Raw genomic sequence first — 56887 nt, 5'->3', positions numbered from 1 at the left:
GACGTTGACCAAGCGGCGAGACGCGGCGCTCCGAGTGATGCGGGATCACGACATCTCGCAGCGCCGGGCCTGCAGGCTGGTCGGTGTCGATCCCAAGACTGTCCGGCGAGACCGCCCGCCGGACAGTGCTGAGATCCGCAAGGAGATGCAGGAGATCGCCGGCAAGCGGCGTCGGTTCGGCTATCGCCGGATCGGCATATTGCTGGAACGCAAGGGCATGATCATGAACCACAAGAAGCTGTATCGCATTTACCGTGAGGAAGGGTTGTCGGTAAAACGGCGCCGCGGCCGGAAACGGACGCGCGGCACCAGAGCACCGATGCCCGTTGCCGCGTGTCCCAACGCGCGCTGGTCCCTGGACTTCGTGTCCGACAGTTTCGGCGCCTCGCGGAAGTTCCGCATCCTCGCCGTAATCGACGACTGCACGCGGGAATGCCTGTGCCTCATCGCGGACACGAGTCTGTCGGGCGCACGAGTGGCCCGGGAACTCAGCGCCCTGATCCGGGTCTACGGACAGCCGGGCTGCATTGTCAGTGATAACGGGACGGAGTTCACCAGTCGGGCCATCCTGAAATGGGCTGACGAGAACAGGGTGCCCTGGCACTACATCGATCCGGGCAAGCCGCAGCAGAACGCCTTCATCGAGAGCTTCAACGGCAGCCTGCGCGACGAGCTCTTGAACGAGGAGATATTCGACAGCCTGGACGATGCACGCCGCAAGCTGGCCTTGTGGCGCTACGATTACAACACGGTCAGGCCACACTCGTCGCTCGGCAACCAGACGCCGCAGCAAGCGCGGCGGGCGCTTGAGCAAATTGAGGGCTCCGCGCCCGGCGCGCTTGCGCCAGACGGAGAACCGGAATACCCAAATCCAAACTGCAGACTCTCGTTATGAATGAGGGACCGGCAGGGGGCAGGTCACCTGGGAGAGCGTAAGGGAAGTCAGGAAACACTTCTTGATAAGGAAAAACTGTTCCAAAAGGTTGGATTTCCTGTGGATGCGGAGGATCGCTTCCTACCCCTGTGCGGACGCTGGGAATCGCGCGACGGCGTACACGTAGGCCTTGTCTCCGCTCTGTTGCCCGAACGCGGAGCGGTTAAGCAATGCTCGGCGTTCGCGAAGACGCCTGATCATGATCTTTGGTTGCCGAGTTTTGGCTCGGACGGGCGAATTGATCGATACAGGACGAAGGGGCTGTTTGACCCTCTGATTTGGGAGCCCGAGAAGTATCCCATTGGCATTGATGAACGCGACAAGTGGGCCACACGTGGTGCGATAGCCCGTCCAAAGCTGGGGCTGGCTCTAAATAAGCTTCTCGGATTGAGAGCCGACGAAAATGAACGCTACTGGCAAGACAATACTGGGAAACAAGTCTTGAAGAGCGAAGTTTGGGGCGAGTGGAGGCCGGACCCCGATGGGCGTGGAAGCAGATATCAGGACGAGGGCTCCATCCTTTGGGCGAAGCGAGATTGGCTCGATGAGGTTCTAGAATCCCACAAGAAAGGCCTGATCTACAAGCTTAGTTTCTCTAAGTACAAATCAAGTAGGAGTTACGATGATTCCTTAGGCGTTCGGGAGATTTACGTAGGACTAAAGCGAGGCGGCGAACAAATGCGTTTTTGGTATGCGAAAAAAGCATCGGAAATGGTTTACTAGCGTCGCACCGTTCTGTCGCGCATCGGCAGCGGCGTCGGAGCTAAAACACGTATAGGGCTAGTTGAATCGCTGCCATTTCTCAGCATTTAGTTAATCTGGGTTCAAACATCAAAAAGTTGGGCTATCTCTTTTTAGCTCTTGCATGTGCTTATTTCAAAGCGAATGCCCCGCGCTGCGGTGACTAACTCTCGCATCTAACTCTCTTTCAGCCGCTTCTCGGCGTCTTTCGCTAGTTTCCAGCTGGTCTCTAACCCCGCCTGCAGCGTCTCGTAATTCTGCTCCTCGCGCAGCAAGTCGGCCAATGTGGTGACGGACGTGAGATGTGATTTCATCAATAGCGCCACGCAATGCGCCAAGCCATTCACCTTGCTTTCGATCCTGCTGGTCGAGCGTTTCTCCAAGGCGTGCAATTCCTTGGCTGAGCTCTCGCAGGCCGTCACCAACCGCTCGACGGATGCGAGCAATTCGCGCTCCAATGCTGTCAGGGGTTGCGTCATCTAAGGCTCCTTGATCTTGATGCAGATGATCGGCGTCTGCGCCAATGTGCAGGTCTTCAATTCGGTCCGTTCGGGGTCCAGCGTCACCCATGTCTGCCCAGCCTGTTCGATCCGGGTCAGGCCAAGCATCGACATCTCCGAGCGCATGATCAAACCCGTCCAAAACCAACTCGCCATCAGCACCGTCGCGATCCAGGCTGAGACCATCCCCACGATCACCCACGGCGAGATCGTCAACCAGCGCCTGATCGTCTCGCTCCGCCTCTCCAACTCGCTCTTGCTGTCGCTCAGAAAGAACCTGATATCGGTTTCGATTGTATGCAGCGCGCTGGTCGCAATGCTGCTGAAATCGCTCCTGAAGCTCTCCAGCTGAGATGCCATCATGGCGGCGTGGTCGCTGCGTACTGTCTCCAGGTCCGCGTTCAATTTCTCGGCGAGGCGGTTCGGCTTGCCAGTCGTCATGGAAAATCTCTCCTTTCAATCGCCAGCGCTCGCCGGTGTCGGGGTCTTTGGCAGTGATGTAGTTCTTGCTGGCGCGGGGGATCTCGAAGCCTGCGTCCGTGAGCGCATCGATCATACTGGCGCGGTCGGTGATGATGCCGACGCTGATCTGATCGAGGATCCAATCGTGCAGCTCTTCGCGACCTTGCGCGCGCGTCGGCGCCTCAATCGTCGCCCTCACTTCGCGGGCGCGTTCTGGGTCCAAAGGGTCTGCCCAACCGTGCGTCTTGTTCATCAAATCGCGCAGGCTGGCAAAGGCGTTCTCATGCCCTGGTGGCGCGATGTTCAGAGCCTTACCGGTGCCAAGCTCAAGGCGCGGCGTGCAGAAGTGCAGCTCGACATTACCTTCATGCGAGTGACGCACCCAAAGGCAATCGTATTGATCCCTGTCCAGCCCGGCAAAGGCCAGAGCCTCAAATAGCTCAATGGCCTCTTGCTGGGCGTCGGGACTGGGATCATCGCTATCGGCAAAGCTGATCACACCTGCCGTGTAGCTCCACTTGTTGGGGCTCGCGTCGATCAGGTCGCGGGTTTGGTCGGGGTTGCCGTGCAGTACCTCGGGCAGCGACTCACGGATCTTGATTTGCGGCTGGCCGTTGTCGTCGCGGATCAGATTGCGGTGCTCGTCATAGGCCAGAACTTCGCGCGCGGTCAGGTAGTCAACGGGGGCTGCGCCGCCACCTGTGCCGGTGGAGAAGAAGGATATGATCATGCGTCACCGTCTGAGTGTGCCGCCGCGATCTGCGCCAATTGCCGCTCGATGATCACCAACTGCGTAGCAACCTTGAGCGCATCGATCTGGCTCGCCCGGCCGGACTTGACCGCGCCGTTGATCCAGCGGGAGAGCTGATTGAGGTTGCCACCGACACGGGCAATCGCAAAGGTCAGCTTTGGGTCGACACGTGGGACAGGCTTGCGCCGACGTGCCTCGGTCAACCCCAAGGCCTCGCGCATCAACGTGGCATTGGGCAGGCCGGCGGCGTGCGCCTTGGCCACAAGCGCTGCCTTTTCCGACGGGGTGCATCGAAAGATCACACTCTCGGAAAGGCCCTCTTTGACGCCGCTTGCGCGCGTCTGGTTGGGGTTTGAAGGGGAGGCTTGCCGCCCCTCACAAGTCCCGCCGATGTAATCGGTGGGTAACCTTGCTCTCTGCTCTTTGTGGGGGGCGGTCGCACTCATGGCCTGAGCCCCGCCGCTTCGATTTCAGCAGTGCTGACCAGGTTTGCGGCCAGCAACGCGGTCACTTGGCCGGGCGTGATGTGGCGGCAAAGCGGATGGCGGTCCGTGACCCAGTCGGCCAAGCCTTTCAGCAGTTCGACCTCTTTGGCTTTGCCGGCTTCTCGCGCCTCCTGAACGTTCTGCAGATACTTCAACCAACGGCCAGAGGTGAACCAGTTGTCCGAAAAGCAAACCTTTGATCGGGTAAAACCCTCGCTCTCAGTCGCATAGGCCTGCACGGCGTCCTCGAGGTCTTTGGCATCCACACCGTCGGTCAGCGCTTGGCGGATTTGCGAGAGGCAAACGGCTTTGCCGCGAACGCGGTCCTCGGGATAGGCGGACAAAATCCTTTCGGAAACTTCATCCTCCACCGCCGCCTTTGCGTGCGAAGGATCTGGTTTTTGATATGGTTTATATCTGTACTTATAGGATTTGCCCTCTGGGGCAGATGGCTTGCCCTCACGGGCAAATGCATCATTTTCCCGTTTGGTCGGATCGATTTGCCCATTTGGGCAAATGGAGTTGCCCAGGGCATACCAGCAGGTCCGATCATAACGATCATCGCTGAAATTACCCTTGATGATCAGCTCTGCGCTAACCAGCTTTTCGAGGGCTGTTCGGATCTGCTTTTCGCTCAGATAAGGGAACAGCTCACCGAAGGCCGAGATCGAATTGTAGGTCCAATACCGCCCGTCTCGAAGGTTCCGGCGATTGGCTTGGTTCTTCTCGATCCAGAAGGTGATGTTCTGGAAAATCACCGCCGCGTTCAGGCCAACCTGTCCGGCGATTTCGGGATCAAAGCTATGGCGGCTCATGTTTGGCCCCCAAAATGCGCACAAACGTGCGAATTTTGTACAGGTTTTGTACGAGAAATCGGCCGTTTCAGCCGATTTCGCCACGAAAGCTCACGGGACTTATTGCACGCTTCCGCACAAAGCCCTGTAAATAAGCCATATTTTTCAGGTGGTTTTGGCGACCCCGGCAGGATTCGAACCTGCAACCTGCCCCTTAGGAGGGGGCTGCTCTATCCAGTTGAGCCACGGGGCCGCGCCCGCCCCTCTTAGCGAAGCCCGCGCGGCTTGTCATGTCGGTTGCGGGGCCGAAGGAAAGAAGTGCGTCAAAAAATCCGCCGCGACGTGTCCATCCACGTCTCCTCCTGGCGCGGGACCCGCCGGACGGCGGCCGCCCCCTCGCCGGTCGCGCGACATCCGCCGGGCGGGAAACCGGGCCTTGCCGCTTGAACGGGGTCGGGGCGCACGCTAGGATTCGGCATCAATTGCAGGACCATGGCAGTGCCCCCATCCGACAGACGCCCGCTGACGCTTCGTGACGTATCCGAAGCGTCCGGTGTTTCCGAAATGACCGTAAGCCGCGTGCTGCGCAACCGCGGCGATGTCTCGGCCACGACGCGGGCCCGGGTGCTCGAGGCGGCGAAACGGCTGGGGTATGTGCCCAACAAGATCGCGGGCGCGCTGGCCAGCCAGCGGGTGAACCTGGTCGCGGTGATCATCCCTTCGCTGTCGAACATGGTGTTTCCCGAGGTGCTCACCGGGATCAGCCGCACCCTGGAAGAGACCGAACTGCAGCCCGTGGTCGGCGTCACCGACTACCAGCCCGAGAAGGAAGAGAAGGTCCTGTACGAGATGCTGTCCTGGCGGCCCTCGGGCGTGATCGTCGCGGGGCTGGAACATTCCGACGCGGCCCGGGCCATGCTGGCCGCCGCGGGTATTCCGGTGGTCGAGATCATGGATACCGACGGCACGCCGATCGACGCGGCGGTCGGCATTTCGCACCGCCGCGCGGGCCGCGAGATGGGGCAGGCCATCCTGGCCTCGGGCTACCGGCGGATCGGGTTCATGGGCACGCGGCTGGGACTGGATCACCGCGCGCGCAAGCGGTTCGAGGGGTTCACCGAAGCGCTCGCCAAGGGCGGGGTCGAGATCGAGGACCGGGAGTTCTACACCGACGGTTCGGCCCTCGCCAAGGGGCGCGAGATGACGAAGGCGATGATGGAACGCTCGCCGGAACTGGATTTCCTTTATTATTCCAACGACATGATCGGCGCGGGCGGCCTGCTCTGGCTGCAGGAACAGGGCTATGACGTGCCCAACCGGATCGGGCTGGCCGGGTTCAACGACGTGCGTCTGCTGCAGGGGCTGCCGACGAAACTGGCCACGATGGACAGTTGCCGGCAGGAGATCGGCAGCCGTGCGGCCGAGATCATCCTCGGCCGGCTCGACACGGACGAGGCGCCCGGCAACAAGGTCGAGCTGACGCCGCGCATCAATCCCGGCGACACGCTGCGCGCGCCCTGATGGCGCGGCCGGTCCTGGACAACCAGGCCGCGCGGCGGCTCTTCCTGCACAAGCACCTGCTGGGCGACCCGCCCGCCGGCCCCGGCAGAGGGCGCGACCTTCTCGAGGTGATCCGTGCCCTGGGCTTCGTGCAGGTGGACAGCGTCAGCACCGTCGCGCGGGCCCACCACATGATCCTCTTTGCGCGGCGGCCGGCGTACCGGCCGAAATCGCTCGCGCATCTGCTGGAGCGCGAGAGGTCGCTCTTCGAGCACTGGACCCATGATGCCGCGATCATCCCGACAGAATTCTACCCGTACTGGAGCCTGCCCTTTCGCCGGACCCGGGCGCGGCTGTCCGAGAAATGGCGGACCTGGCAGGGCGAAGCCTACATGGACGAGATCGAGCGGGTGAAGGCGCATGTCGCCCGCGCGGGGCCGGTACGTTCGTCCGATCTGCTGGGCGAGGAGGATCGCGGGCGGTCGGGGGGCTGGTGGAACTGGCACCCCTCGAAGGCGGCGCTGGAGTTCCTGTGGCGGACCGGATCGCTCTCGATCAGCAAACGTCAGGGATTTCAGAAATTCTACGATCTTCCAGAGCGCGTGCATCCCGACGCCAGCGCCCGCCCTGCCCCCGATACGGAGGAGGCGGTGGAGTGGTTCTGCCGGGGCGCGCTGGACCGGCTGGGCTTTGCGACATCGGGCGAGATCGCGGCCTTCTGGGCGCATGTGTCGCCGGCCGAGGCGAGGGACTGGACCGCCCGCGGGCTGGCCGAGGGGCGGCTGGAAGAGATCGACGTGATCTGCCAGGACGGCCGGGCGCGGAAATCCGTCGCCTGGCCCGGCACCGCGGAACGCGCGGCGACGCTGCCGCCCGCCCCCAACCGGGTCCGCGTGCTCAGCCCCTTCGACCCCGCCCTGCGGGACCGGAACCGGGCGGAACGGCTCTTCGGCTTCCTCTACCGGATCGAGATCTTCGTGCCGGCCGAGAAACGCAAGTACGGATATTACGTCTTTCCCATCCTCGAAGGGGAACGGCTGATCGGGCGGATCGACATGAAGGCCGATCGCGCGGCCCGCCTACTCGAGGTGAGCAAGCTGTGGCTGGAGCCCGGGGTCCGCCCCGCCAAGGGACGGCTGGCCAAACTGGAGGCCGAACTGGACCGGATGGCCCGGTTCGCCGACTGCGACGGGGTCCGGATCGCGCCGGACTGGCTCCAGTGAAAGCCGCCGCCCGGGCGGGGCGGCGGTTCGGTTCACATCCCCGCAACCCGTCTCAGCAGGCGGCCACGCCCCGGCCGGTCAGCACCTTGACCAGATGCGCCCGGTATTCGGCGCTGCCATGCAGGTCGCTGATCATGTCGTCCGCGGGAACCGTGAGGCCGCTGATCGCATCGGGCGAGAAATTGCTGGCGAGCGCCTCCTCGGCTTCCTTCCAGCGAAAGACGCCGTCGTTCGACGCGCCGGTGACGCCGACGCCGACCCGGTCGGCATATTTCGCCACGAAGACACCCGTCAGCGGAAAACGCGAGGCGGGCTGTTCGAACTTCTGGTAGTTCGAGGCCTCGGGGACCGGGAACCTCACCGCCGTCACGATCTCGCCCTCGTCCAGCGCCGTGGCGAACATGCCTTCGAAGAAATCGTCGGCCGCGATTTCGCGGGTGTTGGTGACGATGGTCGCCTGACAGGCCATCGCGGCCGCCGGGTAACAGGCCGAGGGGTCATTGTTGGCGATCGATCCGCCGATGGTGCCGCGGTTGCGGACCGCGGGATCGCCGATCTTGCCCGCCAGCGCCGCAAGGCCGGGAAACGAGGACGCGGCCTCGGCCGCCACCGTCGCGTGGTTGGTGGCCCCCTTGATCGTCATCTCGCCGCCGCTTTCCGACAGGCCGACCAGGTCGGCGATGCCCAGCAGGCTGACCAGCCGGGAGGGCTGGTTCAGGCGCTGCTTCAGCGTCGGGATCAGCGTCTGCCCGCCCGAAAGCGGCTGCGCGTCCTCGTCCTTGAGGGCCGCGACCGCCTCGTCCACACTGGAGGGCTTCACAAACTCGAAGTTATACATTTCGTTTCTCCCTCAATGGGTTCAAGCGTTCATCGCGGACCAGACACGGGCCGGCGACAGCGGCATGTCGATATGGTCGACAGCATGGCCGTTCCGGTTGAGCGCGTCCAGCACGGCATTGACCAGCGCCGGAGGCGCACCGATCGCGCCGGCCTCGCCGCAGCCCTTCACGCCGAGCGGGTTGTGCGTGCAGGGCGTCTGGCAGGAATGGTCGACCGTGATCATCGGCAGGTCGGCCGCGCGCGGCATGGCATAGTCCATGTAGGTGGCCGAAAGGAGCTGGCCGTCCGCATCGTAGGCGCAGTTCTCCAGCAGTGCCTGGCCGATGCCCTGCGCGACACCGCCATGGACCTGCCCCTCGACGATCATCGGGTTCACCACGTTGCCGAAATCGTCGGCGGCGGTGAAGCTCAGCACCTCGACCTGGCCGGTGCCCTCGTCCACCTCGACCTCGCAGATGTAGGTGCCCGAGGGATAGGTGAAGTTCGCGGGATCGTAGAACGCCGTTTCCTCCAGCCCCGGCTCGATCTGGTCCAGCGGGTAGTTGTGCGGCACATAGGCGGCAAGGGTCACGTCGCCCCAAGCCACCGACTTGTCGGTGCCGGCGACGGTGAACTGGCCGTCCTTGAGTTCGATATCGCCTTCGGAGGCCTCCATCAGGTGGGCCGCGATCTTCTTGGCCTTGTTGATCACCTTTTCCGCCGCGCGGAACATGGCCGAGCCCCCGACCGCGAGAGAGCGCGAGCCGTAGGTGCCCATCCCCATCGGGGTGTTGGCGGTGTCGCCGTGCACGATCTCGACCTGGCTGGCGTCGATGCCGATCATGTCGGCGATCACCTGCGGAAAGGTCGTCTCGTGCCCCTGGCCGTGGCTGTGCGAACCGGTCATGACAACCACGCCGCCGGTCGCGTTCACCCTGACGGTGGCGGATTCGTAGAGACCGGCGCGGGCACCCAGCTGACCGACGAGGTTCGAGGGCGCGATGCCGCAGGCCTCGATATAGTTGGCGATGCCCAGTCCGCGCAGCTTGCCGGTCCGCTTCGACTCCTCGGCCCGTGCCTCGAAGCCCGCCACGTCCGCCAGTTCCAGCGCCTTGTCGAGCGTGGCGTGATAGTTGCCGGTGTCGTATTCCACCGCGACCGGGGTCGCATAGGGGAACTGGTCGGGCGTGATGAAGTTCTGCCGCCGCAGCTCGGCCGGGTCGACGCCCAGTTCGCGCGCGCATTTGTCGATGCAGCGTTCCAGCTGATAGGTCGCCTCGGGGCGACCGGCCCCGCGATAGGCGTCGACGGGCACGGTGTTGGTGAAGACCGCCTTGACGTTCACGTAGATCAGCGGCGTGCGATAGTTGCCCGCCATCAGGACCCCGTGCAGCCAGGTCGGAACCGAGGGCGCGAAGGTCGAGAGATAGGCGCCCATGTTGGCATAGGTGTCGGTGCGCAGCGCGGTAAAGTTGTTGTCGGCATCCAGCGCGATCTGGATCTTCGACACGTGGTCGCGGCCATGCGCGTCCGAGATGAAGGCTTCGGACCGGGTCGAGGTCCACTTGACCGGGCGCCGCAGCTGTTTCGCGGCGAAGGTGCAGAAGGCCTCTTCGGCATAGTGGAAGATCTTGGTGCCGAAGCCGCCGCCCACGTCCGGGGCCACGACGCGCAACTTGTGCTCGGGAATGCCGAGCACGAAGGCGCCCATCAGCAGCCGGATCACGTGCGGGTTCTGCGAGGTGGTGTACAGGGTCGATTCGTCGCTATGCGCGGCATAGTCGCCGACGGCCACCCGCGGCTCCATCGGATTGGCGACGAGACGGTTGTTCACCAGTTCCAGCGTCGTGACATGCGCGGCCTTTTCGAAGGCTTCGTCCACGGCGGCCTTGTTCTCCTCGACGAAGCCCCAGTCATAGCAGAGGTTCGAGGTCAGGTCGTCGTGAACCTTGGTCGCGCCCTCCCTGACGGCTTCCTTCATGTCGACGACCGCGGGCAGTTCCTCGAGGTCGGGCATGATCGCCTCGGCCGCGTCGCGGGCCTGATCGAGGGTCTCGGCGACCACGGCGGCGACGATTTCGCCGACATGGCGGATCTTGCCCTCGGCGATGATCGGGTGCTTGGGCTCCTGCATGGGCTGGCCATGCTTGTCGGTCACCTGCCAGCCGCAGGGCAGCCCGCCGACGCCTTCGAAATCCTTCGCGGTGAAGATGCGGACAACGCCCGGCATGCCCTCGGCCGCCGAGGTGTCGATGCCGTTGATCCTGGCATGGGCCACGTCGGCGCGCAGGAAATGCACGTAGAGCTGCTTGCCGAGATTGATGTCATCCGTGTACCGGCCCGTGCCGGTCAGGAAACGCACGTCTTCGCGCCGCTTGGTGCTGGCGCCGATGCCGTCTTTGGGCATGTTATCCTCCCTGGGTAGGGTGTCCCTCCCGACACCCGGTCACGTCTCGCGGCGCACCTCTGCGCCGGGATGGTCCGCTTATTCGGCCGCGACGGCCGGAACGTCCTGACCGGATGCGGCCATGATCGCCTTGACGATGTTGTGGTAGCCCGTGCACCGGCAGATGTTGCCGTGCAGGTGTTCCCGGATCTCGGTCTCGCTCGGCTTGGGGTTCTGCTCCAGAAGCGAGCTCGCCGCCATTACCATGCCCGGCGTGCAGAAACCGCATTGCAGGCCGTGATAGTCCTGGAACGCCTGCTGGATCGTGTTGAGCGACCCGTCGGCGTTGGCCATGCCCTCGATCGTTGTGACGTCGGTCCCCTCGGCTTCGGCGGCGAACATGGTGCAGGCCTTGACCTGCCGGCCATCGACATGGACGGTGCAGGCGCCGCACTGGCTGGTGTCGCAGCCGACATGGGTGCCGGTCAGGCCCAGCTCCTCGCGCAGGAACGACGACAGGAGCGTGCGCCCCTCGGCCTCTCCGGACATGGATTTCCCATTGACCGTCATCGTGACTTTCATGATGTACCTCCCGTTATGCTCACCGGTCGCCCGGCAATCCTGTCGTTTCAAGATGTCAGGCGTTTGAACCAGCCCTCCTTGGGCTGATCGCCCGGCCCCTCTTCGGCCGCGGCCTCGTCCTTGGGCCCCTCGACCGCGTTGGCGAAATTCTCGAAGAACTGGTCCGCCATCTTCTTGGCGAACCCGTCGATCACGCGGCTGCCGAGCTGCGCGAGCTTGCCGCCGACCTTGGCCTCGACCTCGTAGTGCAGGCGCGTGCCGCCCTCGATCTCTTCCAGCCGCACGTCGGCGCCGCCCTTCGCGAACCCCGCGGCTCCGCCCTTGCCCTCGCCCGAGAGGGTCAGGCTTTCCGGTTCGTTCATGTTCGAGATGGTGACCGTGCCCTTGAAGGTGGCCTTCACCGGGCCGACCTTCTGGACCACCGTGGCCTCGAAACCGTCCTCCGGGGTGCCGGTCAGCTCCTGGCAGCCCGGCACGCATTGCTGGAGCACGTCCGGCGACAGCAGAGCGGCATAAACAGTTTGCCTGTCGGCAGAGATCTCGCGGGAATCAGTAAGTTGCATGGCGGCCTCCCGGTGTTTCCCCGACCCTAGCGTGAAGTCGCGCGGCTGCAAACGAATTCCGGCCGCGCCCCGCGCCACGCTGCGCCCCGCCGACCGGCCGCAACGCGTGACGCCCCTTGTATCGCACGGTGCGGCGCAAAGTTTCCGATAGGCGTCACGTGGGACTACACCGGGCCTGAAATGCGACTTTCCGTCCCGCGGAACCGACATTTCCCGCGTTGCGCGGCGGCGGAATCACCCCTATACGCGGCGGCGGGACACCCCTCCCCAACGAGGGGCGCTTGACTGGAAGGTTACCATCAATGGCGATCAACGCTCCGGCATCGCGGCCGGCCAATCCGCGATTCTCATCCGGCCCCTGTGCCAAGATCCCCACATTCCACCTCGACAGGCTCTCCGACGCCGCACTCGGCCGGTCGCACCGCGCCGCCATCGGCAAGGAAAAGCTGAAGGCCGCGATCGAAGAGACGCGCGAGCTTCTGGGCATTCCGGCCGACTACCGGATCGGCATCGTGCCCGCCTCGGACACCGGCGCGGTCGAGATGGCCATGTGGTCGATGCTGGGCGCGCGCAAGGCGACGATGCTGGCCTGGGAAAGCTTCGGTGCGGGCTGGGTCACGGACGTGGTCAAGCAGCTGAAGATCGACGCGGAGATCAAGGAAGCCGGCTATGGCGAGATCGTCGATTTCGCGACGGTCGATTTCGACACCGATGTCGTCTTCACCTGGAACGGTACGACCAGCGGCGTGCGGGTGCCCGACGGCGCGGCGATTCCATCGGACCGCGCCGGGCTGACGATCTGCGACGCGACCTCGGCCGCCTTCGCGCAGGACCTGCCGTGGGACAAGCTGGATGTGACCACCTTCTCCTGGCAGAAGGTGATGGGCGGCGAGGCGGCGCACGGGATGCTGATCCTGTCCCCCCGTGCCGTCGAACGGCTGGAGTCCTACACCCCGGCCTGGCCGCTGCCCAAGATCTTCCGCATGACCAAGGGCGGCAAGCTGAACGAAGGCATCTTCAGGGGCGAGACGATCAACACGCCCTCGATGCTCGCGGTCGAGGATTACCTTGTCGCGTTGGCCTGGGCGCGCGGGATCGGCGGGCTCGAGGCGCTGATGGCGCGGGCCGACGCCAATGCCGGCGCGATCTGGAAGTTCTGCGACCGGACCGACTGGATCGCGAACCTCGCGGTCGATCCGGCGACGCGGTCGAACACCTCCGTGTGCCTCAAGTTCACGGATGACCGGATCACCGACGGCGCGACCTTTGCCAAGGCCGTGGCCAAGCGGCTGGAGAAGGAGGGCGTGGCGCTCGACATCGGCGCCTATCGCGATGCCCCCGCCGGTCTGCGGATCTGGTGCGGCGCGACGGTCGAGACCACGGATATCGAGGCGCTTCTGCCCTGGATCGAGTGGGCCTTCGAGGCCGAGATCGCCGCGCAGGCCGAAGCCGCCTGACCCGTGTCCCGGCCTGCGCGCCGGGACCTCCTGCCGTTTTTCCATGGCCGCGGGGCCCCGGCGCAAGGCCGGGGCACCTCCCCCCGAACATCCTCATCAAGGAGCGCCTGACATGGCCCCCAGAGTACTCGTATCCGACAAGCTTTCCGAAACCGCCGTCCAGATCTTCCGCGACCGCGGCATCGACGTGGACTTCATGCCGGACCTCGGCAAGGACAAGGAGAAGCTGGCCGAGGTGATCGGCCAGTATGACGGCCTCGCCATCCGGTCCGCCACCAAGGTCACCGCCGCCCTGCTGGAAAAGGCCGACCACCTCAAGGTCGTGGGCCGCGCCGGCATCGGCACCGACAACGTGGACAAGGACGCCGCCTCGAAGAAGGGCGTGATCGTCATGAACACGCCCTTCGGCAACATGATCACCACCGCCGAGCACGCCATCGCGATGATGTTCGCCGTGGCGCGTCAGATCCCCGAGGCCAGCGCCTCGACCCATGCCGGCAAGTGGGAGAAATCCCGCTTCATGGGCGTGGAACTGACCGGCAAGACGCTTGGCGTCATCGGCGCGGGCAACATCGGCGGCATCGTCTGCGACCGGGCGCGCGGGCTGAAGATGAAGGTCGTGGCCTACGATCCCTATCTCGGCGCGGAAAAGGCCGAGAAGATGGGGGTGGAGAAGGTCGAGCTCGAGGAACTGCTCACGCGGTCCGACTTCATCACGCTGCACGTTCCGCTGACCGACCAGACCCGCAACATCCTGTCGAAGGAGAACCTGGCCAAGACCAAGAAGGGCGTGCGGATCGTCAACTGCGCCCGCGGCGGCCTCGTGGACGAAGCGGCGCTGGCCGAGCTGCTGAAGTCCGGTCACGTGGCCGGCGCGGGCTTCGACGTCTTCGCCGAGGAACCGGCGACCGACAACGTGCTCTTCAACCTGCCCAACGTGGTCTGCACCCCGCATCTCGGCGCCTCGACCTCGGAAGCGCAGGAGAACGTGGCGCTGCAGGTGGCCGAGCAGATGTCGAACTATCTGATCGACGGCGCGGTCGAGAACGCGCTGAACATGCCCTCGATGACCGCCGAGGAGGCCAAGGTCATGGGCCCCTGGGTCAAGCTGGCCGGTCACCTCGGCGCCTTCGTCGGCCAGATGACGGACGAGCCGATCAAGGCGATCAACATCCTCTATGACGGCGTGGTGTCCGACATGAACCTGGCCGCGCTGAACTGCTCGGTCATCGCGGGGATCATGAAGCGGGCCAATCCGGACGTGAACCTCGTCTCGGCTCCGGTCGTGGCCAAGGAACGCGGCATCCAGATCTCGACCACCAATCAGGACAAGTCCGGCGCCTTCGACGGCTACATCAAGGTGACGGTGGTGACGGACAAGCGTGAGAGGTCGGTCGCGGGCACGGTGTTCAGCGACGGCAAGCCGCGCTTCATCCAGATCAAGGGTATCAACATCGACGCCGAGGTCGGGGCGCACATGCTCTACACCACGAACGAGGACGTGCCCGGGATCATCGGCACGCTCGGCCAGACCATGGGGCAGAACGGCGTGAACATCGCCAACTTCACCCTCGGCCGCGCCTCGGCGGCCGGCGAGGCGATCGCCCTGCTCTACCTCGACGAGGCACCGCGGAAGGACGCGCTGTCGGCTCTCGAGCAGACCGGGCTCTTCCGCCAGATCAAGCCGCTGCAGTTCGACATCGCCTGAGGTGCCCGCCCACCTCTCATGCCGCCCGGTGATCCGGGCGGCATTTGCCTTTCCGGCTGTCAGGAATACCTGAATATGGGGAAAGGTGAACGGAAATGACCATTTACGCAGTCGGTGACATTCACGGACAGCGCACCCGGCTGGAAGAGGTGCTGGCCCGGATCGACCGGGACGGCGGCGACGGGGCCGAGGTGATCTTTCTCGGCGACTATGTCGACCGCGGGCCGGACAGCCGCGGCGTCGTCGCTCTGCTGTCGGGCGGCATCGCCGAGGGGCGCAACTGGACTTGCCTGCGCGGCAACCACGACCGCATGTACGAGCGCTTTCTGGCGGACGGCGAGATCGAGGACGCGAACATCAAGTCCGGCCTTCCCTGGCTGCATTCCCGGCTCGGCGGGATGGAGACGCTGCGCAGCTACGGCATCTCGGCCCCCGACGGCGCACCGCCGCACGAGCTGTGGCAGGCGGCCCGCGTGGCCGTGCCCGCCGCGCACCGCGCCTTCCTTTCGGACCTGCAACCCTTTGCCGAACGTCCGGGCCTGCTCTTCGTGCACGCCGGCATCCGCCCGGGCGTCGCCCTGAAGGACCAGTCGGAAGACGATCTCTACTGGATTCGCGGAGAGTTCCTGACCGATTCCCGGCGCCACCCCTGGCTGGTGGTCCACGGACACACGGCACTGGAGGCGCCCAAGCATTACGGCAACCGGGTCAACCTCGACGGCGGCGCGGGCTACGGCCGGGCGCTTTCCGTCGCCGGTTTCGACGATGACGGCTGTTTCCTCCTGACCGGGCGCGGCAGGGAACGGCTCGCCCCCTAGAGCGCCTTACGGCCCGCCGAAGCCGTCCTGCCGTTGCATGACCGGCCACAAGCGGGCATGACGTGTCCTGAACGAGGGACCCGGCCGATCCGCCGGCCCGTATTCCGCATCTGGAGGGTTTCATGGAAGATATCGTCATTCTCAGCGGCGCGCGCACCGCGATCGGCACGTTCGGCGGCAGTCTCGCATCGGTGCCGCCGATCGAGCTCGGCACGGTGGCCGCGAAGGCCGCGCTCGAGCGCGCCGGCGTCGACGGCGGGCAGATCGGCCATGTCGCTTATGGCCACGTCATCAACACCGAGCCGCGCGACATGTACCTGAGCCGCGTCGCCGCGATGCAGGCAGGCATCCCCGACACGACCCCCGCGATGAACGTGAACCGGCTCTGCGGCTCGGGCGCGCAGGCCATCGTGTCGGTCGTGCAGTCGCTGATGCTGGGCGATGCCGATTTCGGGCTGGCCGGCGGCGCCGAGGGCATGTCGCGCTCGCCCTACATCGTGCCGGACCAGAGGTGGGGCGCCAAGATGGGCGACATCCGGACGCTCGACATGATGCTGGGGGCGCTGAACTGCCCCTTCGGCACGGGCCACATGGGCGTGACGGCCGAGAATGTCTCGCAGGAGCACGAGATCAGCCGCGAGGCGCAGGACGCCTTCGCGCTGGAGAGCCAGAAGCGGGCCGTCGCCGCGATCGAGGGCGGGCGGTTCAAGGATCAGATCGTGCCGGTCATGGTCAAGAAGCGCCGCGAAGAGGTCGCCTTTGACACCGACGAACACGTCAAGCCCGCGACCACGGCCGAAGGCCTGGCGGGGCTGCGCCCCGCCTTCGCCAAGGACGGATCGGTCACGGCCGGCAACGCCTCGGGGATCAACGACGGCGCGGCGGCGCTGGTGCTGGCCCGGGCCGAGGCCGCCGAAAAGGCTGGGCTGAAGCCCCGGGCCCGCGTGCTGGGCTATGCCCATGCGGGGGTGCGGCCCGAGGTCATGGGGATCGGTCCGGTGCCTGCGGTCGAGATGCTGATGAAGCGGACCGGCCTCTCGGTCGCGGATTTCGACGTGATCGAATCGAACGAGGCCTTCGCGGCGCAGGCGCTGGCGGTGAACAAGGGTCTGGGTCTCGATGCGGCCCGGGTGAACCCGAACGGCGGCGCCATCGCGCTCGGCCACCCGGTCGGCGCGACCGGGGCGATCATCACGGTCAAGGCGCTCTACGAACTGGAGCGGATCGGCGGCAACAAGGCGCTGATCACCATGTGCATCGGCGGCGGCCAGGGCATCGCCATCGCCATCGAGCGCATGTAGGCGGCGAGGGGCGGAGCGGCTTCGGGCCCCGTCACCGGTGGCCGCCCTCGCCCTCGGGCTCGACCCGGGGGCCTCCCGCCATCCGCGCCCGTCCTCTCCAGGCTCGACCCGGCGGTCTCCTCATCTGCACCCGTCGTTTTCCGGCAAATCCGAGGACCTCGTGACGGCAGATCCTCGGATCGAGCCCGAGGACGACGGCCCCGCAGGTTACTCCAGGACGATCCGGACCCGCGATGCGCGGCCGGCCGCGTCGATCACGCTCAGTTCTGTGTGGCCGGGGCCAAGCCGGTCCAGCAGGATCTCCCGCCCGCGTTCGCCGATGCGCACCGGCCGCCCGTTGGCCAGCCAGGTGAACGGCGGGCGCCCGTCCCGAACCTTGGCCGGGACCGACCCTCCGGCTGCCAGGACCGCGCCCTCGGGCGGAAAGGACAGCCGCGGCCGGTCGCCTGCGTCTTCCGACGCGCCGCCGGAGCGGAAGCGCCTGAGCGGCTCGGGCAGGCGCGAGGCCGCGATCAGAAGGGTTTCGGGCGGCGGCGGCGGCAGCGGGTCGAGCGCCGGTTTCAGCCGGCCGAAGGCCTCGAAAAGGATCGGCGCGGCCGTGTCTCCGCCGAAGGCCCCCGGAACCGGCGTGCCGTCGGGTCGGCCGATCCAGACGCCCACCACATGCGCGCCGTCGAACCCGACTGCCCAGGCGTCGCGGTGGCCATAGCTCGTGCCCGTCTTGTAGGCGAGCCGGTCGGCCGGGGCGCCCGGCGGCGGGGCGAGACCCGTGAGAATTTCGCCGATCTGCCAGGCCGAGGCGCGCGTCATGATGCGGGCGGTCTCTTCCTTCTCGCCGGACCTCCAGCGCAGGGGCTGCGCCATGCCGCCATTGGCCAGCCCGGCATAAAGCTGCACCAGATCCCCGAGCGTCAGTCCCAGCCCGCCGAGCGCGACGGCCAGGCCCGGCCGCCCCCCCGGGATTTCCGGCGCGGCACCGGCGCGTCGCAGGGCGGCGACGAGGTTCTGGGGGCCGATGGCCTCGGTCAGCTGGACGGCGGGCAGGTTCAGCGAAAGGCGCAGGGCGCGCGCCACCGGGATTTCGCCGTGGAAGACCCCGTCGAAGTTCCGCGGCGCGTAGCCGTCGAAGGACATCGGCCGGTCGTCGATCAGTGTTTCGGGATGGGCGAGCCCCCGGTCGAAGGCCAGGCCGTAGACCAGCGGTTTCAACGTCGAACCGGGCGAGCGCAGCGCGCGCGTCATGTCGACATAGCCCTGCCCCCTGCGCCCCCAGCCCGGCCGAGCCGACCGAGGCGAGGATTTCGCCGGTGCGGTGGTCGGCGGCCAGGATCGCGACCGAGAGCCGGTCGGACCGCCCGCGCAGCGCCGCCGCGGCGAGCGCCTCAAGCCGGGACTGCACGCCGGCGTCGAGGGTCAGCCGCTGGACCGGCGCATCCGGCGCTTCCGCCTGCGCGCGCGCCGTCAGGTGCGGCGCGAGGGCGGGAAAGGGCCGGCGCGCGCGCGGGGCCGGTTCGGCCCGCGCCGCCGCGACCTCGTCCCATGTCAGGAGGCCCTGGCGCGCCATGCGGTCCAGCACGCGGTCGCGGGCCCTGGCCGCCGCGTCGGGATGACGGTCGGGCCGCCGGGCCTCGGGCGATTGCGGCAGCGCGACCAGCAGCGCGGCTTCGGCCGGTGTCAGGCGCGCGGGCTCCTTGCCGAAATAGGCCAGCGTCGCGGCGCGCAGCCCCTCGAGATTGCCGCCCATGGGGGCGAGCCGGGCGTAGAGGGCGAGGATCCGGTCCTTGTCAAGCCGCCGTTCCAGCGCCCAGGCCACGCGCATCTGGCGCAGCTTTCCGGCCCAGGCGCCCGTCCCGCTGTCCTCCAGCAGGCGCGCGACCTGCATGGTCAGGGTCGACCCGCCCGAGACGATGCGCCCCGCGCGCACGGACTGCCAGGCGGCGCGCAGCAGGGCGCGCGGATCGACGCCGCCGTGGTCTCGGAAGCGGCGGTCCTCGTATCGCGTCAGCATCCGCAGGTAGCCCGGGTCGATCTCCGCGCGCGAAAGGTCCAGGCGCCAGCGCCCGTCGGCGACGGTGAAGACGCGCAGCAGGTCGCCGTCGCGGTCGCGGATCTCGACCGAGGTCTCGACCGCGAGGGGCGGCAGCTCGGTCCGGTCGATCCAGCGATCGGTCGCGTCGCGCAGCGCCGCCCCCGACCACAGAAGAAGCGTCAGGGCAAGAAGCCAGCGCGTCATTCCAGCACGGTGACCCGGCCCGCATCGGTCCGCGCGCGGTAGCGCGGGCGATACATGTCCTCGACCGTGGCGGCCGGGTGGTGGTACGTGCCGGGCGTGATCGCCCGCACCACATAGGCCAGCCGGAACGGCTGGTCCGACCGCCAGTCCACCGCGGCGAGAAAGCGGTCGGCGCGGAATTCGCTGTGCTCGGCCTCGGCCGGGTCCAGCCAGTCGAGCGCGCCGATGTCTCCCGCGCGCAGCAGGTTCGGATTGTCGATCTCGAACCCGGCGGGCAGCGGGTCGTCGACCATCAGCCGCGCGCCCGTCTCCTCGAAGGGCCGCACGGTCAGGACGGTGACCAGCCGCGTGCCCTGCGCGACCTCGGCCGGATCGGCGCGGTCGCCCTCCATCGTGAAATACGCGCGCTCGATCGCATAGCCATAGCCCCCCGCGGTGATCGGCGCGTTCGGAACCCCCAGGGTCGTCAGGGTGATCGCCGTTTCCGTCGCGCCGTCGTTGCGGATCGCCATCGGGGTCAGCGTCCCCGCCCCGACCGCGCGGACGAAGGGCCCCGGGACCGGCGTGCCGTCGACCGAAAGGCCGCTGACGGAGGGGTCGTCGACAAGCGCCTTGGCGGCCAGCAGCGACCACGCGCTTTCCTGCGTCGACATCGCGCCGTCGCGGCCGACGATCCGCGAGACCAGGGTCGGCCGGTCGATGGCGGTCGAGCCGGCCTCGACCGCCAGCGACAGGACGCCCGCCGTGTCCCGCAGCCGCGTGCCGTAGTCGGCGCGGTAGACGCGGCCCTCGGGCGAGGTGCGGCGCTGCGCGAGCTGGCTGGACGCGATCGAGAACATTGCGTCGGCGCGGGTCTGATCGCCGTACATGGCCAGGGCCGCGCCCAGTTGGGCCGAGGCCAGCGGGGTCGCGAAATCCTCGCCCTTCACATCGGCATAGTAGCGCAGATCGCCCATGTTCGCCGCGCCCTCGCGGGCGAGCACCATGAGCGCATAGGCGATGTCCTCGCCCCCGCCGTCGGTGTCGGCGTCGAAGTCGGGGGCATAGTTGATCCGGTTGCGCAGGTTGTCGAGCGCCGTACGGAAGGCCAGCGGATTGACCTCGTGCCCCTCGGCCCTGGCGCGCGAGAGGAAGTCGGTGACATAGGCGTCGAGCCAGAAATCCCCCGCCTGCGCGCGCCAGAGGCCGAAGGCGCCGTTCGGGGCCTGCCGCGTCAGGATGCGTTCGATCGACTGGTCGATGCGCGCGTCGATCTGCGCCGGACCCGCAAGTCCCATGGCCTCGGCCACCGAGGACAGGTAGAGCAGCGGCATCGCCTTTGAGGTCACCTGCTCGGTGCAGCCGTAGGGATAACGGTTGAGCGACGCCAGAAGCGCCGGCGCGTCGAACCGCGCGAGGGGACCGGCCGAGATGAAGGCCTCGCCGCTGCCGGGCCGGTACCCGGCAAAGACATTCTCGTCCAGGGTGAAGGTATCGCCCGCGCCGAGCGAGAAGCGCTGCGTCGTGGCGACCTCGGGATCGTTGCGGCGCACCGGCAGGGTCAGGCGCTTGGTCAGCAGCCGGCCGTCGGGCGTGGTCACCGAGACCGTCACCGCGTGATCGCCGACGCTGTCGGCGGCAAGAGGCAGACGCAGGACCTGTTTCTGCTTCTCGGCCAGGTCGAAGCCCGACGGCGTGGCCGCGGCCAGCGCGACCCCCCGGGCCGTCACGTCCAGACCGACGCGGCCCGCGGGACCCGAGGCATGGACGATCTCGAGCAGCATCGAAGATCGGTCGCCGGGCTGGAGAAAGCGCGGAAGCGAGGCGGTGACGACGATCGGGTCGCGCACGAGCACCTCGGCCTCGGCCGCCCCGACGCCGGTCTCGCTCCAGGCTACGGCCATCAGCCGAAGGGTGCCGTTGAAGTCCGGCAGGTCGAAGTTGACCTCGGCCTCGCCGTTCGCGCCGACGGTGACCGGACCGGTGAAATAGGCGACGAGGTCCTCGGTCGGCGGCGGGGATTGCAGCCCGGCCCCGGCCCCTGTGTCACCGCCCGACCGGACGCGGCCCATGGCCCCCTGGGTGCTGTCGATGAGCCGGCCGTAGAGATCGCGGATATCCATGCCGAGCCGCCGCTGCCCGAAGTAGTGCGCGCCGGGATCGGGGGTCTCGAACCCGGTCATGTTGAGGATGCCGACATCGACCGCCGCGACGGTGACAAAGGCGGTCTCGCCCGGGCGGACACCCCCGACCTTCACCGTCGCGGCGACGGGACCGCGCGGCTCGGCCTCATCGGGCGCGTCGATGCGGACGGCAAGCGCCTTGTCGCCGGGATCGACCGGCGCATGGCTCAGCCCGAGGGCGCGGGCGGGCATCTGCCCCGCCTCGACCTGCATCGGACGGATGACCGAGGCCGTGACATAGGCGCCGGCCCCCCAGTCCTCGGTCACGGGCAGTTCCACATAGTTCGGCCCCTGCGCGACATCCACTGTCTTCATGTCGATCAGCCGGTCCGAGACCACGGTGACGATGGCCTTGCCGGCATGGCGCGGCACGAGGCGCAGGCGCGCGGTGTCACCGACGGCATAGCGGGGTTCGTTCAGCGACAGCTCGAGCATGTCGGGTGTGGTGGTCGCGTCGGCCGGTGCGAACCACCCGGCCGAGAAGGCCTCGCTCGCCGCGACGAAGGGGCCGTCGGTACGCTCGACGACGATCTCGTACCGGCCCCAGCCGGTCGGAGCGCTCACCTCGACCGGATCGGCGCCGAGCGTGGCGCTACCCGAGGCGACCTCGGTCCGCGTCGTGTAGGGCTCCCATTTCCAGTTGCCGTATTGCTGATACCACTGATAGCGGGTGACCACGCGGTTGACGCGCCAGGCGACCTCCATCGGCTCGGGCGCGAGTTCGGCGTTCAGGGCGATCAGGTCGAACGCGGCCGTCGCGCCCTCGTCGATCACCCCGTCAAAGAGCGGGCGGATGCCGATGACGGGGCTGTCCGGGCCGACCACGCGGGACAGACTGCGCTCGACCGGGCGGCCGGACCCTTCGGCCACGCCCACCACGGCGGTCAGATCGAAGGGCGTGCCGGCGGCCTCGTCGGGAAAGTCCGGCTCCAGCGCAAGCTGCGCCCGCCCCTGCGCATCCGTCGTGCCGTCGATCCGCGTCGTGCGGGCGTAGGCCGGGGCGTCATGGCGGCCGAAGACGTAGCCGGGAAAGGTCTCGAGCCGCCGCGCGAGCGAGAGCCGGACCGTGCCCTCGATCCCGAGGTCGGCGCCCGGCGCCCCGAAGAGGTAGTCGGCCTGCACATCGAGCGGCGGGAGCGATCCCGCCGGCAAGGGCCCCTCCGGCAGGTCGAGGTCCACGTCGATCCGTTCCGGCAGGAAGTCCTCGGCCAGCACGGTCGCCGAGGCCAGCGGCGGCCTGTCGGTGTCGGCCTTGATCTCGATCCGCCAGCTGCCGCGCGGCACGGACTGCCCGAGCGGCAGCTCGAACACATGGCCGCCCGCCGCGTCGCGGGACGAGGTCAGGCGCGCGTATTCGACCCCGTCGGGCCGGGTCAGGATCGCGGTGACGGGAAGACCCCCGATCGCCCGCGCCCCGGCATCGCGCGCCAGGACCGTCGCGTGGATCGTCTCGCCCGCCCGGTAGGCGCCACGGTCGGTGGTCAGGAAGACGTCGATCGGCTGCGCCGGTGCGCGCCCCGCGACGCCGCGATCGGACAGGTCGAAGGCCGGGTCCGACAGCGACAGGAACGCCAGGTCGTCCCCCTGCCGGGCGGTGATCAGGGCGGGCGCGGCGCCGCCGGTGCCACGGGTCAGGCCGGGTTCGAACCGGGCATAGCCCTCGGCATCGGTGGTCGTCGTCCCCAGCACGCGGTTCGCGCGGCCGAGCAGGGTCAGTTCCACACCCTCGCGCGGCTGCGCATCGCCGAGCGCGCGCAGGAAGACATGCAGCCCGTCGTTGCCCTGCATCGTGGTCAGGCCGAGATCGGTCAGGATGAACCACTGAAAGGCATCGCCCCCGTCCTCTTCGCCCGGGACCGAGGCAACAAGCGCATAGGCACCCGGCTCCCTCCCCGCCAGCACCTCGCCCAAGGGGAGGCGGGTGGTCATGGTGCGGTTCAGTTCGTTCCCGGTCTCCGCCCGGCCTTGCCAGACCTCTTCGGCGACGTCACCGGCAAAGTCGTTCATCTCCCACCTGGTCAGACGCCCGCCGAAATAGCGGTTCTGGATTGCCCGCAGCAGATTGCGGTCGGCGACCCGGTACAGCGTGAGGTCGAGCGTATCGAGGTTCACCGTCTCGACCGGAAGCGCGGCATCGCCGGCGGCCGGCAGCACGTAGGCGCGGCCGGGAAAGGTCACCTGGGGCGACCGGTCGCGGACGTAGAAGCGCAGTGACACGTCCTTTGCCAGCGCCTCGCCCGTGCGCGAGGGCAGGCCTTCGCGGAAGGTCACGGCATAGCGCTCGCCATGCGTCGCGCCGCGGATGCAGATCCGGTTGCCCGAGGTCTCGACCGCCATGGTCCGGTCCGGCAGGCGAAGGTAGTCGGCATAGTTCACCCCCGCCCTGACGAGCGGCTCGGTGAATTCGGCGCAGATACGCGGGTCGGCGAGGTCCGACTCGACCCGGTGCTCGCGGATGCGGAAACCGTATCGGGCGATGGCGTCGTCCAGCGCCGCCGTGATCTCCTCGCGCGGGTGGAGCCGTTCGGCCAGGCGCAGCGCGGGGATCATGCCGCGGCCCCGGTCGTTCGCCTCGAGCGCCTCGGCCAGGACCGTCAGGGCATTCACCCGGGCCGGATCGGTGGTGGCGCGCAGATAGGCGTTGGTCGCGGCCGGAAGGGCGCGGGTGATGTAACGCTGGCGGTTCTCGCCCGCTTCCGGCGCGGCGGCGATCAGCAGGCGGGCGTATTCCGCCCACTGGTCCGCCGCATCCGAGGCCGCCACGGCGCCCCCCATCCAGCGCATGGCGTCGGCGGTGCGCCCGTCGGCGCGCCTCTCGCGGACGGCGGCCAGCATGTCGTCGATGCCGTACTGGCCCGCGGGGTGAATCCAGCCGATCTCCCGCGCGAGACGCCGGGCCGAGGCGATGCCGGCACTGCCGAGAAAGCCGATCTCGTCCGCCCGGTCCCGGGCGGCGGCCCGTTCCGCCTCCCCGATGGGCAGGAGGCGCGCCGACCGGGCGCCCCGATAGGAGGCCGTACCTGTCACCGCACTCTTGGGAAAACAGGAATTCGCGCGTGTATTGAAGGTGAAGGCGGTGCAGGCGTCGTCTTCCTCGCAGGCCCTGCGGCAGGCCTCGAAGGTGGTGTCGAACATCTGCGACAGGTCGGTGCCGGCAAAATCCTGATCCATCGTCACGATCATCCGGCTCTGGGGCAGCGGCTCCTCCTGCGCCGCTGCCGGGGTCGCGAGGACGGGCAGCGACACGACGAGCATTGCGCGCAGGATTTCGGGCAGGATCTCGGGCAGGCGGAACATGGGAACTCTCCTTCGGCCGGACGGGCCGTTCGGTTCGGAAAGTGCCACGTCGCTTTCCGAGGTGGCAAGGATTCGGTCGGCGCGGCGTCGCCGGTAACGGTTCCTTCAGGCCGGTGCGCGATATTGCCCGGGACCGGAAAGGGGAACTGCCAGATGAGACTCACGACCGGAAAGGCCAGGCGGGACGGGCTGGCGCCACCGGCTTTGCCGCGCTGGACAAAGGGTCACCGACGCCACGAGGATCGCGGATCAACCGCGCCGGTTCGCGCGCCCCCGCGGGCCAGCCGACCCCCGTGGCGGCTTTGGGGCGGCTCCGGGGCGGCTCCGGGGCTGAAGGCGGCAAAGGGGACCGCGCGGCGGCAGGCTTGCCGTCTGCAATGGGGCGACAGGCTCGGCAATTCCCTGCGAGGCCGTTCACCAATGCTTCCGATTCGTGCGTATTCCGGTTAGGATCGGAAACAATCATAACGAGCACACAGGCCAGTCATCTCATGCGGACAGTCCTCGCCGTGACATGCGTGTCACTCGTCGCCCTTTCCTCCGGTCCGGCCCGCACCGCAGAGCCCGTTCCGACATCGCTGCGCCCCGTGTCCCGCCCCGCCCCGGCGGCGCCGGCGCCGGCGCCGAGCGAGGCCCGCGTGATCGCCGCGCTCGCCGTCAAGGCGTTGGCGCCGCAGCCCGCCACCGCGCCGATGCGCACCCTGCGGCCCAGGATCCGGCCCGCCGTCCTCGTCACCGCCGCCCCCGACAGCGCCGAGACCATCCAGGAGGCGAACCCCGCCGGCTTCACCGCCTGGATCGGGGCGTTCCGCTCCCGCGCGCTGGCGCAGGGAATCGACGCAGCCACCTTCGATCGCACCTTCGCGCGGGTGCGCTACCTCCCCGACGTGATCAGGCTCGACCGCAAGCAATCGGAATTCACCAAGACCACCGGCGAATACCTGGCCAGCGCCGTCTCGGACACGCGTGTCGAGACCGGGCGCGAGAAGGCGCAGGCGCAAGGCGCCACGCTGAGGGCGATCGAGGCGCGGTACGGCGTCGACCGGAACGTGGTCGCGGCGGTCTGGGGGATGGAGACGAACTATGGCGGCTATCGCGGCCGGACGCATATCCCTTCGGCTCTGGCGACGCTGGCCTATGACGGGCGGCGCGGCGCCTTCTTCGAGAAACAGCTGATCGCGGCGCTGAGGATCCTGCAGAACGGCGACACCACGCCCGAGAACATGGTCGGCAGCTGGGCCGGTGCCATGGGCCACACCCAGTTCATGCCGACCTCCTATGCCGCCTATGCGGTGGATTTCACCGGGGACGGGCGGCGCGACATCTGGGCCGGGGATCCGACGGATGCGCTGGCCTCGACCGCCGCCTACCTGTCCCGGATGGGCTGGCAGCGCGGCATGCCCTGGGGGGCCGAGGTGACGCTGCCGGCGGGCTTCGACTTCACCCATGCCTCGGGTCCGAAGAAACTGCCCTCGGACTGGGCCCGGCTCGGTGTGCGCCCGGCGGCGGGCGGTACGCTGGCGGATCACGGCCCCGCCCGCCTCCTGCTGCCAGCGGGCGCCAGGGGGGTGGCCTTCCTGGTCTTCAAGAACTTCGACGTGATCAAGCGGTACAACAATTCCGACGCCTATGCGCTCGGCGTCGGGCATCTCGGCGACCGCATCGGGGGCGCGGGCCCGCTGCGCGGCGGCTGGCCGGACGGAGAGCGGGCCCTGAAACGCGCGGAACGGCAGGAGTTGCAGAGCCTTCTGACCCGCGCCGGCTATTCCACCGGCGGGATCGACGGCAAGATCGGGCCGAACACCGTCAGGGCGATCCGCGGCTATCAGCAGCGGGTCGGCATGGCCCCGGACGGCCACCCATCGGTCGCCCTGCTGACGCGCCTGCGGCGGTAGCGGGGCCGGCACGGGCTGACGAGGTCATCCGATCTGGCCCGTCATCCTCGGACCCGGCCCAGGGTGTCCGGCCACAAGGCGCGCGGGCAGTCGGGAGATCCCCGTATGGGTCCGGGGATGACGGGGTCGCAGGATGACGGGAGCTCCTCGGATCGAACTCGCGGATTGACGGTGGCGCGGCGGTGACGGGAGCCCCCCGGATCAAGCCCGAGGATGACGATTGCGCGGCGGTAACGGGAGTTCGCCGGGTCGGGTCCGGGGATGACGGTGGCGCGGCGGTGACGGTGTCGCAGGATGACGGTGTCGCAGGATGACGGGGCGCGGGCGTCGGGCGTCAGGTCCCCTGCCCCGCGCCGGCCTCCGGCGCGTCTTGCCAGGCGGAATAGCCCGGCGTCAGAACCTCGCGCAGGAAGGCCACGGGGTGCGCCTTGAGCGAGAGGCGCATGGCGACGAAATCCTCGACCACCGCCTCGCCGGGGGTCATCTCGGGCAGGAGGGCGGCGGGTTCCGTGATGCCCTCTCCGTCCATGTCGCCCTCGAACAGCGGCAGGGGCTTGCCCGGACGCAGCGCCTTGGCCTCCCAGATCGCCTCGCGCCGGTCGAGACCGAGCGAGGCGAAGGCATCCGCCTCGGCCAGCCGCTCGATCAGGGCGGGGGCGACCCCGGCGCGGCGCCACACGTCGCCGACCGAGTGATAGCCGTTGCCGCGCGCGGCGCTGATCCAGTCGGCCTCCTCCTGCCCCACCCCCTTGATCTGGCGGAACCCGAGGCGGAGGATCAGCCGCGCGCCCTCGCGCTCCATGATGTTGTCCCAGTGCGAGGCGTTGATGTCCACGGGCCGGACCTCGACCCCGTGGTCGCGGGCGTCGCGGACGATCTGGGCGGGCGCATAGAACCCCATGGGCTGGGAATTCAGCAACGCGCAGGCGAAGATGCCGGGGTGGTGGTGCTTGATCCAGGACGAGGCATAGACCAGCAGGGCGAAACTGGCGGCATGGCTTTCGGGGAAGCCGTAGGAGCCGAAGCCCTCGATCTGGGAAAAGCAGCGGTCGGCGAAATCCGCGTCATAGCCGTTCCGCGCCATGCCCCGCATGAACCGGCTGCGGAACTCGCTGACATTGCCGTGTTTCTTGAAGGTGGCCAGCGACCGGCGCAGGCGGTCCGCCTCTTCGGGGGTGAAGCCCGCGCCGATGATGGCGATCTGCATCGCCTGTTCCTGAAAAAGCGGCACGCCAAGCGTCTTGCCCAGCACCTGCCCCAGTTCGTCCGAGGGGAATTCCACCGTCTCCTCGCCGTTCCGGCGGCGGATATAGGGGTGGACCATGTCGCCCTGGATGGGACCGGGGCGGATGATGGCCACCTCGATCACGAGGTCGTAGAAGCAACGCGGCCGCATCCGGGGAAGGAAGTTCATCTGCGCCCGTGACTCGACCTGGAAGACGCCGATCGTGTCGGCCTTGCAGAGCATGTCGTAGACCTCCGGGTCCTCGGGGGGGATGGTGGCGAGGTCGAGTTCGGTGTTCTCGTGCCGCACCAGCAGGTCGAACGCCTTGCGGATGCAGGTCAGCATGCCGAGCGCCAGCACGTCGACCTTGAGGATGCCGAGCGTGTCGATATCGTCCTTGTCCCAGCAGATGACCGTGCGGTCCTCCATCGTGGCGTTCTCGATCGGGACCAGTTCGTCCAGCCTGCCTTCCGTCATGATGAAGCCGCCGACATGCTGGCTGAGGTGGCGCGGCATCCCCTCGATCTCGTGGATCAGGGCCATGGTCTGCCGCAGGCGCGGGTCGGTCGGGTCGAGCCCGATCTCGCGCATCCGCTGGTCCTCCATCCCCGCGGCGGCGAAGAAACCCCAGAGCTGAGACGACAGCGCGCCGATGGTGTCCTGCGTCAGGCCCATGGCCGCGCCGACCTCGCGGATGGCGCGTTTCCCGCGGTAGTGGATGACCGTGGCGCAGAGGCCCGCGCGGTGGCGGCCATAGCGTTCGTAGATGTGCTGGATCACCTCCTCGCGCCGCTCGTGTTCGAAATCGACGTCGATGTCGGGGGGCTCGTCCCGGGCCTCGCTGACGAAGCGTTCGAAGACCATGGTGCCGATCTCGGGCGAGACCGAGGTGACGCCGAGGCAGTAGCAGACCACCGAATTCGCCGCCGATCCCCGTCCCTGGCAGAGGATGTCGCGCGACCGGGCAAAGGCCACCACGTCGTGGACGGTCAGGAAGTAGGGTTCGTATTTCAGCTTGGCGATCAGGGCCAGTTCGTGCTCCAGCATCGCCTTGACCCGGTCCGGCGCGCCGAAGGGATAGCGCCAGGCCAGCCCCTTGCGGGCGAGGCGGGCAAGCCGGGTCGAAGGGGTCTCTCCCCCGGAGACCTCGGAAGGGTATTCATAGCGCAACTCGTCCAGCGAGAAGGTCAGCGACCGGGCCAGCCGGATCGTCCGGTCGACCGCCCCGGCATGGGGGCCGAGCATCCGCCGCAGCTCGGTCCCGGTCCGCAGGCGCCGTTCGCCATTGGCCAGCGCGTCGCGGCCGAGCGCATCGACCGTGCGGGAGGTGCGGATGGCGGTCATCACGTCGGCCAGCCGGCGGCGGCGGGCGTGGTGCATCATCGGCCGGGCAGAGGTGACGGTCTCGATGCCGAGATCGGCGGCCATGGCGGCATGGGTGTCGAAGCGCGCCTTGTCCTGCCCGTCATAGGCCGGGGTCAGGGCAAGACTCATCTGCCCGCCAAAGCGGCGCGTCAGCCGGCGCGCCCGTTTCGGCCAGTCGCCCGCGCCGCGCGGATCCGTGATCGCCCGTGACGGGTGGAGCACCAGCCGCAGCGCCTCCATGCCGTTGTCGAGAAGGTCCTCGATGTGCAGCAGGCAGTCCCCCTTGGGCGCACGCAGGCGCCCCCGGGAGATCAGGCGGCAGAGCCGGGCCCAGCCGATGCGGGTTTCCGGAAGAGCGGTGATCTCCATCCCGTCGGAGAGCACCAGCCGGGCGGCGGGGATCAGTCTCGGCGCCTTCGGGCGGGGCGGGACGTGGCCGGGTTTCAGCGGACCCATGGGGCCGTGCGTGGCCTCCCACGCCTCGCGATCGCGGATGGCGCGGGCGATCTCGCGCGCCTTCTGGTGGGCGCGGACGATCCCGGCGACCGAGTTCTCGTCGGCGATGGCCACCGCCTCAAGCCCCAGCTGTTCGGCGCGGGCCATGTATTCCTCGGGGTGGGAGGCCCCGGTGAGGAAGGTGAAGTTCGAGGTGGCGGAGATCTCGGAGAACATGGGCAATCGGGCAGCGGTGCGAGTCGCCAGTATATTCACGTTTTGTTCCGGTTTGAAGATGGGGCGATGGATCTGCGGGCAAATCCCGGGAGCGGCACGCCGGCCGGGCCAGCGATGCGGAGAGGGCACCGCCGGACAGCAAGGCCGCGCGAAGGCGCCGTCACCGGGGGCGCGGGCTGCCAGGCCTTCCCGCCGGGCGGCACATGCACTCACTGCGTCGAGAACCGGGCAGGACGAACTGCGGACGAACTGCGGACGACCGGCCCTTCAGGCCGCGCTTCGCGCCGGCATCAGCCGGCCCAGGGCGAAGGCCACCACCGCGACCGCCACGATCGACGGCCCGGCGGGGGTGTCGAACTCGTAGGACAGGCCCAGCCCGCACAGCGCCGAGACCGCGCCGATCCCCATGCCCGCCACCAGCATGACCTCGGGCGAGCGCGACAGGGGCCGCGCCGCGGCGGCGGGAATGATCAGCAGCGCCGTGATCAGCAGCGCGCCGACCACCTTGATCGCCAGGGCGACCAGAAGCGCCAGGGCAAGGGTCAGGATGCGCCGGTCGTGGTCCGGGTTCATGCCCGAGGACCACGCCAGGTCGGGGTTCACCGTCGAGGTCAGCAGGGCCCGCCACCGCCAGGCGATCACGCCCACGATCGCGGCGGCCCCGCCCCAGATCACCGCGACATCGCCCCAGCTGACGGCAAGGATATCCCCGAAGAGATAGGCTTCGAGGTTCAGCCGCGCGCCGGGCAGGAAGCTCACCGCGATCAGGCCGAAGGCCAGCGCCCCGTGCGACAGGACGCCGAGCAGCGAATCCGCGCCGATTCCGCCCCGCGGCGTCTCCATCGCCGCGATGGCCAGCGCGACGATCACCGCCACGCCCATCACGCCCAGGACCACCGGCAACTCGAGCATCAGCGACAGGGCCACGCCCAGCACGGCCGCATGGGCCACGGCGTCGCCGAAATAGGCCATCCGGCGCCAGACCACGAAGACCCCCAGCCAGGGCGCGGCAAGCGCGACGCCCAGACCGGCCAGCGCCGCCCGGATCATGAATTCGGAAAACAGGCCGCTCACGTGCCGGTCCCCCTCTCGTCGTGCTGCTGATGATGGTGGTGGTGGTGTTCGTGCGAATGGTCGTGTTCGTGCCGGTAGAGGGCCAGCGCCCCGTGCGTGCCGGTGCCGAAGAGCGCCCGGTACTCGGGGGCCGAGCGCACGATCTCGGGCGTGCCTTCGCAGCAGACATGACCGTTGAGACAGACGACACGGTCGCTCGCGCTCATGACGACATGCAGTTCGTGGCTGACCATCAGCACCGCCGCCCCCGTCTCGGCCCTGAGCGCCTCGATCAGGGCGTAGAACTCGGCCGAGCCGCGCTGGTCCATGCCCTGCGTCGCCTCGTCGAGGATCAGCAGATTGGGGCGAGTCAGCAGCGCCCGCGCCAGAAGCGCCCGCTGATACTGGCCGCCCGAGAGGCCGGTCAGGGGGTGCGCGGCCAGCGGACGGATACCGACGCGGTCCATCAGCGCCAGCTTTTCCGCACGGTCGGCGGGGCGCGGCAGGTCGAGAAAACGCGAGACGGTCAGGGGCAGCGTCGGGTCGATCGACAGCCTCTGCGGCACGTAGCCGACCCGCAGGTCGGGGCGGCGGGTGATGCGGCCGCCGCGCGGCGGGATGGCCCCGACCAGCAGCCGCAGCAGCGTCGACTTGCCCGATCCGTTGGGGCCGACCACGGTCACGATCTCGCCCGGGTCTATATGGAAATCCACGTCCCGAAGAACGGTGCCGCCGGCGAATCCGGCCGACACCGCCGCGGCCTCGATCAGACTGGTCACGCGGCGGCCCCCTGACAGGAGACGCAGAGACCCTCGGCCTCGACCGTCGCCTTCTCGACGCGGAACCCCTCGGGCAGCTCCGGCAGGCCGGCCGCGATCTCGGCCACCATGCCGCAGCCGCGACAGATCAGAAAGGCGGGCGCGTGGCTCTGCCCCCGCGCCCGGGAGCAGGCGACGAAGGCGTTCAGTCGCTCGATGCGGTGCGCGAGACCGTTCTCGACGAGAAAGCCCAGGGCGCGGTAGGCGACCGGCGGCTTCGACCCATAGCCCTCTTCTCCCAGCCGCTCCAGCACGTCGTAGGCCCCCATCGGCCGGTGGCCCTCGAGCAGGATTTCCAGCGTGCGCCGCCGCACCGGGGTAAGCCGGACACCGAGTTCGGCGCAGATCCGTTCCGCGCTGGCCATCGCGTCCGAGACGCAATGCGCATGGTCATGCGGTTCGAATTCGCGCGGCGTGCCGGAGGGATCGGGGATGGACATGTTGCAGCGCTAGCACGAATCGGCTACGCGGTGCAATGTTATCTTATAACAGGAATTTGCCCATGCGCCCGATCCTCTCTCTCGCCGCCCTCGCGCTTGCCGCCACCGCTGTCCGGGCCGACCCGCCCCGGGTCGTCACCGACATCCCGCCGGTGCATTCCCTCGTGGCCACGGTCATGGGGGAACTCGGCACGCCCGAGCTTCTGCTGCCGCCCGGCGGGTCCACGCATGGCCACCAGATGCGCCCGTCCGAAGCGGCGGCCCTGTCCGGGGCGGAGCTCCTGTTCTGGATCGGGCCCGAGCTGTCGCCCTGGCTGGAGGAGGCCGCCGACAGTCTGGCGCGAGGGGTCACCTCGGTGCCGCTGATCGCCGTCGAGGGCACGCATCTGCGGGTGATCGGAGAGACCGACGAGCATGATCACCACGACCATGATACGCACGACCATGAAGGTCATGCGGACGCGCACGAGGATGAGGGCGACCACGACCACGAAGACGGCCACGAGGAGGATCACGAACATGGGCACGGGCCCGACGACGGGCACGACCATGAAGACGGGCACGACCATGACGATGCACATGACGGGCACGGGACCGGCGGACACCACACCGGGGACGGCCACGACCACACGGGTGTCGATCCCCACGCCTGGCTCGACCCCCGGAACGCGCGGATCTGGCTGCCCGAGATCGCGCACCGCCTTGCCGAGGCCGATCCCGCGAATGCCGATGCCTACCGGGTCAATGCCGAACGCGCGATGCAGGACCTCGCCGATTTGAGCGCCGAGATCGAGGCCCGGCTGGAGCCGCTCGACGGCGGGTACATCGTCTTTCACGACGCCTATGGCTATTTCTCGGACCGGTTCGGTCTGCCCCCTGCCGGCGCCGTCTCGGACAGCGAAGCGACCGCGCCCGGTGCCCGGCGCATCGCCGACCTGCGGCGCGAGGCCGAAGAGGAGGACATCCGGTGCCTCTTCACCGAACCGCAGTTCGACGGCCGCATCGCGCAGAGGCTGGCCGAAGAGCTGGACGTGACGGTCGGGGTCCTCGACCCGGTCGGGTCCACCTTCGACCCGGGCCCGGCGCTCTATGGCGAGATGCTCCGCGCGATGGCCGGCAGCATCGCGGAGTGCCTTGCCGAGTGACCGATCCGGAGGGATGATCCGCCACGCAGGAAGGGCCGCCTCCGGCATCGAGAGCGGAGGGCCCGACCGGATCGACGCGACCCGTCCACGCGCGCCCTGATCGGCCACTCGATCGTCGCAATCGACATGGGAATAACGGCCGTCAGCGGATCAGGACGGCGCGGAAGTCGTTGACATTCGTGCCCGTGGGACCGGGCGCGAACAGGTGGCCGCAGGCGTCGAAGGCGGTCCAGGCGTCGTTCCCGGCCAGCGCATCCGCCGGGTCGCATCCGGCGGCGCGCATCGCGGCGCAGGTGCCTGCGTCGGCGAAGGCGCCGGCATTGTCCTCGCTGCCGTCGATCCCGTCGGTATCGGCGGCCAGCGCGAGGATGCCGTCGCAGCCCTCGACGGCCAGGGCGAAGGCGAGCAGGAACTCGGTGTTGCGGCCGCCCTTGCCCCGGCCGCGCAGCGTGACTGTGGTCTCGCCCCCCGACAGCAGCAGGCATGGACGGGCGAAGGGCCGGTTCCTGCGCCGGACCTCGCGGGCGATGGCGGCATGGGCGCGGGCGACGTCGCGCGCCTCGCCCTCCATGGCGTCCGACAGGATATGCGCTGCGATCCCGTATTCCCCGGCCAGGGCGGCGGCGGCTTCGAGCGACCGGCTGGCCGAGGCGATCACCCGGACCTCGTTGCGCGCGAAGGCCGGATCGTCAGGCGGCGGGGCGTCCTCGGGCCGTGTCTCGAGGAACCGCATGATCCGTTCGGGCGGGTCGATGTTCCAGGCGCGGATCGCCCTCATGGCGTCGGCCCGCCTCGCCGGGCCCGGGACCGTCGGCCCCGAGGCGACCTCGGCCGGGTCGTCGCCCGGCACGTCCGACACGATTAGCGACACGACGCGGGCCGGCGCGGCCGCCGCGGCGAGGCGCCCGCCCTTCACGCGGCTCACCTGCTTGCGGATGGCGTTCATCGCGCCGATGGGCGCGCCCGAGGACAGCAGCGCCTCGTTCAGCGCCTGTTCGTCCTGCAGAGTCAGCTCCTCGGGCGGGGCGGCCAGCAGGGCCGAGCCGCCGCCGGTGATCAGGGCCACGACGAGATCGTCCTCGGTCAGGCCCTCCAGCGCCGTCAGCACCTCGCGCGTCGCCGCCTCGCCCGCCGCATCGGGCACGGGATGCGCGGCCTCGATCACCTTCAGCTGGCGGCAGGGCACGGCATAGCCGTAGCGCGTGACGACCACGCCGGTCAGCGGCCCGTCCCAGGCCTCTTCGAAGGCCTGCGCCAGTTGCGCGGCGCCCTTCCCCGCACCGATCACCACCGTCCGACCCTTTGGCCTGGCGGGCAAGTGACCCCTCAGGGCCTCTGCCGGATCGGCCGCGGCGACGGCGGCTTGGAACAGTTGGGTCAGGAGGGTCTTGTCATCTTGTCTCATGAAGAAAGCCTATCCTCTGCGCGGGGGGCCGCAAGGCCCGTTGCGTTCGGTCGGGCCTTTGCCCGGCAAGACGCAAGGTTTCGGCAAGAATGATGAACAAATCCCTGCCGGGCCGTCCGTTGCGCCGGACCCCCGCTGATGATTGCCAAGCCCCCGGCGCGGGCGTAGGCTTCCGCTCGACCCGGCACAGGAGGCTCCCATGGACGGCGAATTCCGCGACAACGACATTTCCAAGATCGTCGAGGCCGACAAGGCGCATGTCTGGCATCACCTGATCCAGCACAAACCCTTCGAGACCGGCGAGCCGCGCATCATCACCGAAGGCAAGGGCATCCATGTCTGGGACCAGCGCGGGGTGAAACACCTCGACGCCGTGTCGGGCGGGGTCTGGACGGTAAACGTGGGCTACGGCCGCGAGAGCATCGCCAATGCGGTGCGCGACCAGCTGATCAAGCTGAACTATTTCGCGGGGGCGGCGGGGACGATCCCCGGCGCGATCTTTGCCGAGCGGCTGATCGAGAAGATGCCGGGGCTGACCCGCGTCTATTATTGCAACTCGGGGTCGGAGGCGAACGAGAAGGCCTTCAAGATGGTCCGCCAGATCGCGCACAAGCGGTATGGCGGGCGGAAGACCAAAATCCTCTACCGCGACCGCGACTATCACGGCACCACCATCGGCACGCTGTCGGCGGGCGGACAGGACCAGCGCAACGCGCAATACGGCCCCTTCGCGCCCGATTTCGTGCGGGTGCCGCATTGCCTGGAATACCGCGCGGGCGATCAGGGCGCGCCGGTCGAGAATTACGGCGAATGGGCCGCCGACCAGATCGAAGAGGTTATCCTGGCCGAGGGGCCCGAGACGGTCGGCGCGCTCTGCCTCGAACCGATCACGGCGGGCGGTGGCGTGATCGTGCCCCCCGAGGGCTACTGGCCCCGCGTGCAGGAGATCTGCCGCAAGTACGACATCCTGCTGCATATCGACGAGGTCGTCTGCGGCGTGGGCCGGACCGGCACCTGGTTCGGCTACCAGCATTACGGGATCGAGCCCGATTTCGTGACCATGGCCAAGGGCGTGGCCTCGGGCTATGCCGCCATCGCCTGCTGCGTCACCTCGGAACGGGTGTTCGAGATGTTCAAGGACGATGCAGAGGATCCGCTGAACTATTTCCGCGACATCTCGACCTTCGGCGGCTGCACCGCCGGACCGGCGGCGGCGATCGAGAACATGCGCATCATCGAGGACGAGAACCTGCTGGAGAACACGGTCGCCATGGGCGAGCGGCTGACGGCGAACTTCGAGGCGCTGTCGGAGAAGCACAAGGTGGTGGGACAGGTCCGCGGCAAGGGGCTCTTCGCCGGGATCGAACTGGTCGCCGACCGCGACACCCGCGAACCGGCGGCCGAAAAGCTCTGTGCGCAGGTCGTTGCCGAATGCGCGAAACGGCAGGTGATCATCGGCGTCACCAACCGCTCGGTCCCCGGCTACAACAACACGCTGACCTTCAGCCCCGCGCTGATCGCGACGCCCGAGCAGATCGACGAGATCTCGAACGCGGTGGACGAAAGCCTGACGGCGGTCTTCGGATGAGCGTTACAGGACGATGCTATTGCGGCGAATGCGCCTACGAGGTGACCGGCAAGACCTTCTACAACGCCCAGTGCCATTGCCGCGAGTGCCAGTACATCTCGGGCGGCGGTCCGAACTTCTTCATGATGTGCAAGGCAGAGGACTATCGGATCACGCGCGGCGCGCCCCGGGCCTTCACCCGACCGGATCTCGACCGGGCGGTGACCCGTCATTTCTGCCCGACCTGCGGCACGCACCTGAACACCAAGCCCCGCCCCGGCCTCATGGTGATCAAGGTCGGCACGCTGGACGACATGTCCAACTACCCCGGCCCCGAGACCGCGATCTACATGTGCGACACCCAGCCCTTCCACGTGCTGGCAGAGGGCGTGACGCAACACGACAGGCTGGCGCCGAAGGCCTGAGGGGAATATCTCCCGGCCAGCGGTGCGTGTGGACCCGCACCCTACGGGCGTTGCGGGGCGGGCACTCGACGCTGCGTGCGAGCACGCCCCCTCCGGCGATCCGCGGCGGCGCGGCGGCGCGCCCGCCCGCACCGCCCGCGGCACCGGTCACTCCTCCGACTGCAGCATCCGGCCCAGGCGGCGGCCACCCAGAACATGCAGGTGGAAATGCGGCACTTCCTGCACGCCGTAGTCGCCGGCGTTCGAGATGAACCGGCACCCCGGACCGCCGTCCGCCGTCACCTCCATCTCGCGGCAGACCTGCGCGACGACGCGATGGAAATCGACGATCTCCGCCTCCGAGGCCTCTCCGGCAAAGTGGTCGTAGGTGACATAGGGCCCCTTGGGTATCACCAGCACATGGACGGGCGCCTGCGGGCGGATGTCCTCGAAGGCCAGGGTGTGGTCGGTCTCGGCCACCGTCTTGTTGGGGATCTCCCCGCGCAGGATCTTGGCAAAGATGTTCTGGTCGTCATAGGCGTAGGCCATCGGAATCCTCAGTCGTCGAAAAGGTTCGGTGTCTCGGCCAAGTCTTGCGCCACATCGGGAGAAACCGCAAGAAACCGCGAGAGTTCGCCTGCGTTCCGCGCGGCCGTGGCGGACTGCCGGATGCGGTGATGATTGGCAAAGCCCGCGTCGCGGATCCGGTCCGCCTCCATCGCGATGGCGTTGCGGACCGTCGGAAAGAGCCGCTCCAGCGCCTCGGGCGGCGTCCGGTCCGAGGCCAGCCCCGTCCGCCGCGCATGACCGGCGAGATAGGCGTCGTCATAATCGCAGTCGACCTCGAGAAGCGTGGTCACGGCGCGGTCGGAACAGAAATCCTGCAGCAGGTCCAGACTGGCCGGATCGAGGCAGATCACCATGCGGCTGGTGCGGAAATACTCGAACAGCATCCGCAAGAGGGACCGCCGGTGCCGCGTCCTCTTGGACAGCGAGGACTGGATCCCCCCGAGGTCGGGCAGCGCCGTGCGCTCTTCGTGGAAAAGGTAGTCCACCGCCGGTATCCCGGTCAGGTCGCGGATGCGCGCGACCAGCCGCTTGCCCACGTGCCATTTCTTGCAGATCACGATCAGCAGCTCGCGGTCGCGGCCCAGGCTTGCCTCGTTCTCCCAGAAGCGCGGCGCGAAACGGTGCCCGATCCGTCCGCGCCCCGTCAGGAACTCGAAGAGCGACCGCCCCTCGTTCGAGATCGCGAAATCCACGCCCGTAGCACTGTAGAGCCGGCCCAGCCGGGCCTTGAGCTCCTGCGCCTCGGGGCTGACCTTGCGCGCGAAGAGGAAATCCTGGCCGAGCAGCAGGTCGTAGTGATCGTTGTGGAAGGTCACCGGCATCCCGTAGTCGGTGAACATCAGGAAGGTCAGCGTGCGCGACCGGATCTCGGTCCCCGGCACGAGGTGGCGCACCAGGGTCTGGAAAAACGTCTCGTCGGGGATCCAGGTGGTCGAGAAGAACCGCACCACGTCGCGCCGCCGCCGCGCGAAGGCCATCACCGCCTCGATCGTCCGGCGCCGCAGACACCACCACTGGCTGCCGATCTGCACCTGCAGGTCCGCCGGAATGCGCCGCCGCAGCCCGAGGCGCCGCTGCATCGCGATGCTCTGGTAGAACAGCCAGTGATGCTGCCTCTCGTTCAGGTAATGCCGGTAGATCAGCCGCTCTTCCTTGATGCCGGTCCGGATCCAGTCGCTGCGGAAGAAATCGAAGCTCTCGATATAGTCCGCCTCGTTCCGGTCGAGGAACTCGTGCGCGAATTCGGCGGTCTTGATCGGCACGCAGTCGCCCGAGAGCATGTAGAAATGCGTGGCGCGGGGGAAATCCTCCAGCGCGGCCTCGACCGCCTGCATCGTCGCGGCGACCAGCGACCATTCCCCCCAGCCGCAGCGGATGCGCCGCCGGGCAAAGGTGACCCGGTCGTTGCCGGCAAGGCTTTCGCGGATCATGCGGAAATCGCCGGCACCGGCCCGGGCGTCGAAATGGATGGAAACGCAATCCCCCGCGGCGGTCAGCCGCTCGGCCTGCGCGACGATCGCCTCCGGATCCCTGTGGCACAGAAGTATATATGCGATCGTCGCCATTTCCGAAACAATAACCAGACCTTAGTGCCTTCTGTCGACACCGTTAGACAGGAAGACCGATTGATAAACCAGAAAATGTTTGCTTACTTGCGCCGCAACGAGACCGCGCCGGGCCCCGACGGCCCCGCAATCGGAGGCGGAGCAGATGGGATTCCCCGGCGTCTGGATGACGGAAAGCGAAAGCGTGGTCTATCGCGTGGTGCCGAAATGCGCCTGCTCGACCATCGGGCAGATCATGTACTATTCGGATCACGGCCGGTTCTTCGAGGGCGACATCCACGACGCAGACCAGGGCCTGCACAAATGGGCCCAGGACCACAGCCAGGGCCCGATCGAGGCGAATGTCCGGGCGCACGAAAGCTTCGCCTTCACCTGCGTGCGCAATCCCTACGCCCGGATCCTCAGTTCCTTCTTCGACAAGATCTGCGGCATCCAGCGCAACGGCAACCGGTATCGCGGCAATCTCGTTCCCCTGCTGGTGCAGAAGTACGGGATCGAGGTCGGCGGCGACGACGGCACGGAAGAGTTCGACCAGATCCGCAGCTTCCGCCGCTTCCTGCTCTTCGCCCGCGACACGATCCGCTGGCGCCGCCCGATGGAGCCCGACATCCACTGGTCGGCCATGTCGGGGCACATCTCGACCTTCATCGTCAACGGCGGGCGCTACGACCGGATCTTCTGGACCGAGCGCTTCGACGAGGGGATGCAGGATGTGCTCGACCATATCGAGACGCCGCACCCGGTCGACCTGGCCTCGATCCCGCGCTTCAACGAAAGCGAGGGGCACGGCCCGAAGCGCGCCCACCCGGTCGAGGCCTATTTCGACGACCTGTCGATGCATCTCGTCTATGAGATCTACAAGCGCGACTTCGAGCTCTTCAGATACGATGTGGCGGATCCGTCGAACAAGATGCCCCTGGCCGAGATCGACCTCGACGAGGTCCATGCCAAGCTGGGCGACTGATCCGCCGGCAGCGCCACCCCCCGTCTTCTTCTTGGCAGAAATATCCCCGCCGGAGGCAACCCGAGGGCCCGGCCCCGCGCCCCGCGGGGACGGGGACCGAGTAGATCGCGTGCGGCCGGCAGGCCGCGCAACCGGATCAGGACTCGCCGCGCGTCCCCAGTTTCGGGCTGGCGCGCTCCAGTTTCAGCTCGGCCTCCGAGAAACGGAAGGGGCCGCGCACGCCCGGCACGCCCTCGGGATCGATCCGCATGCCGCGCGCGATCACCTGCGGATCCTCGAAGACCTCGGCCATGTCGTTGATCGGCCCGGCGGGGATCCCCTTGGCCTCGCATTGCGCCAGAAGCTCGGCCTTGGTGAAGCGCAGGCAGGCCTCCTGCAGGCGGCGGATCATCCGGGGGCGGTTGGCCACCCGCTGCGGGTTGTGGAGGTAATCCGGGTCGTCCTTCATCCCGGGCAGGCCCAGCACGTCGCACAACCGTCCGTACTGGGCATCGTTGCCCGTGGCGATGATGATGAACCCGTCCGAGACCTCGAAGACCTGGTAGGGGGTGAGGTTGGGATGATAATTCCCCGTCCGCGCCGGCGGCGTTCCGGTCGAAAGATAGTTCATCGCCTGGTTCGCCGTGACCGAGACGGCGCAATCCAGCAGGGACATGTCGATGTGCTGGCCGCGCCCGGTCGCGGCGCGCTGGTGCAGGGCCGCCAGGATCGCGGTCGCGGAATAGACCCCGGTGAAGAGGTCGGTCACCGCCACCCCGGCCCGCAGCGGCTGGCCGTCGGGCTCTCCGGTCAGCGACATCAGCCCCGACATGCCCTGGATGATATAGTCGTATCCCGCCCGGTGCGCATAGGGGCCGTCCTGCCCGAAACCGGTGATCGAGCAGTAGATCAGCCGCGGGTTCAGCTCCGACAGGCTGTCATAGTCGAGCCCGTATTTCTTCAGGCCCCCGACCTTGAAGTTCTCGATCAGGATATCGGCGTCGCGGACCAGGTCGCGCACCGTCTCCTGCCCCTCCGGGGTGCGGAAATCGGCCGCCACCGAGGTCTTGCCGCGGTTGCAGGAATGGAAATAGGCGGCGGTATGGTCCTCATCGCGGTCGATGAAGGGCGGACCCCAGCGGCGCGTGTCGTCGCCCTCGGGGCTTTCGACCTTGATCACCTCGGCACCGAGGTCCGACAGGGTCTGACCGGCCCAGGGGCCGGCCAGGATCCGGGCGAGTTCGACGACCCGCAACCCGTCCAGCGGCGCCGCCATCAGCCCTCGAGCCTGGCGTCCAGGATCTCGCGGAGATCCGGATAGCTCATGTTCGAGTGTTTTTCGCCGTCGATGAGCAGGGTCGGCGTGCCGGTGATCTCGTCGGCCTCGGCATTCTGCTGGTACCAGGCGACGAGGCTGCGCGCCTTGTCCTCGTCGGCGAGGCAGGCGTCGATCGCCTCGGCCTCGAGACCCGCGACGAGACCGATCTTGCGCAGACGGTCGGCGATGCCCGCCGGGTCGCCGTTGCCGATCCAGTCCTTCTGCTGGGCATAGAGCATGTCGGCGATGCCGAAGAAGCGCGTCGGCTCGCACCGGGCGATCATCGCGGCCCAGAGCCCGAACTGGTCGAAATAGACATCGCGGTAGACGAACTTCACCTTGCCGGTGTCGATGTAGTCCCGCTTGAGGTCCTTGAAGACCGCCTGATGGAAATTCGCGCAATGCGGGCAGGTGAACGAGGCGTATTCCGTCAGTGTCACGCCGGCGTCGTCGCTGCCCAGGGTCATCTCGGTGACGCCCGAGGTGTCCACGCCCTCGGCGCTCACCGGCGTCACGGTCGAGATCGATGTCGTCCCCGGCCGCGAGGCGTACCAGAGGCCGCCCGCGGCGGCGATGGCGACGGCGGCGCCGCCCAACATGAAAGCTCTGCGGTCCATGAATGGTCCTTCCTATTTGCCGTGCTTGCTTAGAACATTCCGCGCCAGCGCCTCAAGCGCCGATCGCAGCCCGTCGTCACCCACGGCGCCGGCGACGTCGCGGGCCCGGGCGGTGACCTCCGGGCTCGGCCGGGGCGGCTCGGGCCCGGTGCCGCGCGTGGAAAAGGCGACCTGCCCCTCGGCAAAACCCGTGGCGGCGGTCTGGGTCACGCGGATGCGGCTGATGGCGTTGTAGCCGTAGACGGCGTTGACCTTCTCGCGCAGCGTTTCCTTCTGCATCTCGACCATCGGCGCCATCGGCCCCGTGGTCAGCAGCGTCAGCGTGGCGCCGAAGCCCTGCCGTCCGAACCTGACATCGACCGGCCGCGCCATGGTGGCGAGGTCGCCGGCGATCTCTTCCCAATGGGTCAGAAGACGCGTCACCGCGAAGCCGCGGCTTTCCCCGGCCCGGCGGATGCGATCCTCGAGCAGCTTCGAGGCGCGGGAAAACCCGTAGGTCGATGTGTTGCGTCGGTTCATCTTTCGCCTTTCGCGCTTGCGCCCTATCCTAGTCGGATATTCGACGGGAACCAGAGGCGGGATCTCGCCCGACATAAACAATGCGTGACGACGATGCGGCCGGGCAGGCCCGTTCAGACACCCTGCTGGAGTGGTACGACCGCCACGCGCGGGACCTGCCGTGGCGGGTGCCCCCCGGCGCCGCCCGATCCCCCGACCCCTATCGCATCTGGCTGTCCGAGGTCATGCTCCAGCAGACCACCGTCGCCGCCGTGCGCGCCTATTTCGAACGCTTCACGCAGCTCTGGCCCACGGTCGCGGACCTGGCGCAGGCCGATGACGGGCGGGTGATGGCGGAGTGGGCGGGCCTGGGCTATTACGCCCGCGCCCGCAACCTGCTGAAATGCGCGCGCGTCGTTGCCGCGGAGCACCAGGGGCGTTTCCCCGACAGGCAGGAGGACTTGCTGAAGCTGCCGGGGATCGGCCCCTACACCGCCGCCGCCATCGCCGCCATCGCCTTCGACCGTCCCGCCGTGGTCATGGACGGCAATGTCGAGCGGGTGATGGCACGGCTGCACGACATCCACACGCCCCTGCCCGCGGCCAAGCCCGAGCTGAAGGCCGAGGCGGCGGCGTTGACCCCGGCGGCGCGGCCGGGCGACTATGCCCAGGCGGTGATGGACCTCGGCGCGACGATCTGCACGCCCCGCTCGCCCGCCTGCGGGATCTGCCCCTGGCGCGCGCCCTGCCTCGCCCGCGCCCGGGGCACGGCGGCGGTCCTGCCGCGCAAGGCGCCGAAGAAGGCCAAGCCCGTCCGCCTCGGCATCGCCTACGTCGGGCGCACACCCGGGGGCGACTGGCTGCTCGAGCGGCGGCCCGACAGCGGGTTGCTGGGCGGGATGCTCGGCTGGCCCGGCTCGCCCTGGGCCGAGACGACGCCGGCGGAGACCCCGCCGGTCGCGGCCCGTTGGTGCGACGTCGGGGCCGAGGCGCGGCACACGTTCACCCATTTCCACCTGCGCCTCGCGCTGCGGGTGGCGGTGATCGACCCGGCGCAGGTCCCGGCGGACGGGCCGCTGCTGCTGGTGCCGAAACACCGCTTCCGCCCCTCGGATCTGCCGACGGTCATGCGAAAGGCGTTTGACCTCGCCCATGGCGCGATGGAAAGTCCCTGACAGATCCGGCCCGGACCCGGACCCGGACGGAGCGAGAGATGAACGCCGACCACCTGACCGACCTGCGCAGCGCCCTGCCCTTCTGGGTGACGCTGACCAACGTGCCCCTCGCCGTCGCGGGAACGCTCTGGGGCGGGCTCTGGCTGCTGCTCCTGCCGGGCTACGTGCTGGTGATGGTCAGCCTGCTCGACCGGATCGTCGGACTGGACCAGGAGAATGCCGATCCCGACACGGATGAGGCCCGTCTCTTCTGGCATCGCGCCATCACTTTGATCTGGGTGCCCGTACAGTTCGTCCTGCTCTTCTGGATCATCGGCCACGTCTCGGCCAACCGGCACCTGACCCTGCTGGAACTCTTCGTGCTGCTCTACGGCGTCGGGCTGATGACCGGGGCGGCGGGCATCGTCTATGCCCACGAGCTCATGCACCAGCGCAACCGGTTCGAGCGGTGGCTGGGCGACATCCTGCTTTCGATGGTGCTCTATTCGCATTTCCGGTCGGAACATCTGCTGGTCCATCACCACCATGTCGCGACGCCGAAGGACGCGGTGACGGCGCGCTACAACGAAAGCTTCTACCGCTTCTTCGTCCGCGTGCTCCGGGAGTGCCCGCGTTCGGCCTGGAAGGCCGAGATTGCGATGCTCGCGCGGCGCGGAGCCGGGCCGCTGGACCGGCGCAACCCGTTCTGGCGCTACCTGGGCCTCCAGTTGTTCATGATCGCCGTCGCGCTCGTCGTGGGGGGCTGGTACGGGCTGGCCCTGTTCCTCGTGCAGGCCTTCTTCGCGGTCTGGCTGCTGGAGCTGACAAACTACGTCGAACACTACGGCCTGACGCGGAAACACCTCGGCTCGGGCAAGTTCGAACACGTCAAGCCGCAGCATTCGTGGAACGCGGCGCACAGGGTCTCGAACTGGTTCCTGATCAATCTCCAGCGCCACTCCGACCACCACTACAAGCCCGACCGGCGCTTTCCCCTGCTGCAGTCCTACGGCGAGGACGAGGCACCGCAACTGCCCTACAGCTATCCGCTGATGACCTTCTTCGCGATGATCCCCCCGGTCTGGCGCCGCATGATGAACCCGCGCGTGCGCAAGTGGCGGGGGATGTACTATCCCGAGATCACCGACTGGGAGCCCTACAAGCGCGGGACTCACCCGGGCTGAGGCGGCGTCAGCCCAGCCCCTTGTCGCGGATCTGCTGGCGGGCCTCGTCGGACTTGTCCGGTGCCACGCCCAGTTTCGCCATGACGCCATCGGCCTTGGTGAACTGGATGTCGCGGTAGTCCACCACCTCGATCCGGTTGCCCCAGGGGTCGCGGAAGTCGAGGAAGGGCCCCTCGACCATGTCGGCCCCGGCTGCGCGGGCCAGGTCGGCGACGGTCGACCGGTCATCGACCACCAGCCCGAAATGCCGGTGCGCGTCCGGCCCCTGCTCGCGCCCCTGGCCGAGCGCGATGAACTGATCGCCCATGTCGATGAAGGCCATGGTGATCCGGCCGGCGTCATCCTCGTTCTTCCCGCGCAGGTCGAAGTCGAAGATGCGGCCGTAGAACTCCAGCGCCTCGGCGACGTCGCCGACCTCGAGGGCGATGTGGTTGACCCCCACGAGCTTCGGTTTCCGATCCGGCATGGCGCGCCCCCTTGTCCGCTGTGTCACGGGCTGAATCTGGGTCCGCCGCGCGGGATGTCCATCTCCCCCGGTCCGCGCAAAAGAATGCCCCGCCGCAAGCGGCAGGGCACAGGTGGGCTTCGCCTGACGGCGGATCGGCGAAACCGGCAATTCTTGTGGATGTTCAGTTCATCTCGGCGCGGATCTGCTGGCGCATGAGGTCGATCGGGATGGTCTTGCCGTCCTTGAGGAAGTGCCAGTAGGTCCAGCCGTTGCACGAGGGCGCGCCCTCGATATGGGCGCCGACCTGGTGGATCGAGCCGTTGAACCCGTCGGTGGCCAGCGTGCCGTCGGCGCGGACGCGGGCCGCCTGGCCGCGCGTGTTGACCAGCGTCTCGCCGGGGCGCAGCATGCCGCGTTCGACCAGCTGGCCGAAGGGCACGCGCGGCTCGGCGCGCTTCGAGGTCGAGACGATCAATGCGTCGCGGTCGAACTTGCGGACCTTCGAGATGCGCGCTTCGGCCACCTTGCGATAGGCCTCTTCCCGCTCGATCCCGATGTATTCCCGCCCCAGCATCTTGGCGACCGCTCCGGTGGTGCCGGTCCCGAAGAACGGGTCGAGCACCACGTCGCCGGGATTGGTCGAGCCGACCAGCACGCGGTGCAGCAGCGCCTCGGGCTTCTGGGTCGGGTGGGCCTTGTCGCCCTTGGCATCCTTGAGCCGCTCGCCGCCGTTGCAGATCGGCAGCACCCAGTCCGACCGCATCTGGATACCCTCGTTCAGGGACTTCAGCGCCTCGTAGTTGAAGGTGTATTTCGCGCCCTCGGACTTCGAGGCCCAGATCATCGTCTCATGCGCATTGGTGAACCGCTTGCCGCGGAAATTGGGCATCGGGTTCGACTTGCGCCACACGACATCGTTCAGGATCCAGTAGCCCGCATCCTGGAGCGCGGCGCCGACACGAAAGATGTTGTGGTATGAGCCGATCACCCAGATCGCCCCGTCCGGCTTGAGCAGGCGGCGGGCGGCAGCCAGCCAGTCGCGGGTGAACCGGTCGTAGGCGGCAAAGCTGTCGAACTGGTCCCAGTGGTCGTCGACCGCATCCACCTCGGAATTGTCGGGGCGGTGAAGCTGACCCTTGAGCTGCAGGTTGTAGGGGGGGTCGGCGAAGATCAGGTCGACGGATGCCTCGGGAAGGGCATTCATCTGCTCGATGCAGTCACCGGCAAGGATGGTGTTGAGCGGCAGGGCGGCCGTTGTCGTGGTTCGTTTCATCTTTTTCTTTGCCTCTGTCCCGGCCCGTTTGTCCGGGCTCTGTGGATGGACAAAAGATGATTCAAAGGCGATTCGCGGTCAATTTCTTTTTTGATTCAAGGGGTTAGATTTCCAGCTTTACACAATATATTGTGGACCGGCTTGAAGGATTTCCTATGGTGTGGGGTCACACCGATACTTTGAAGCGCTGAAATATGGCTTTTTGAGGGATACCCGACGTTCGTATCCCACCCGTAGCCCGCGAACTGTTGCGCCAAATCCCGCATGATGGTGTCGCGCGCGATTTTCGCCGCGATCGAGGCGGCGGCGATGGACAGGCAGCGGGCGTCGCCGCCGATGACCGCTGTAGCGGGAATGTCGAGGCCGCGCGGGATCATGTTGCCGTCGATCAGCAGATGCGCGGGCCGCACGGGCAATCCGGCGACCGCGCGCTCCATGGCGAGATGGCTGGCGCGGAGGATGTTGAGATCGTCGATCTCCTCGACCGAGGCATGGGCCACCGAGATCATCGCGCAGGTGCGCAGCTCCTCGAGCAGGGCGAGGCGCCGGGGTTCGGTCAATTTCTTGGAATCGTTCAGGCCGACCGGGATGCAGGTCGCATCGAGGATCACGGCGGCGGCCGTCACCGGCCCGGCGAGCGGTCCCCGGCCGACTTCGTCCACGCCTGCAACCAAAAGTTGACAGCTGTCAACTATGGATTGTTCGAGGGTGTAGTCCGGCCCGGTCATGCCCCCGATCTACCCAAGGCTCCGTCGCATGAAAAGACGCAAAAACGGGGGAGGGCCGGCCCGTTGGCGGCTTTTCCCCGTCGGTCCCTCGCGCCGGGGGCGGCGTCCGGCCCGGGAGGGGTGCGAGAACGCCGAGGTGGAGGGGCGGGTCGGCGCGGCCTGGCGGTGCGGGGCAGACGGTTCGCCGGGCCTGGCGCAGCGCGCGCCGGCGACACGGGATCCTCGGGTCGGGCCCGAGGATGACGGTGCGGTCGGAGGCCATGCCGCATCAGCGCGGGGCGTTGGCGAAGGACTGCCGCGCGGTCCCCCGCCCTGGTCCGCCGGATGCGGGGCACCGGCGGACCGCGCCCAGGTCAGGCGTCGAAGCCCTTGTGACGCAGGCAGCGCGGCGCGTAGAAGAGCCGCGGCCCCTGCGCATAGTTGCGGCGGACACAGTCGCTGGGCAGGCGGGCGCGGGTGTTGTTCTGCGTGCAGCGCACCGCATAGCCCTGGGTCCAGCCGTTCCGGGCACGGACATTCCGCAGGCAGGCGCGGGGGATCGAGACGCGGTGGCGCTTGCCCTGGTGCCGGCCGTGCCGGTCGAACCGGTCGTCGCGGTGTTTGCGATAGTGTGGCCGGTCGTGCTGCGGCTGATGGCGCGGCCCCTGGTAGCTGTGCGTCGTTGTCTGCTTGCGGCGCTGTTCGGCGGCGAGGGCGCTGCCGATGATGGCGAGCGCGGTGGCGCCGACGATGAACCGGACGGCATCGCGGTCGCCCGCCTGGGCGGTGCCGACATTGATCGAGCTGACGGCCAGTGCCGCGGCCAGTACCGTGGCGATGATCCTGCGTGTCATGGGGGGCTCCTTCCTTGGGCTGGTCCCGGGTTGAACGCGATCCGGCAGGGACCGCGACGAGGTGGGATCAGGCTGGGGCGGGGCGGCGGAATCGGGCAATAACGGGCCGCGGTTATCGGATATCATGTGTGCGAAACCCCTTTGGTTATTGAATGACACCGGCCCCGGGGGCAAAGTCGCCGGCATGACACGGAACACGCTCATTCTCTGCGCGGCCCTCGCGCTCATCGCTCTGCCGGGGCTGGCCGGGGCGGCCTGCACGGTGGAATACAAGGCCAAGCAGGACGATCCCCTGCGCCTGACGGTCGGCACGCTCGAAGTTGCGTCCTGCGACCGCGCGGCGGCCGAGGCCGAGGCGCGCGCGGTGCTCGCGCAGCGCGGCTGGACCCTGCTCAAGGTCCTGTCGGTGACGGGATGAGGCCGTGACGCCCGTGACCGAGTCCACCGGCTTCGCCGCCGACGCCCGGCGCGTCGGGACGCGGGTCGTCGTGATCGGCGTGGCCGCCATCGTGGCCGCGCTGGTGATCGGCGGGCTGGTGCTGTTCCTGACCCTGCCCGATGCGGGCGTCTTCAACGACCGGGTCGAGCGCATCTTCGTCGAGAACGACACGCTGACCGGCGATGCCGAGATCAGGCTGCTCGAGATCCTCGCGCAGTCCGGCACCGCCTTCGCCGAGACGCTGGCCGGCTACCGGATCGTGATCTTCGTCCTGCTGGTCTTCGCCACGGCGCTGCTGATCGCGGCGCTGGTGTTCCTGGTGATTCTGGTGACGCTCAACCGCCGCATGGCCGAGATCGAGCGCGCGGGGATCGAGGTGAACTCGCTCCTCATCAGCCGCGAGGAAAAGACGGTCTATCTGAACAACCACGGCTTCAAGCTGACCGACGCGGCGATGGAGACGCTGTCGATCCTGGCCGAGGCGCGGCTGGACGACGAGATGCTGACCGGCGCGCAGATCGAGGCGATGATATCGGGCCGCCGGGCCGAGGATTGCGACGAGGCCGCGGGGGCGACCCGGATCAAGCGGCTGCGCGATACGCTGGGCAACCAGCTGGTCAGCGAGCTGCTGGTGCGGAACATCGCGCGACGCGGATACATGCTTTCGGTCGGCAAGGACGTGATCCGCGTCGTCTGATCTGTTGTCAGCGCCGGCCCGGGGCCGGCGCGCGCTCAGACGAGATCCTCGGGAAGGATGGTTGCAGGCACGTCCTGATAGCAGACCGGGCGCAGGAAACGGCGGATCGACAGCGTGCCGACCGAGGTGGCGCCGAAGTTGGTCGAGGCGGGATAGGGCCCGCCGTGAACCATGCTGTCCGCAACTTCGACCCCGGTGGGAAAGCCGTTGACCAGAAGCCGGCCCGCCTTGCGCTCGAGGATCGGCAGAAGGGCGCGGGCAAGCTTCGTGTCGCCCTCGTCCATGTGCAGGGTCGCGGTCAGCTGCCCCTCGAATCCGCGGGCGAGGCTGGCCATCTCTTCCTCCCCCGAGACCCGGACCACGAGGCCGAGGGGGCCGAAGACCTCTTCGCCCAGGGCGTGATCCTGCAGGTAGGTTTCCGCATCGGTCTGGAAGAGGTTCGGCGCGGCGCTTCGCCCCTCCTGATCGGTGGTCAGCACGGGTTCGACCGCGTTCCGCCCCTCGAACCGGGACTTGCCGTCGCGATAGGCTGTCGCGATGCCATCGGTCAGCATGGTCTGGGGCGCCGTCTCCCGCAGCGCCGCCGAGGCAGCCTCGACAAAGGCATCGCCGTCAGCCCCCTTTCCGACCACGGCGATCCCCGGATTGGTGCAGAACTGGCCCGCGCCCATTGTGAGCGACGCGGCCCAGCCGGTGCCGATCTCGGCCCCGCGCGCCGAACATGCCCCGGGAAGGATGAACATCGGGTTGACGGACCCGAGCTCTCCGAAGAAGGGGATCGGTTCGGGGCGTTGCGCGCAGAGGTCGAACAGCGCGCGCCCCCCGCCGAGCGAGCCGGTGAAGCCGACGGCGCGGATCAGCGGATGCTGGACAAGTGCCTGACCCACATCGCGTTTTCCGCCCTGGATCAGCGAAAAGACACCGGCGGGCATTTTGCATTTGCCGATCGCGGCATGGATCGCCTCGGCCACGATCTCGCCGGTGCCGGGATGGGCAGAGTGCCCCTTGACCACGACGGGGCAGCCCGCCGCGAGCGCCGCGGCGGTGTCGCCTCCGGCGGTGGAAAAGGCCAGCGGGAAGTTCGAGGCGCCGAAGACCGCCACCGGGCCGATGGGCCGCTGCATCATCCGCAGTTCCGGCCGCGGCAACGGCTGACGGTCGGGCAGCGCCGCATCGTGCCGGCGGTCGAGATAATCGCCCTGGCGGATGTGCTCTGCAAATAGCCGGAGCTGGCCGGTCGTGCGTCCCCGTTCTCCCTCCAGCCGGGCCTCCGGCAGGCCGGTCTCCGAGGTTCCGATGGCCGTGATCTGCGGCCCGCGCGCCTCGATCTCGTCGGCGATCGTCTCGAGGAAGACGGCCCGCGCCTCGCGGCCGGTCCAGCCGTAGGTCGCAAAGGCCTCTTCGGCGGACCGGCAGGCGCGATCCACGAGGTCCGGGGTTCCGACGGCGTAGGCATGCGCCTGACCATGAGCGGGATCGGAGGTGAAGGTCCTTTCTCCGCCGATCCAGTCACCGGCGATCAGGTGCTTGCCATGGGGGGCGAAATCGGCGGAAGTGCCGTCCATCTGTCTGATCCTTTCATGTAGGTCGGGCCGGCACGGAAGGTGCCGGTTCAGGGGTGGGATAGAAATCGTCAGGCGCTGCGGGCGGCGCCGGGACACAACCCGCGCCGGGCCAGGTTCTCCATCAGCGCGCGGGTGCCGAAGGTCCATTCCGGCGCTTCGGTCGACAGTCGCACGGTGTTCGTCAGGCGCCCTAGACCAGGCGCCGCGATGGTCACGACGTCGCCGGTCTTGTGCGTGAACCCTTCTCCGGGCACGTCGCGGTCCTCGGTCGGGGCGAAGAGCGTGCCCAGGAACAGCACGATCCCGTCCGGGTACTGGTGATGCCGCCCGATGGTCTGGGCCACGAGATCCTCGGGATCGCGCGAGATCTCGGACATGGTGGAATGACCGGTGAGGCCATAGCCGTCCGCGCCCTCGACTGTCAGGGTCAGCTCGGCGCGGCGCAGATCGTCCAGCGTCCAGCCCCCGTCGAAAAGCCTGATCATCGGCCCGATGGCGCAGGAGGCGTTGTTGTCCTTGGCCTTGCCGAGCAGAAGGGCGGACCGCCCCTCGACGTCGCGCAGGTTCACGTCGTTGCCGAGCGTGGCGCCGAGGATGCGCCCCGAGGAGGAGACGGCCAGCACGATCTCGGGTTCGGGGTTGTTCCAGCGCGAGACGGGGTGGAGGCCGACCTCGGCGCCGGGCCCGACCGAGGCCATCGGCGGGCATTTGGTGAAGACCTCCGCATCGGGGCCGATCCCCACCTCGAGATACTGCGACCAGAGCCCCTCGGCCTGGAGCGCGCGCTTGACCTCGGCCGCCTCGGGCGAACCGGCGCGAAGGTTGCGCAGGCTGTCGCCGATGGCCTGCCCGACGCGGGCGCGGATGGCCTCGGCCCGGGCGGGGTCGCCGGCGGCCTTCTCCTCGATCACCCGCTCGACCATGGAGCGGGCGAAGGTGACGCCGCAGGCCTTCACCGCCTGCAGGTCGCAGGGCGCCAGAAGGTGCAGGCGGTCGGCGGCGGGCGCGACCGCCGCGATCTCGTCGAGCGGGCCGAGCGCCGTGCCGGGCGCGGTGCGGACATGTGCGGCCGGATCGTCCAGGTCGAGCACGTGGCTGACCGTCGGTGCCCGGGGCGCGGAGATGTCGATGAGCTGCCCGTCGCGCAGGGTCACCACAGCGGGGCCCTGCACGTCCGGGCGCCAGCAGCGGCCGAGCCAGAGGCCGTCGGGGGCGTCGATGATGGTCATTTTCGGTTCCTCAGCGGCGTTTGAAATCGGGGGCGCGCTTTTCGGCGAAGGCGGCCCGGCCCTCGGCGGCGTCCGCGGTCGCAAAACAGATCGCCTGCAGATCGCGCTCGTAGGCGACCGCCTGTTCCAGCGGCATGTTGTACGCGGCCTGCAGGTTCAGGCGGGCGGTTTCCGCGGCGATCGGCGCGCGGCCGGCAATGGTCGCGGCGATCTCGGTCGCGCGGGACATGAGGGCCTCGGGGGCGGTGATCTCGGAGACCAGCCCCCAGTGCAGCGCCCTCTCGGCCGGGACGGGATCGCCGGTCATCACCATCATCGCGGCGTTCGAGGGGCCGATCGAATGGGCCAGCAGCGCGGTCATCCCGCCGCCGCCGATCCAGCCCAGCTTGATCTCGGGCGCGGCGAGCTTCGCGGTATCGGCGGCGATGCGGATGTCGCAGGAGAGCGCCATCTCCAGCCCGCCGCCCATGGCGTAGCCGTTGATCGCCGCGATGGAGGGCTTTTGCAGGGCCCGCAGCGCGTCGCAGTATTCCGGACGGTTGCGGAAATCCCACGGCGTGGCGTAGCGGTCGAGGTCCGATATGTCGGAGCCGGCGCAGAATGCCTTGCCGGTGCCGGTCAGGATCACGGCGCGGGCCTCGTCCTCGGCGTTGATCTGCCGGACGGCGTCCCACATGAGACCGGCCATCTCCGGCGTCATGGCATTCAGCTTGTCCGGCCGGGCGAAGGTGATCGTGGCGATCCGGTTCTCGATCTCCAGGGTGAGCGGGGCGCTCATGCGGTGGTCCTTTCGGGTTGGCTGGCCTCGAACATCGCGCGGAGGCCGCGGATGGCGTCAGGGGCCGGGGTCCGGGCCTCGAAAGCCTCGCGCAGGTAGGCCGAGGCGCGGGTCTGGAAGGCGATGTAGCCGTCGTGCCGGGGTCGGATCGCGGCGGCCTCGAGCGTGGCGGCCGTGTCGGCGTAGAAATTGCCCCAGGCCGCGTTGACGGCCGGGTCGGCCCAGGCCGACCGCAGGCCCGGCTGGCCGTCGTGATCGGGGATGAAGCCGCGCTGCGTCTCGTCGGCCATGAGCCACATAAGGTGGGCGCGGAGGGCGTCGTCCACCCTTGCCCGGCGCGAGATGCAGATGCCCGTCCCGCCGAGGATCGAGCCGGGCCGCCCGCCCGCGCGGGGCGCGTCGTGGAAGGCGACGGGGCGCGGGGCCCGGGTGTAATTCACATAGCCGTAGACCAGCGGGATCAGGCAGAGCTCGTCCGTCCGGCCCATGAGGTCGAGCAGGCCGATGGGATTGAGCGTCTTCGTCGAAGCCGGGGTGCGCGCCGCGAGGGGGGCGAGGATCTCGTAGGCGCGGCGGGCGGTATCGTCCTCAGGCCAGCCGCCGTCGCGCAGATCGAGAGCGGGGTCGAGCGCGGCACAGACCGACAGGAACGACAGCGCGGCGTGGGGCCCGGCCAGCGACAGGGCGACGCCGCCCCGCTGCGAGAGGCGGTCCACGTCCTCCCAGGTGGCGGGGGGTGGCCCGGCGAGGTCAGGGCGCAGGGCCATGACCTGGGTCGCGGCGTCGAGCGGCAGGGCCCATTGGCGGCCCGCCATCGCGTAGCTGGCATAGGCGGGGCCGATGGCGGCGCGGGCGATGCGGTCGAGGTCGGCTGCGGCAAAGACCTCATCGAGCGGCGCGAGGCAGTCACGGGCCAGCGCCTCGCCCAGGTGCGGGTGGTCCAGCACGACGAGGTCGTACTCGGCACAGAGCTCTGCGATGGGTGCCGACTCGAACCCTTCCAGCGGCTGGACCTCCCAGTGCACGGGGCCGTCCGCCGCCGCCAGCGCATTGTAGCCGCGCGGATGATCCCAGGTCAGGCCGCGCCAGCTCATGCCGGCCCCCGCGCGATGGCGCCGGCGCTTTCCATCTCGGCGATGTCCGCGTCGGAGAACCCGGCGGCGCGCAACACTTCGTCGGTATGTTCGCCGGTCAGCGGCGCCCCCCGGCGCAGCTCTGCGGGGCTGCGGGAGAAGCGGATGGGAAAACCGGGGGTCTTCACGCGGCCCTCGGTCGGGTGGTCGTACTCGATGAAGGTACCGTTGTGGGCGATCTGCGGGTCGGCGACGAGATCGGCGTAGCCGTAGACCGGCCCCGCCCAGATGCCCTCGGCCTCGAGCCGGGCGAGGCAGTCCCGGGTCGAGAACCGCGCGATGGCCTCGCGGACGGCGGCAAAGGTGGCGTCGCGGTCGTCCCAGCCGCCCCGTGTCTCATCCAGGTCCGCCAGCGCGGGGGCGTCGAGCGCCCGGGCCAGGCCGGGAAAATTCGGCATGGCCAGCGCGATATAGCCGTCCGTGGTGGCGAAGGTGCCGTAGGGCGCGCGGATGTAGACATGGGCGTGCGGCTCGGCCGACCGCTCCTGCGGCTTGCCCCCCACGGTGAAGACCGACAGCTCCTGCATCTGGAGCGTGGTGATCGCGTCCAGCATGTTGACCTCGACCTTCTGCCCCTCGCCGGTGCGCTCGCGATGCAGCAGCGCGGCGAGCGCGCCCTCGAAGGCGGTGTAGGCCGTGACCGCATCGACGAGGTACTGCCCGGCGGCCTGCGGCGGCTCGTCCTGGCGGCCGGTGGACATCATGGCACCCGACATGGCCTGCAACAGCAGGTCCTGACCGGGGCGCTGCGCATGGGGACCGTCCTCGCCGTATCCGGTCATCGAGACGTAGACGAGGCCGGGATTGATCGCCGAGAGCGTGTCGTAATCGACGCCGAGCCGGCCGGCGACCCCGGCGCGGTAGTTCTGGATGAAGACATCGGCCTTTTCCACCAGCTTGCGGATGACCGCCTGCCCCGCCTCGCTTTTCAGATCGACGGCGAGGGACCTCTTGTTCCGGTTGAGCGAAAGGAAGGAGACGTTGATCCTGTTGCCGGTGATGCCGCCGGCGGGCGCGTGGCGCTGCCATTCGCCGGTGATCGGTTCGACCTTTATGACGTCCGCGCCGAGGTCGCCCAGGCGCTGAGCCGCGAAGGGTCCGGCCATGGCGATCGAACAGTCGAGAACGGTGTAGCCGTCGAGAATTCCCATTTGTACGTTCCAGGTCTAGAGGTGTCAGGTCATGTTCCAGCCGCCGTCGACGGCGAGGTTCTGACCGGTGATGAAGCCCGCGCCCTCGGAGGCGAGGAAGAGGATGGCGGCGGCGATGTCGTGCGGCGTGCCCCGCCGTTTGACCGCCTGGTGATCGAGGACGAACTGCCGGTAGCCCTCGGGGTCGGGGTGGATCTTCTCGGCATCCGTGGGAAAGGCCCCGGGCGCGATGGCATTGCAGGTGATCCCCCATTTGCCGAATTCGCGGGCCCAGGCGCGGGTCAGCCCCAGCAGCGAGCCCTTGGACTGGATGTAGGGGGCGAGGTTCTCCCACCCTCCGGTCAGGGTGATCGAGGTCACGTTGATGATCCGCCCCCAGGCCTGGTCGCGCATCCCCGGCAGCGCGGCACGGGTGCAGATCAGCGCGGATTCCACGTTGACCGCATGGACCTGGCGCAGTTCCTCCATCGTGAAATCCTCGAAGGGTTTCGACGGGTAGATGGCGGCATTGTTGATGACCACGTCGAGCGGTTTCTCGGCCGTGATCTCGGCAAGCCTCTCGGTCAGCGCGGGCTGATCGGTCAGGTCCATCTCGAGAAGATGCAGACGCGCGGCGGCCTCGGCGGGCGTGTCGGCCAGCAGGCTTTCGTTCTTGGAATGATCGCGGTCGATGGCGAAGATCTCGGCCCCCTCGGCCAGCATGTCGAGCGTGGTCTGGTGTCCCAAGCCCCCCGAGGCTCCGGTATAGAGCACCCGGCGCCCGGTCAGGGCCCCCTGCCCCACCTTCGCCCGCATCGGTGTTTCGCGGTTCATGAGCGGCCTCCGATCGGCATGAAGTTGCCCGAGGGGCCGGGATAGTCCTCGTCCGGCTGGACGGCGATGGCGGCGATCGCCTCTTCGGCCGCCGCGATGGCCCCGGCATCGGGCAGGATGGTGAAGGTGGTGTCGTAGCGGCGGTCCTCGCCATGGCCGAGCCGGATCAGTTCTCCGCGATCGCGGGCGCCGCCGTTGCCCGTCACGTGGTTGGTCGAGGGTTCGATCCCCAGCGCGTATTGCCCCGCCTGGAGGTTCTGCCATTCGTACATGCAGGGGAACTGGTCCTTGCGGGTCGTGACCATGAAGCCCAGGCCCAGGCGGTCGTTCACCAACGCCACAGGCACGCGGCCTTCGGTGTCGGCGCCCATCTCGTGCTGCCAGACCTGTTCATGGAAGCCGTGCTGCGGCGCGGGCAGCGTGCGGTATCCGACACCCTGCCTGTCATAGCTTTCCTCGTGCGCGGCCCAGACCACGTCGCGGATCGGAGCGAGGTATCGCGCGCCCTCTTCGAGCACCGGGTGGCCGACGTTGACGTGATAGCAGAGCATGTGCGGCGTCTCGTAGAAACCGCGGTTCACCACGCGGTCGGTCAGCCGGATCTCGTCCGAGCCCACCTCGACCTCGATCCGGCGGTGCAATTCGAGATGTTCGCCGAAGACCGTGCCCTGGGTGACGATACCCTCGGCCCAGAGAGTGCAGCGGTCGCCGTCCCAGGCCTCGCCGTATCCGGTGAGCCGGGCGGGGATCGTGCCGGCGCGCCCGTGAAGGGAATGTTTCGCCGTCCGGCGGGGCCCGTAGACGTATTCCGGCGTCTCGGCCTCGTGCATGAAGAGGATGTGGTCCAGTCCGCAGGTGATCATCAGGCCCGAAAAGCTGCGCATCCAGCCCAGCCCCCCCTCGCCTTCATAATCGTGCAGGCCGGGATGGCGGAAACCGGCGGGCGAATGCCAGCCGATGGCGCGCCCGTTGTGTTCGCAATCCGCGATGTCCATCGCGCGGTCCACCAGTACGGTGAAGCGCAGGCCCGAGCCGGTGCGGAATTCCAGCATCCGGATGCCGCGTTCCAGCCCGTCGCCCAGCGTCATCAGCCGCACGCCCGCCGCGTGACCGAGCGATCCGCTGAGCGCCTCGCTTTCCGCCCTGCTCAGGTTCTTGCCGTAGAGCTTGACCATGACTTCTCCGTCCGCCGCCGTTGCTCCGGGGCGCTTTTGCTTGAGTTCGTGTCCGAAGGGGCGGGCCGGTC

46 protein-coding genes, 1 tRNA gene and 1 pseudogene (1 of these 48 cut by a window edge) are annotated in these 56887 nt (G+C 68.2%); 17 read left to right on the top strand and 31 right to left on the bottom strand.

Going from position 1 to position 56887, the window contains the following annotated elements; all coding sequences use genetic code 11:
• The gene (locus OB2597_RS18435) for an IS3-like element ISOba2 family transposase (protein ID WP_238529670.1) occupies positions 1 to 895 on the top strand (it extends 265 nt beyond the left edge of the window). Within the gene, positions 1 to 895 belong to an annotated coding region that runs on past the window's edge; the region does not span the whole gene.
• The gene (locus OB2597_RS18430; RefSeq protein WP_040609441.1) at positions 896 to 1657 is read left to right on the top strand and encodes a hypothetical protein; all 762 of its coding nucleotides are present in this window, start codon (positions 896 to 898) and stop codon (positions 1655 to 1657) included.
• A 153-nt stretch (positions 1658 to 1810) separates the two neighbouring features.
• Here the strand turns inward: OB2597_RS18430 and OB2597_RS21565 are convergent, their stop codons facing one another.
• The 4 genes from OB2597_RS21565 to OB2597_RS18400 form a co-directional block, all read right to left on the bottom strand.
• On the bottom strand, positions 1811 to 3367 hold the full coding sequence (locus OB2597_RS21565; RefSeq protein WP_084658885.1) for a relaxase family protein: 1557 nt from the start codon (positions 3365 to 3367) through the stop codon (positions 1811 to 1813).
• Positions 3364 to 3834, bottom strand: a complete 471-nt coding sequence (locus OB2597_RS22775; protein ID WP_407636175.1) for a plasmid mobilization protein — start codon at positions 3832 to 3834, stop codon at positions 3364 to 3366. The genes OB2597_RS21565 and OB2597_RS22775 overlap by 4 nt, the downstream gene beginning before the upstream one ends.
• Positions 3831 to 4688 carry a hypothetical protein gene (locus OB2597_RS18405; protein WP_009807126.1) on the bottom strand — a complete coding sequence of 286 codons (858 nt, stop codon included), beginning with the start codon at positions 4686 to 4688 and terminating at the stop codon, positions 3831 to 3833. The genes OB2597_RS22775 and OB2597_RS18405 overlap by 4 nt, the downstream gene beginning before the upstream one ends.
• Before the next feature lie 155 nt (positions 4689 to 4843).
• Positions 4844 to 4920, bottom strand: a tRNA-Arg gene (locus OB2597_RS18400).
• Positions 4921 to 5159: 239 nt separating this feature from the next.
• Between OB2597_RS18400 and OB2597_RS18395 the strand changes: the two genes are divergently transcribed.
• On the top strand, positions 5160 to 6188 hold the full coding sequence (locus OB2597_RS18395; protein ID WP_040609439.1) for a LacI family DNA-binding transcriptional regulator: 1029 nt from the start codon (positions 5160 to 5162) through the stop codon (positions 6186 to 6188).
• Positions 6188 to 7390: a winged helix-turn-helix domain-containing protein gene (locus OB2597_RS18390; RefSeq protein WP_009807124.1), complete on the top strand. Its 1203-nt coding sequence runs from the start codon at positions 6188 to 6190 to the stop codon at positions 7388 to 7390. Before OB2597_RS18395 ends, OB2597_RS18390 begins: the two co-directional genes overlap by 1 nt.
• Positions 7391 to 7442: 52 nt before the next feature.
• Here OB2597_RS18390 and OB2597_RS18385 read toward each other — a convergent pair whose 3' ends face one another.
• The 4 genes from OB2597_RS18385 to OB2597_RS18370 all read right to left on the bottom strand — a co-directional run bounded on the left by OB2597_RS18385 (position 7443) and on the right by OB2597_RS18370 (position 11740).
• Positions 7443 to 8228 carry an FAD binding domain-containing protein gene (locus OB2597_RS18385; RefSeq protein ID WP_009807123.1) on the bottom strand — a complete coding sequence of 262 codons (786 nt, stop codon included), beginning with the start codon at positions 8226 to 8228 and terminating at the stop codon, positions 7443 to 7445.
• A gap of 21 nt (positions 8229 to 8249) precedes the next feature.
• Entirely contained in the window at positions 8250 to 10616 is a 2367-nt protein-coding gene (locus tag OB2597_RS18380; protein ID WP_009807122.1) for a xanthine dehydrogenase family protein molybdopterin-binding subunit, read from the bottom strand.
• Positions 10617 to 10694: 78 nt separating this feature from the next.
• Positions 10695 to 11180 (bottom strand): (2Fe-2S)-binding protein, encoded by a 486-nt coding sequence (locus OB2597_RS18375; RefSeq protein WP_040609962.1) that lies wholly within the window; start codon positions 11178 to 11180, stop codon positions 10695 to 10697.
• Positions 11181 to 11224: 44 nt separating this feature from the next.
• Positions 11225 to 11740, bottom strand: coding sequence for a CoxG family protein (locus OB2597_RS18370; RefSeq protein ID WP_009807120.1), 516 nt, complete (start codon positions 11738 to 11740; stop codon positions 11225 to 11227).
• A gap of 302 nt (positions 11741 to 12042) precedes the next feature.
• Here OB2597_RS18370 and OB2597_RS18365 point away from each other — a divergent pair, with 302 nt between their 5' ends.
• From OB2597_RS18365 to OB2597_RS18350, 4 genes are all read left to right on the top strand, one after another.
• Positions 12043 to 13197: a phosphoserine transaminase gene (locus tag OB2597_RS18365; RefSeq protein WP_009807119.1), complete on the top strand. Its 1155-nt coding sequence runs from the start codon at positions 12043 to 12045 to the stop codon at positions 13195 to 13197.
• Between the two features lie 112 nt (positions 13198 to 13309).
• The gene (serA, locus tag OB2597_RS18360; protein WP_009807118.1) at positions 13310 to 14905 is read left to right on the top strand and encodes a phosphoglycerate dehydrogenase; all 1596 of its coding nucleotides are present in this window, start codon (positions 13310 to 13312) and stop codon (positions 14903 to 14905) included.
• A gap of 95 nt (positions 14906 to 15000) precedes the next feature.
• Positions 15001 to 15723 (top strand): metallophosphoesterase family protein, encoded by a 723-nt coding sequence (locus OB2597_RS18355; RefSeq protein WP_009807117.1) that lies wholly within the window; start codon positions 15001 to 15003, stop codon positions 15721 to 15723.
• A gap of 122 nt (positions 15724 to 15845) precedes the next feature.
• Positions 15846 to 17024, top strand: coding sequence for an acetyl-CoA C-acyltransferase family protein (locus OB2597_RS18350; RefSeq protein ID WP_009807116.1), 1179 nt, complete (start codon positions 15846 to 15848; stop codon positions 17022 to 17024).
• 207 nt (positions 17025 to 17231) lie between these two features.
• Here OB2597_RS18350 and pbpC read toward each other — a convergent pair.
• Together pbpC and OB2597_RS18340 are read right to left on the bottom strand one after the other, a co-directional pair.
• A pseudogene (pbpC, locus tag OB2597_RS18345) lies at positions 17232 to 19257 on the bottom strand (penicillin-binding protein 1C).
• On the bottom strand, positions 19254 to 24716 hold the full coding sequence (locus OB2597_RS18340; RefSeq protein WP_009807113.1) for an alpha-2-macroglobulin family protein: 5463 nt from the start codon (positions 24714 to 24716) through the stop codon (positions 19254 to 19256). The pseudogene pbpC and the gene OB2597_RS18340 overlap by 4 nt, the downstream one beginning before the upstream one ends.
• A 491-nt stretch (positions 24717 to 25207) precedes the next feature.
• On the opposite strand from OB2597_RS18340, the gene OB2597_RS18335 reads away from it, so the two are divergent.
• A complete protein-coding gene (locus OB2597_RS18335; protein WP_009807112.1) occupies positions 25208 to 26611 on the top strand; it encodes a lytic murein transglycosylase in 1404 nt (467 codons plus the stop codon).
• A 334-nt stretch (positions 26612 to 26945) separates the two neighbouring features.
• On the opposite strand, the gene OB2597_RS18330 is transcribed toward OB2597_RS18335, so the two are convergent.
• The 4 genes from OB2597_RS18330 to OB2597_RS18315 all read right to left on the bottom strand — a co-directional run bounded on the left by OB2597_RS18330 (position 26946) and on the right by OB2597_RS18315 (position 32184).
• Positions 26946 to 29873 carry an error-prone DNA polymerase gene (locus OB2597_RS18330; protein WP_009807111.1) on the bottom strand — a complete coding sequence of 976 codons (2928 nt, stop codon included), beginning with the start codon at positions 29871 to 29873 and terminating at the stop codon, positions 26946 to 26948.
• Positions 29874 to 30140: 267 nt separating this feature from the next.
• On the bottom strand, positions 30141 to 30938 hold the full coding sequence (locus OB2597_RS18325) for a metal ABC transporter permease (protein WP_086000854.1): 798 nt from the start codon (positions 30936 to 30938) through the stop codon (positions 30141 to 30143).
• A gap of 5 nt (positions 30939 to 30943) precedes the next feature.
• Positions 30944 to 31705 carry an ATP-binding cassette domain-containing protein gene (locus OB2597_RS18320; RefSeq protein ID WP_009807109.1) on the bottom strand — a complete coding sequence of 254 codons (762 nt, stop codon included), beginning with the start codon at positions 31703 to 31705 and terminating at the stop codon, positions 30944 to 30946.
• The gene (locus OB2597_RS18315) at positions 31702 to 32184 is read right to left on the bottom strand and encodes a Fur family transcriptional regulator (RefSeq protein ID WP_009807108.1); all 483 of its coding nucleotides are present in this window, start codon (positions 32182 to 32184) and stop codon (positions 31702 to 31704) included. The genes OB2597_RS18320 and OB2597_RS18315 overlap by 4 nt, the downstream gene beginning before the upstream one ends.
• 62 nt (positions 32185 to 32246) lie before the next feature.
• Between OB2597_RS18315 and OB2597_RS18310 the strand changes: the two genes are divergently transcribed.
• Complete coding sequence (locus OB2597_RS18310; protein ID WP_009807107.1) at positions 32247 to 33329, top strand: zinc ABC transporter substrate-binding protein; 1083 nt, start codon at positions 32247 to 32249, stop codon at positions 33327 to 33329.
• 142 nt (positions 33330 to 33471) lie between these two features.
• On the opposite strand, the gene OB2597_RS18305 is transcribed toward OB2597_RS18310, so the two are convergent.
• Positions 33472 to 34734: a glycerate kinase type-2 family protein gene (locus OB2597_RS18305; protein ID WP_009807106.1), complete on the bottom strand. Its 1263-nt coding sequence runs from the start codon at positions 34732 to 34734 to the stop codon at positions 33472 to 33474.
• 199 nt (positions 34735 to 34933) lie between these two features.
• On the opposite strand from OB2597_RS18305, the gene OB2597_RS18300 reads away from it, so the two are divergent.
• Positions 34934 to 36322, top strand: a complete 1389-nt coding sequence (locus OB2597_RS18300) for an aminotransferase family protein (protein ID WP_009807105.1) — start codon at positions 34934 to 34936, stop codon at positions 36320 to 36322.
• Complete coding sequence (locus tag OB2597_RS18295) at positions 36319 to 36726, top strand: GFA family protein (protein ID WP_040609436.1); 408 nt, start codon at positions 36319 to 36321, stop codon at positions 36724 to 36726. The genes OB2597_RS18300 and OB2597_RS18295 overlap by 4 nt, the downstream gene beginning before the upstream one ends.
• Before the next feature lie 147 nt (positions 36727 to 36873).
• On the opposite strand, the gene OB2597_RS18290 is transcribed toward OB2597_RS18295, so the two are convergent.
• Both OB2597_RS18290 and OB2597_RS18285 read right to left on the bottom strand, forming a co-directional pair.
• Positions 36874 to 37254, bottom strand: a complete 381-nt coding sequence (locus tag OB2597_RS18290; protein ID WP_009807103.1) for an HIT domain-containing protein — start codon at positions 37252 to 37254, stop codon at positions 36874 to 36876.
• An 8-nt stretch (positions 37255 to 37262) separates the two neighbouring features.
• Entirely contained in the window at positions 37263 to 38840 is a 1578-nt protein-coding gene (locus tag OB2597_RS18285; RefSeq protein ID WP_009807102.1) for a DUF5928 domain-containing protein, read from the bottom strand.
• A 145-nt stretch (positions 38841 to 38985) separates the two neighbouring features.
• Between OB2597_RS18285 and OB2597_RS18280 the strand changes: the two genes are divergently transcribed.
• Entirely contained in the window at positions 38986 to 39804 is an 819-nt protein-coding gene (locus OB2597_RS18280; RefSeq protein WP_009807101.1) for a sulfotransferase family protein, read from the top strand.
• A gap of 136 nt (positions 39805 to 39940) precedes the next feature.
• Here the strand turns inward: OB2597_RS18280 and OB2597_RS18275 are convergent, their stop codons facing one another.
• Genes OB2597_RS18275 through OB2597_RS18265 form a run of 3 tightly spaced genes read right to left on the bottom strand, consistent with a single transcriptional unit; the run spans position 39941 to position 42237 of the window.
• The gene (locus OB2597_RS18275) at positions 39941 to 41059 is read right to left on the bottom strand and encodes a CaiB/BaiF CoA transferase family protein (protein WP_009807100.1); all 1119 of its coding nucleotides are present in this window, start codon (positions 41057 to 41059) and stop codon (positions 39941 to 39943) included.
• Positions 41059 to 41718 carry a DsbA family protein gene (locus OB2597_RS18270; protein ID WP_009807099.1) on the bottom strand — a complete coding sequence of 220 codons (660 nt, stop codon included), beginning with the start codon at positions 41716 to 41718 and terminating at the stop codon, positions 41059 to 41061. The genes OB2597_RS18275 and OB2597_RS18270 overlap by 1 nt, the downstream gene beginning before the upstream one ends.
• Positions 41719 to 41730: 12 nt before the next feature.
• Entirely contained in the window at positions 41731 to 42237 is a 507-nt protein-coding gene (locus OB2597_RS18265) for a DUF721 domain-containing protein (RefSeq protein ID WP_009807098.1), read from the bottom strand.
• Positions 42238 to 42317: 80 nt separating this feature from the next.
• Between OB2597_RS18265 and OB2597_RS18260 the strand changes: the two genes are divergently transcribed.
• Positions 42318 to 43391, top strand: a complete 1074-nt coding sequence (locus OB2597_RS18260; protein ID WP_009807097.1) for an A/G-specific adenine glycosylase — start codon at positions 42318 to 42320, stop codon at positions 43389 to 43391.
• A gap of 38 nt (positions 43392 to 43429) precedes the next feature.
• Positions 43430 to 44554 carry an alkane 1-monooxygenase gene (locus OB2597_RS18255; protein ID WP_009807096.1) on the top strand — a complete coding sequence of 375 codons (1125 nt, stop codon included), beginning with the start codon at positions 43430 to 43432 and terminating at the stop codon, positions 44552 to 44554.
• Between the two features lie 7 nt (positions 44555 to 44561).
• On the opposite strand, the gene OB2597_RS18250 is transcribed toward OB2597_RS18255, so the two are convergent.
• The 4 genes from OB2597_RS18250 to OB2597_RS18235 form a co-directional block, all read right to left on the bottom strand.
• Positions 44562 to 45020: a VOC family protein gene (locus OB2597_RS18250; RefSeq protein WP_009807095.1), complete on the bottom strand. Its 459-nt coding sequence runs from the start codon at positions 45018 to 45020 to the stop codon at positions 44562 to 44564.
• Between the two features lie 163 nt (positions 45021 to 45183).
• A complete protein-coding gene (locus tag OB2597_RS18245) occupies positions 45184 to 46275 on the bottom strand; it encodes a site-specific DNA-methyltransferase (protein ID WP_009807094.1) in 1092 nt (363 codons plus the stop codon).
• Between the two features lie 95 nt (positions 46276 to 46370).
• Positions 46371 to 47003, bottom strand: coding sequence for a ribonuclease HII (locus OB2597_RS18240; RefSeq protein WP_040609434.1), 633 nt, complete (start codon positions 47001 to 47003; stop codon positions 46371 to 46373).
• A 353-nt stretch (positions 47004 to 47356) separates the two neighbouring features.
• Entirely contained in the window at positions 47357 to 47836 is a 480-nt protein-coding gene (locus OB2597_RS18235) for a hypothetical protein (protein WP_009807092.1), read from the bottom strand.
• A gap of 184 nt (positions 47837 to 48020) precedes the next feature.
• Between OB2597_RS18235 and OB2597_RS18230 the strand changes: the two genes are divergently transcribed.
• On the top strand, positions 48021 to 48254 hold the full coding sequence (locus tag OB2597_RS18230; RefSeq protein ID WP_009807091.1) for a hypothetical protein: 234 nt from the start codon (positions 48021 to 48023) through the stop codon (positions 48252 to 48254).
• Positions 48255 to 48258: 4 nt separating this feature from the next.
• Positions 48259 to 48972 (top strand): winged helix-turn-helix domain-containing protein, encoded by a 714-nt coding sequence (locus OB2597_RS18225; protein WP_009807090.1) that lies wholly within the window; start codon positions 48259 to 48261, stop codon positions 48970 to 48972.
• Positions 48973 to 49007: 35 nt separating this feature from the next.
• Here the strand turns inward: OB2597_RS18225 and OB2597_RS18220 are convergent, their stop codons facing one another.
• From OB2597_RS18220 to OB2597_RS18190, 7 genes are all read right to left on the bottom strand, one after another.
• Positions 49008 to 50537, bottom strand: a complete 1530-nt coding sequence (locus OB2597_RS18220; protein WP_009807089.1) for an aldehyde dehydrogenase (NADP(+)) — start codon at positions 50535 to 50537, stop codon at positions 49008 to 49010.
• Positions 50538 to 50605: 68 nt separating this feature from the next.
• Positions 50606 to 51766 carry a fumarylacetoacetate hydrolase family protein gene (locus OB2597_RS18215; RefSeq protein ID WP_009807088.1) on the bottom strand — a complete coding sequence of 387 codons (1161 nt, stop codon included), beginning with the start codon at positions 51764 to 51766 and terminating at the stop codon, positions 50606 to 50608.
• Positions 51767 to 51776: 10 nt separating this feature from the next.
• A complete protein-coding gene (locus OB2597_RS18210; RefSeq protein ID WP_009807087.1) occupies positions 51777 to 52544 on the bottom strand; it encodes an enoyl-CoA hydratase/isomerase family protein in 768 nt (255 codons plus the stop codon).
• A complete protein-coding gene (locus OB2597_RS18205) occupies positions 52541 to 53638 on the bottom strand; it encodes a type 2 periplasmic-binding domain-containing protein (protein ID WP_009807086.1) in 1098 nt (365 codons plus the stop codon). Before OB2597_RS18205 ends, OB2597_RS18210 begins: the two co-directional genes overlap by 4 nt.
• Positions 53635 to 54828, bottom strand: a complete 1194-nt coding sequence (locus tag OB2597_RS18200) for a CaiB/BaiF CoA transferase family protein (protein WP_009807085.1) — start codon at positions 54826 to 54828, stop codon at positions 53635 to 53637. The genes OB2597_RS18205 and OB2597_RS18200 overlap by 4 nt, the downstream gene beginning before the upstream one ends.
• Before the next feature lie 24 nt (positions 54829 to 54852).
• Complete coding sequence (locus tag OB2597_RS18195) at positions 54853 to 55641, bottom strand: SDR family NAD(P)-dependent oxidoreductase (protein WP_009807084.1); 789 nt, start codon at positions 55639 to 55641, stop codon at positions 54853 to 54855.
• A partial coding sequence (locus tag OB2597_RS18190) for an aldose 1-epimerase family protein (RefSeq protein WP_009807083.1) occupies positions 55638 to 56887 on the bottom strand: 1250 nt, incomplete at its 5' end. The genes OB2597_RS18195 and OB2597_RS18190, both read right to left, overlap by 4 nt.

Source organism: Pseudooceanicola batsensis HTCC2597 (genome assembly GCF_000152725.1).
GTDB classification, from domain to species: domain Bacteria; phylum Pseudomonadota; class Alphaproteobacteria; order Rhodobacterales; family Rhodobacteraceae; genus Pseudooceanicola; species Pseudooceanicola batsensis.
The sequence above is the reverse complement of the archived record's forward strand: the minus strand, read 5'-3'. Positions and strand labels throughout refer to the sequence as shown.

Excerpts from the sequence above, each read along its gene's own strand:
- OB2597_RS18355 (WP_009807117.1), top strand. The coding sequence starts at position 15,001 with ATGACCATTTACGCAGTCGGTGACATTCACGGACAGCGCACCCGGCTG.
- OB2597_RS18250 (WP_009807095.1), bottom strand. The coding sequence starts at position 45,020 with ATGCCGGATCGGAAACCGAAGCTCGTGGGGGTCAACCACATCGCCCTC.
- OB2597_RS18340 (WP_009807113.1), bottom strand. The coding sequence starts at position 24,716 with ATGTTCCGCCTGCCCGAGATCCTGCCCGAAATCCTGCGCGCAATGCTC.
- OB2597_RS18245 (WP_009807094.1), bottom strand. The coding sequence starts at position 46,275 with ATGAAACGAACCACGACAACGGCCGCCCTGCCGCTCAACACCATCCTT.
- OB2597_RS18430 (WP_040609441.1), top strand. The coding sequence starts at position 896 with ATGAGGGACCGGCAGGGGGCAGGTCACCTGGGAGAGCGTAAGGGAAGT.
- OB2597_RS18265 (WP_009807098.1), bottom strand. The coding sequence starts at position 42,237 with ATGAACCGACGCAACACATCGACCTACGGGTTTTCCCGCGCCTCGAAG.
- serA (WP_009807118.1), top strand. The coding sequence starts at position 13,310 with ATGGCCCCCAGAGTACTCGTATCCGACAAGCTTTCCGAAACCGCCGTC.
- OB2597_RS18200 (WP_009807085.1), bottom strand. The coding sequence starts at position 54,828 with ATGGGAATTCTCGACGGCTACACCGTTCTCGACTGTTCGATCGCCATG.
- OB2597_RS18300 (WP_009807105.1), top strand. The coding sequence starts at position 34,934 with ATGGACGGCGAATTCCGCGACAACGACATTTCCAAGATCGTCGAGGCC.
- OB2597_RS22775 (WP_407636175.1), bottom strand. The coding sequence starts at position 3,834 with ATGAGTGCGACCGCCCCCCACAAAGAGCAGAGAGCAAGGTTACCCACC.
- OB2597_RS18210 (WP_009807087.1), bottom strand. The coding sequence starts at position 52,544 with ATGAGCGCCCCGCTCACCCTGGAGATCGAGAACCGGATCGCCACGATC.
- OB2597_RS18335 (WP_009807112.1), top strand. The coding sequence starts at position 25,208 with ATGCGGACAGTCCTCGCCGTGACATGCGTGTCACTCGTCGCCCTTTCC.
- OB2597_RS18195 (WP_009807084.1), bottom strand. The coding sequence starts at position 55,641 with ATGAACCGCGAAACACCGATGCGGGCGAAGGTGGGGCAGGGGGCCCTG.
- OB2597_RS18255 (WP_009807096.1), top strand. The coding sequence starts at position 43,430 with ATGAACGCCGACCACCTGACCGACCTGCGCAGCGCCCTGCCCTTCTGG.
- OB2597_RS18235 (WP_009807092.1), bottom strand. The coding sequence starts at position 47,836 with ATGACACGCAGGATCATCGCCACGGTACTGGCCGCGGCACTGGCCGTC.
- OB2597_RS18260 (WP_009807097.1), top strand. The coding sequence starts at position 42,318 with ATGCGTGACGACGATGCGGCCGGGCAGGCCCGTTCAGACACCCTGCTG.
- OB2597_RS18275 (WP_009807100.1), bottom strand. The coding sequence starts at position 41,059 with ATGGCGGCGCCGCTGGACGGGTTGCGGGTCGTCGAACTCGCCCGGATC.
- OB2597_RS18365 (WP_009807119.1), top strand. The coding sequence starts at position 12,043 with ATGGCGATCAACGCTCCGGCATCGCGGCCGGCCAATCCGCGATTCTCA.
- OB2597_RS18305 (WP_009807106.1), bottom strand. The coding sequence starts at position 34,734 with ATGAGACAAGATGACAAGACCCTCCTGACCCAACTGTTCCAAGCCGCC.
- OB2597_RS18285 (WP_009807102.1), bottom strand. The coding sequence starts at position 38,840 with ATGGCGACGATCGCATATATACTTCTGTGCCACAGGGATCCGGAGGCG.
- OB2597_RS18370 (WP_009807120.1), bottom strand. The coding sequence starts at position 11,740 with ATGCAACTTACTGATTCCCGCGAGATCTCTGCCGACAGGCAAACTGTT.
- OB2597_RS18390 (WP_009807124.1), top strand. The coding sequence starts at position 6,188 with ATGGCGCGGCCGGTCCTGGACAACCAGGCCGCGCGGCGGCTCTTCCTG.
- OB2597_RS18380 (WP_009807122.1), bottom strand. The coding sequence starts at position 10,616 with ATGCCCAAAGACGGCATCGGCGCCAGCACCAAGCGGCGCGAAGACGTG.
- OB2597_RS18240 (WP_040609434.1), bottom strand. The coding sequence starts at position 47,003 with ATGACCGGGCCGGACTACACCCTCGAACAATCCATAGTTGACAGCTGT.
- OB2597_RS18215 (WP_009807088.1), bottom strand. The coding sequence starts at position 51,766 with ATGACCATCATCGACGCCCCCGACGGCCTCTGGCTCGGCCGCTGCTGG.
- OB2597_RS18290 (WP_009807103.1), bottom strand. The coding sequence starts at position 37,254 with ATGGCCTACGCCTATGACGACCAGAACATCTTTGCCAAGATCCTGCGC.
- OB2597_RS18350 (WP_009807116.1), top strand. The coding sequence starts at position 15,846 with ATGGAAGATATCGTCATTCTCAGCGGCGCGCGCACCGCGATCGGCACG.
- OB2597_RS21565 (WP_084658885.1), bottom strand. The coding sequence starts at position 3,367 with ATGATCATATCCTTCTTCTCCACCGGCACAGGTGGCGGCGCAGCCCCC.
- OB2597_RS18280 (WP_009807101.1), top strand. The coding sequence starts at position 38,986 with ATGGGATTCCCCGGCGTCTGGATGACGGAAAGCGAAAGCGTGGTCTAT.
- OB2597_RS18310 (WP_009807107.1), top strand. The coding sequence starts at position 32,247 with ATGCGCCCGATCCTCTCTCTCGCCGCCCTCGCGCTTGCCGCCACCGCT.
- OB2597_RS18220 (WP_009807089.1), bottom strand. The coding sequence starts at position 50,537 with ATGGACGGCACTTCCGCCGATTTCGCCCCCCATGGCAAGCACCTGATC.
- OB2597_RS18270 (WP_009807099.1), bottom strand. The coding sequence starts at position 41,718 with ATGGACCGCAGAGCTTTCATGTTGGGCGGCGCCGCCGTCGCCATCGCC.
- OB2597_RS18230 (WP_009807091.1), top strand. The coding sequence starts at position 48,021 with ATGACACGGAACACGCTCATTCTCTGCGCGGCCCTCGCGCTCATCGCT.
- OB2597_RS18405 (WP_009807126.1), bottom strand. The coding sequence starts at position 4,688 with ATGAGCCGCCATAGCTTTGATCCCGAAATCGCCGGACAGGTTGGCCTG.
- OB2597_RS18395 (WP_040609439.1), top strand. The coding sequence starts at position 5,160 with ATGGCAGTGCCCCCATCCGACAGACGCCCGCTGACGCTTCGTGACGTA.
- OB2597_RS18295 (WP_040609436.1), top strand. The coding sequence starts at position 36,319 with ATGAGCGTTACAGGACGATGCTATTGCGGCGAATGCGCCTACGAGGTG.
- OB2597_RS18330 (WP_009807111.1), bottom strand. The coding sequence starts at position 29,873 with ATGTTCTCCGAGATCTCCGCCACCTCGAACTTCACCTTCCTCACCGGG.
- OB2597_RS18385 (WP_009807123.1), bottom strand. The coding sequence starts at position 8,228 with ATGTATAACTTCGAGTTTGTGAAGCCCTCCAGTGTGGACGAGGCGGTC.
- OB2597_RS18205 (WP_009807086.1), bottom strand. The coding sequence starts at position 53,638 with ATGAGCTGGCGCGGCCTGACCTGGGATCATCCGCGCGGCTACAATGCG.
- OB2597_RS18315 (WP_009807108.1), bottom strand. The coding sequence starts at position 32,184 with ATGTCCATCCCCGATCCCTCCGGCACGCCGCGCGAATTCGAACCGCAT.